52 protein-coding genes, 4 pseudogenes and 1 riboswitch (2 of these 57 only partly in view) are annotated in these 55,558 nt (G+C 71.3%); of the genes and pseudogenes, 19 read left to right on the top strand and 37 right to left on the bottom strand.

What is annotated here, in order from left to right:
- Both ABZ396_RS30390 and ABZ396_RS30385 read right to left on the bottom strand, forming a co-directional pair.
- A protein-coding gene (locus ABZ396_RS30390) for a hypothetical protein (protein WP_358924592.1) crosses the window boundary here: on the bottom strand, positions 1–448 show its beginning. It extends 1,079 nt beyond the left edge of the window; only the first 448 of its 1,527 coding nucleotides appear in the window; its start codon is at positions 446–448; its stop codon lies off the left edge, out of view.
- Between the two features lie 156 nt (positions 449–604).
- Positions 605–1,306, bottom strand: a complete 702-nt coding sequence (locus ABZ396_RS30385; protein WP_358924590.1) for a GntR family transcriptional regulator — start codon at positions 1,304–1,306, stop codon at positions 605–607.
- 150 nt (positions 1,307–1,456) lie between these two features.
- On the opposite strand from ABZ396_RS30385, the gene ABZ396_RS30380 reads away from it, so the two are divergent.
- The 4 genes and pseudogenes from ABZ396_RS30380 (at position 1,457) to ABZ396_RS30365 (ending at position 4,814) form a co-directional block, all read left to right on the top strand.
- Positions 1,457–2,776, top strand: coding sequence for an MFS transporter (locus ABZ396_RS30380; RefSeq protein WP_358924588.1), 1,320 nt, complete (start codon positions 1,457–1,459; stop codon positions 2,774–2,776).
- Positions 2,773–3,702, top strand: a complete 930-nt coding sequence (locus tag ABZ396_RS30375) for a putative hydro-lyase (RefSeq protein ID WP_358924587.1) — start codon at positions 2,773–2,775, stop codon at positions 3,700–3,702. Before ABZ396_RS30380 ends, ABZ396_RS30375 begins: the two co-directional genes overlap by 4 nt.
- A gap of 96 nt (positions 3,703–3,798) precedes the next feature.
- Positions 3,799–4,057 (top strand): annotated as a pseudogene (locus tag ABZ396_RS30370) (carboxyltransferase domain-containing protein); the annotation flags it as partial.
- A pseudogene (locus ABZ396_RS30365) lies at positions 4,054–4,814 on the top strand (biotin-dependent carboxyltransferase family protein). The pseudogenes ABZ396_RS30370 and ABZ396_RS30365, both read left to right, overlap by 4 nt.
- A gap of 80 nt (positions 4,815–4,894) precedes the next feature.
- Here the strand turns inward: ABZ396_RS30365 and ABZ396_RS30360 are convergent.
- The 5 genes from ABZ396_RS30360 to ABZ396_RS30340 form a co-directional block, all read right to left on the bottom strand.
- A complete protein-coding gene (locus tag ABZ396_RS30360) occupies positions 4,895–5,746 on the bottom strand; it encodes an SGNH/GDSL hydrolase family protein (RefSeq protein WP_358924586.1) in 852 nt (283 codons plus the stop codon).
- Positions 5,743–6,939 carry a glycosyltransferase gene (locus ABZ396_RS30355; RefSeq protein WP_358924584.1) on the bottom strand — a complete coding sequence of 399 codons (1,197 nt, stop codon included), beginning with the start codon at positions 6,937–6,939 and terminating at the stop codon, positions 5,743–5,745. Before ABZ396_RS30355 ends, ABZ396_RS30360 begins: the two co-directional genes overlap by 4 nt.
- Positions 6,936–8,066, bottom strand: a complete 1,131-nt coding sequence (locus ABZ396_RS30350; protein ID WP_358924583.1) for a glycosyltransferase family 1 protein — start codon at positions 8,064–8,066, stop codon at positions 6,936–6,938. The genes ABZ396_RS30355 and ABZ396_RS30350 overlap by 4 nt, the downstream gene beginning before the upstream one ends.
- A gap of 228 nt (positions 8,067–8,294) precedes the next feature.
- Entirely contained in the window at positions 8,295–9,713 is a 1,419-nt protein-coding gene (locus tag ABZ396_RS30345) for a HEAT repeat domain-containing protein (protein ID WP_358924581.1), read from the bottom strand.
- Between the two features lie 301 nt (positions 9,714–10,014).
- Positions 10,015–10,407 (bottom strand): ankyrin repeat domain-containing protein, encoded by a 393-nt coding sequence (locus tag ABZ396_RS30340; protein ID WP_358924579.1) that lies wholly within the window; start codon positions 10,405–10,407, stop codon positions 10,015–10,017.
- Positions 10,408–10,747: 340 nt separating this feature from the next.
- Between ABZ396_RS30340 and ABZ396_RS30335 the strand changes: the two genes are divergently transcribed.
- Positions 10,748–10,942 (top strand): hypothetical protein, encoded by a 195-nt coding sequence (locus ABZ396_RS30335; protein WP_355722683.1) that lies wholly within the window; start codon positions 10,748–10,750, stop codon positions 10,940–10,942.
- 37 nt (positions 10,943–10,979) lie between these two features.
- Positions 10,980–12,536: an ABC transporter ATP-binding protein gene (locus ABZ396_RS30330; protein WP_358924577.1), complete on the top strand. Its 1,557-nt coding sequence runs from the start codon at positions 10,980–10,982 to the stop codon at positions 12,534–12,536.
- Between the two features lie 57 nt (positions 12,537–12,593).
- Here ABZ396_RS30330 and ABZ396_RS30325 read toward each other — a convergent pair whose 3' ends face one another.
- A complete protein-coding gene (locus ABZ396_RS30325) occupies positions 12,594–14,093 on the bottom strand; it encodes a PLP-dependent aminotransferase family protein (protein ID WP_358924575.1) in 1,500 nt (499 codons plus the stop codon).
- Between the two features lie 79 nt (positions 14,094–14,172).
- Between ABZ396_RS30325 and ABZ396_RS30320 the strand changes: the two are divergent.
- The 4 genes and pseudogenes from ABZ396_RS30320 (at position 14,173) to ABZ396_RS30305 (ending at position 17,638) form a co-directional block, all read left to right on the top strand.
- A pseudogene (locus ABZ396_RS30320) lies at positions 14,173–14,846 on the top strand (hypothetical protein).
- A complete protein-coding gene (locus ABZ396_RS30315; RefSeq protein ID WP_358924573.1) occupies positions 14,843–15,610 on the top strand; it encodes a glycerophosphodiester phosphodiesterase in 768 nt (255 codons plus the stop codon). Before ABZ396_RS30320 ends, ABZ396_RS30315 begins: the two are co-directional and overlap by 4 nt.
- Before the next feature lie 39 nt (positions 15,611–15,649).
- Complete coding sequence (locus tag ABZ396_RS30310; protein ID WP_358924571.1) at positions 15,650–16,996, top strand: MFS transporter; 1,347 nt, start codon at positions 15,650–15,652, stop codon at positions 16,994–16,996.
- Between the two features lie 267 nt (positions 16,997–17,263).
- On the top strand, positions 17,264–17,638 hold the full coding sequence (locus ABZ396_RS30305) for an RNA polymerase-binding protein RbpA (RefSeq protein ID WP_010046329.1): 375 nt from the start codon (positions 17,264–17,266) through the stop codon (positions 17,636–17,638).
- Positions 17,639–17,754: 116 nt separating this feature from the next.
- On the opposite strand, the gene fxsA is transcribed toward ABZ396_RS30305, so the two are convergent.
- The 4 genes from fxsA to ABZ396_RS30285 form a co-directional block, all read right to left on the bottom strand.
- Positions 17,755–18,318 (bottom strand): FxsA family membrane protein, encoded by a 564-nt coding sequence (gene fxsA / locus ABZ396_RS30300; RefSeq protein WP_358924569.1) that lies wholly within the window; start codon positions 18,316–18,318, stop codon positions 17,755–17,757.
- Positions 18,319–18,381: 63 nt separating this feature from the next.
- On the bottom strand, positions 18,382–19,176 hold the full coding sequence (locus ABZ396_RS30295; RefSeq protein ID WP_358924568.1) for a polyprenol monophosphomannose synthase: 795 nt from the start codon (positions 19,174–19,176) through the stop codon (positions 18,382–18,384).
- Positions 19,177–19,766: 590 nt separating this feature from the next.
- On the bottom strand, positions 19,767–21,383 hold the full coding sequence (locus ABZ396_RS30290; protein ID WP_358924566.1) for an amidohydrolase: 1,617 nt from the start codon (positions 21,381–21,383) through the stop codon (positions 19,767–19,769).
- Positions 21,384–21,559: 176 nt separating this feature from the next.
- A complete protein-coding gene (locus ABZ396_RS30285; protein ID WP_004002750.1) occupies positions 21,560–22,000 on the bottom strand; it encodes an Lrp/AsnC family transcriptional regulator in 441 nt (146 codons plus the stop codon).
- A 267-nt stretch (positions 22,001–22,267) separates the two neighbouring features.
- On the opposite strand from ABZ396_RS30285, the gene ABZ396_RS30280 reads away from it, so the two are divergent.
- Together ABZ396_RS30280 and ABZ396_RS30275 are read left to right on the top strand one after the other, a co-directional pair.
- On the top strand, positions 22,268–22,726 hold the full coding sequence (locus tag ABZ396_RS30280; RefSeq protein WP_358924564.1) for a hypothetical protein: 459 nt from the start codon (positions 22,268–22,270) through the stop codon (positions 22,724–22,726).
- Between the two features lie 285 nt (positions 22,727–23,011).
- Positions 23,012–23,254: a hypothetical protein gene (locus ABZ396_RS30275; protein ID WP_358924562.1), complete on the top strand. Its 243-nt coding sequence runs from the start codon at positions 23,012–23,014 to the stop codon at positions 23,252–23,254.
- Here the strand turns inward: ABZ396_RS30275 and ABZ396_RS30270 are convergent.
- A complete protein-coding gene (locus ABZ396_RS30270; RefSeq protein ID WP_358924595.1) occupies positions 23,217–24,389 on the bottom strand; it encodes an acyl-CoA dehydrogenase family protein in 1,173 nt (390 codons plus the stop codon). The two genes, ABZ396_RS30275 and ABZ396_RS30270, sit on opposite strands and share 38 nt — an antisense overlap.
- Before the next feature lie 330 nt (positions 24,390–24,719).
- On the opposite strand from ABZ396_RS30270, the gene ABZ396_RS30265 reads away from it, so the two are divergent.
- The gene (locus tag ABZ396_RS30265; RefSeq protein WP_358924560.1) at positions 24,720–25,961 is read left to right on the top strand and encodes a glycoside hydrolase family 18 protein; all 1,242 of its coding nucleotides are present in this window, start codon (positions 24,720–24,722) and stop codon (positions 25,959–25,961) included.
- Positions 25,962–26,019: 58 nt separating this feature from the next.
- Here the strand turns inward: ABZ396_RS30265 and ABZ396_RS30260 are convergent, their stop codons facing one another.
- The 5 genes from ABZ396_RS30260 to ABZ396_RS30240 form a co-directional block, all read right to left on the bottom strand.
- The gene (locus ABZ396_RS30260) at positions 26,020–26,679 is read right to left on the bottom strand and encodes a TetR/AcrR family transcriptional regulator (RefSeq protein ID WP_358924558.1); all 660 of its coding nucleotides are present in this window, start codon (positions 26,677–26,679) and stop codon (positions 26,020–26,022) included.
- A gap of 65 nt (positions 26,680–26,744) precedes the next feature.
- On the bottom strand, positions 26,745–26,885 hold the full coding sequence (locus ABZ396_RS30255; protein ID WP_358924556.1) for an SCO1431 family membrane protein: 141 nt from the start codon (positions 26,883–26,885) through the stop codon (positions 26,745–26,747).
- 96 nt (positions 26,886–26,981) lie between these two features.
- Positions 26,982–28,361, bottom strand: coding sequence for a peptidase C39 family protein (locus ABZ396_RS30250; RefSeq protein WP_358924554.1), 1,380 nt, complete (start codon positions 28,359–28,361; stop codon positions 26,982–26,984).
- Positions 28,362–28,543: 182 nt separating this feature from the next.
- Positions 28,544–30,085: an amino acid permease gene (locus ABZ396_RS30245; RefSeq protein WP_358924552.1), complete on the bottom strand. Its 1,542-nt coding sequence runs from the start codon at positions 30,083–30,085 to the stop codon at positions 28,544–28,546.
- 36 nt (positions 30,086–30,121) lie between these two features.
- A complete protein-coding gene (locus tag ABZ396_RS30240) occupies positions 30,122–31,078 on the bottom strand; it encodes a hypothetical protein (RefSeq protein ID WP_358924550.1) in 957 nt (318 codons plus the stop codon).
- Between the two features lie 204 nt (positions 31,079–31,282).
- On the opposite strand from ABZ396_RS30240, the gene ABZ396_RS30235 reads away from it, so the two are divergent.
- Positions 31,283–31,960 carry a hypothetical protein gene (locus ABZ396_RS30235; protein WP_358924548.1) on the top strand — a complete coding sequence of 226 codons (678 nt, stop codon included), beginning with the start codon at positions 31,283–31,285 and terminating at the stop codon, positions 31,958–31,960.
- Between the two features lie 593 nt (positions 31,961–32,553).
- Complete coding sequence (locus ABZ396_RS30230; RefSeq protein WP_358924546.1) at positions 32,554–34,413, top strand: AAA family ATPase; 1,860 nt, start codon at positions 32,554–32,556, stop codon at positions 34,411–34,413.
- Between the two features lie 94 nt (positions 34,414–34,507).
- Here the strand turns inward: ABZ396_RS30230 and ABZ396_RS30225 are convergent, their stop codons facing one another.
- The 10 genes from ABZ396_RS30225 to ABZ396_RS30180 all read right to left on the bottom strand — a co-directional run bounded on the left by ABZ396_RS30225 (position 34,508) and on the right by ABZ396_RS30180 (position 43,953).
- A complete protein-coding gene (locus tag ABZ396_RS30225) occupies positions 34,508–35,596 on the bottom strand; it encodes a hemolysin family protein (protein ID WP_358924545.1) in 1,089 nt (362 codons plus the stop codon).
- Complete coding sequence (locus tag ABZ396_RS30220) at positions 35,593–36,921, bottom strand: hemolysin family protein (RefSeq protein ID WP_358924543.1); 1,329 nt, start codon at positions 36,919–36,921, stop codon at positions 35,593–35,595. Before ABZ396_RS30220 ends, ABZ396_RS30225 begins: the two co-directional genes overlap by 4 nt.
- A 256-nt stretch (positions 36,922–37,177) precedes the next feature.
- Positions 37,178–37,633, bottom strand: a complete 456-nt coding sequence (locus ABZ396_RS30215) for a PH domain-containing protein (RefSeq protein ID WP_358924541.1) — start codon at positions 37,631–37,633, stop codon at positions 37,178–37,180.
- Positions 37,634–37,647: 14 nt separating this feature from the next.
- The gene (gene hisG, locus ABZ396_RS30210; RefSeq protein WP_358924539.1) at positions 37,648–38,505 is read right to left on the bottom strand and encodes an ATP phosphoribosyltransferase; all 858 of its coding nucleotides are present in this window, start codon (positions 38,503–38,505) and stop codon (positions 37,648–37,650) included.
- A 47-nt stretch (positions 38,506–38,552) separates the two neighbouring features.
- Positions 38,553–38,825, bottom strand: coding sequence for a phosphoribosyl-ATP diphosphatase (locus tag ABZ396_RS30205; protein ID WP_358924536.1), 273 nt, complete (start codon positions 38,823–38,825; stop codon positions 38,553–38,555).
- Between the two features lie 34 nt (positions 38,826–38,859).
- Entirely contained in the window at positions 38,860–39,345 is a 486-nt protein-coding gene (gene ribH / locus ABZ396_RS30200; protein ID WP_358924533.1) for a 6,7-dimethyl-8-ribityllumazine synthase, read from the bottom strand.
- Between the two features lie 22 nt (positions 39,346–39,367).
- Entirely contained in the window at positions 39,368–40,756 is a 1,389-nt protein-coding gene (locus ABZ396_RS30195; RefSeq protein WP_358924531.1) for a bifunctional 3,4-dihydroxy-2-butanone-4-phosphate synthase/GTP cyclohydrolase II, read from the bottom strand.
- Entirely contained in the window at positions 40,753–41,403 is a 651-nt protein-coding gene (locus ABZ396_RS30190) for a nicotinamide mononucleotide transporter family protein (RefSeq protein ID WP_358924529.1), read from the bottom strand. The genes ABZ396_RS30195 and ABZ396_RS30190 overlap by 4 nt, the downstream gene beginning before the upstream one ends.
- Positions 41,400–42,005: a riboflavin synthase gene (locus tag ABZ396_RS30185; protein WP_358924527.1), complete on the bottom strand. Its 606-nt coding sequence runs from the start codon at positions 42,003–42,005 to the stop codon at positions 41,400–41,402. The genes ABZ396_RS30190 and ABZ396_RS30185 overlap by 4 nt, the downstream gene beginning before the upstream one ends.
- Positions 42,006–42,161: 156 nt before the next feature.
- Positions 42,162–42,292: riboswitch (FMN riboswitch) on the bottom strand.
- A 368-nt stretch (positions 42,293–42,660) separates the two neighbouring features.
- Positions 42,661–43,953, bottom strand: coding sequence for an ROK family transcriptional regulator (locus ABZ396_RS30180; RefSeq protein WP_358924525.1), 1,293 nt, complete (start codon positions 43,951–43,953; stop codon positions 42,661–42,663).
- Between the two features lie 124 nt (positions 43,954–44,077).
- On the opposite strand from ABZ396_RS30180, the gene ABZ396_RS30175 reads away from it, so the two are divergent.
- The gene (locus tag ABZ396_RS30175) at positions 44,078–45,292 is read left to right on the top strand and encodes an MFS transporter (RefSeq protein WP_358924523.1); all 1,215 of its coding nucleotides are present in this window, start codon (positions 44,078–44,080) and stop codon (positions 45,290–45,292) included.
- On the opposite strand, the gene ABZ396_RS30170 is transcribed toward ABZ396_RS30175, so the two are convergent.
- The gene (locus ABZ396_RS30170; protein WP_358924521.1) at positions 45,252–45,710 is read right to left on the bottom strand and encodes a thioesterase family protein; all 459 of its coding nucleotides are present in this window, start codon (positions 45,708–45,710) and stop codon (positions 45,252–45,254) included. The two genes, ABZ396_RS30175 and ABZ396_RS30170, sit on opposite strands and share 41 nt — an antisense overlap.
- A gap of 85 nt (positions 45,711–45,795) precedes the next feature.
- Positions 45,796–47,064 (bottom strand): alginate lyase family protein, encoded by a 1,269-nt coding sequence (locus tag ABZ396_RS30165; RefSeq protein WP_358924520.1) that lies wholly within the window; start codon positions 47,062–47,064, stop codon positions 45,796–45,798.
- 166 nt (positions 47,065–47,230) lie between these two features.
- Between ABZ396_RS30165 and ABZ396_RS30160 the strand changes: the two genes are divergently transcribed.
- Entirely contained in the window at positions 47,231–48,610 is a 1,380-nt protein-coding gene (locus tag ABZ396_RS30160) for a solute carrier family 23 protein (protein ID WP_358924518.1), read from the top strand.
- Here ABZ396_RS30160 and ABZ396_RS30155 read toward each other — a convergent pair.
- A pseudogene (locus ABZ396_RS30155) lies at positions 48,607–48,831 on the bottom strand (glycoside hydrolase family 6 protein); the annotation flags it as partial. The gene ABZ396_RS30160 and the pseudogene ABZ396_RS30155 overlap by 4 nt on opposite strands.
- Positions 48,832–49,030: 199 nt before the next feature.
- Here ABZ396_RS30155 and ABZ396_RS30150 point away from each other — a divergent pair.
- Positions 49,031–49,717 (top strand): DUF5995 family protein, encoded by a 687-nt coding sequence (locus ABZ396_RS30150; protein WP_358924517.1) that lies wholly within the window; start codon positions 49,031–49,033, stop codon positions 49,715–49,717.
- A gap of 95 nt (positions 49,718–49,812) precedes the next feature.
- Complete coding sequence (locus tag ABZ396_RS30145) at positions 49,813–50,742, top strand: LLM class F420-dependent oxidoreductase (RefSeq protein WP_358924515.1); 930 nt, start codon at positions 49,813–49,815, stop codon at positions 50,740–50,742.
- Positions 50,743–50,939: 197 nt separating this feature from the next.
- Here ABZ396_RS30145 and ABZ396_RS30140 read toward each other — a convergent pair whose 3' ends face one another.
- From ABZ396_RS30140 to ABZ396_RS30115, 6 genes are all read right to left on the bottom strand, one after another.
- Positions 50,940–52,637 carry an NAD(P)/FAD-dependent oxidoreductase gene (locus ABZ396_RS30140; RefSeq protein WP_358926640.1) on the bottom strand — a complete coding sequence of 566 codons (1,698 nt, stop codon included), beginning with the start codon at positions 52,635–52,637 and terminating at the stop codon, positions 50,940–50,942.
- Positions 52,638–52,717: 80 nt separating this feature from the next.
- The gene (locus ABZ396_RS30135) at positions 52,718–53,506 is read right to left on the bottom strand and encodes a carbon-nitrogen hydrolase family protein (protein WP_358926641.1); all 789 of its coding nucleotides are present in this window, start codon (positions 53,504–53,506) and stop codon (positions 52,718–52,720) included.
- Between the two features lie 151 nt (positions 53,507–53,657).
- Positions 53,658–54,038 carry a DUF742 domain-containing protein gene (locus ABZ396_RS30130; RefSeq protein ID WP_358926642.1) on the bottom strand — a complete coding sequence of 127 codons (381 nt, stop codon included), beginning with the start codon at positions 54,036–54,038 and terminating at the stop codon, positions 53,658–53,660.
- Between the two features lie 7 nt (positions 54,039–54,045).
- A complete protein-coding gene (locus ABZ396_RS30125; protein ID WP_358926643.1) occupies positions 54,046–54,585 on the bottom strand; it encodes a roadblock/LC7 domain-containing protein in 540 nt (179 codons plus the stop codon).
- Positions 54,575–55,204 carry a nitrate- and nitrite sensing domain-containing protein gene (locus ABZ396_RS30120; RefSeq protein WP_358926644.1) on the bottom strand — a complete coding sequence of 210 codons (630 nt, stop codon included), beginning with the start codon at positions 55,202–55,204 and terminating at the stop codon, positions 54,575–54,577. The genes ABZ396_RS30125 and ABZ396_RS30120 overlap by 11 nt, the downstream gene beginning before the upstream one ends.
- A 93-nt stretch (positions 55,205–55,297) precedes the next feature.
- On the bottom strand, positions 55,298–55,558 hold the final stretch of the coding sequence (locus ABZ396_RS30115; protein ID WP_358926645.1) for an HAD-IA family hydrolase. The gene runs 1,191 nt beyond the window's last position; the window shows 261 of its 1,452 coding nt (coding positions 1,192–1,452); its start codon lies beyond the right edge, outside the window; the stop codon is at positions 55,298–55,300.

The following is a 55,558-nucleotide window of genomic DNA, read 5'->3' as shown; positions in this document are numbered from 1 at the left end:
TGAAGTCGTAGTCCCGGCGGACGTACGACCCGTCGGGCGCGAAGGTGCCGTACACCGCACGAAAGCCGCGGTCGACGCTGCCGACGTTGATCAGGTTCTCCAGGACCCAGCGGGCCACCCGCTCGTGCTCGGCGACCGGACGCCGCGGGGCCTGGGCGGAGATACGCGGGATCAGCCGGGCGACGATCTGCTCGTGGTCGGCGCCGGTGTCGAAGTCCATGTTGAGCGTGACCAGGTCGATGGCGGCGAGGGCCACCTCGGCCATGCCGTACACCGAGTACTCGCCCGCGAGGTTCGCCTTGCGCATGTCCAGGTCGTGCAGCGGCGCGGTGCAGGCGAGCGCGCGCAGCCGCCGCGCCAGCCCCTCGTCGGCGGCCGGCCCCGGTGCGGGGCGCGGCCCCGCGCTGGGCTGGGGCGGAACGCTGTCCGTCGTCGCAGGCGAAGTCACGGTGCACAGACTAGGTCCTTGGTCTGACAACGACCCAAACGACGCGGGTGGCTCCGCCGGCGGGACCGAGCGACGGCGGTGGCTCTTCAGGTCCCGGCCGGTGGGGGTTGGTCGCGCCCACGCGGCGGAGCCGCACATGTCCCCGACCCGCGCTCCTTACGGGGTGCTGTCCTCGCCCACCCTGCGGCGGTAGACCTCCACCACTCGTTCCAGTGAGTCCATGAGGTATGTCTCCAGCATGCGTTCGGCGCCGCGCTTGTCACCCCGCTCAAGGGACTGCAGGAACTCCCGGTTACGAGCCAGGTACGGCTCGTGCAGGGCGTGTGGGTCGTCGACGACGTGGAACGCGAGGCGGAGTTCGGCGAAGACGCTGCGCATCAGTTCGTCGGTGCGTTCGCTGCCGGCCAGGGCGACCAGTTCCCGGTGGAAGTGGATATTGGCCGTACCCACTGCTTTCCAGTCATTTCCGGCTGCCGCCCGCTGACCTTCCGTGACCGCCGTCGACAGTCCCTCCAGGGCGTACGGCGGTTCACCGAGGCCGCGTACGACGGCGCACTCGACCAGGGTCCGGGTGCGGTAGATGTCCTCGACGTCCTCGACGGTCAGGACCCGGACGAAGACGCCCCGGTTGAGTTCGTGGACCAGCAGGCGTTCGTGGGTGAGCAGCCGGAACGCCTCGCGCAGGGTGTTGCGGGAGACGCCGAGCGCACCGCCGATGCCGTCCTCCGACAGGCGGGTGCCTGGCGGGAAGTAACCGTCGGCGATACGGCTCCTGAGGATGTCGGAGACCCGTTCGGCGGTGCTGGTGCGCCCGAGGAGGGCACGGTCGTCGGCCAGTCCCGTCAGCTGCTCTGCCATGCCCGGAATTCAACCGCAGACACAGGAACGAAACAACACGGGTATTGAAGGATCGTTGAACGATCCTCTACGGTGCTCAACACCCTCACCTTGGCACGGCACCGCACTGCTCAGTCCCGCACCCTCCGTTCCCTCTTCTGCGAGGTGCCCATGAGCACGACCCCTCCACCGCAGGCCCTGACCTCCGACGCACACCCGGGCAAGGGCGAACGAACCGCCGAGGACGGCGCGTTCGGCTGGCTGCGCGCCCTCGGTCCGCGCGGCCGGCGCGCGTTCGCCGGTGCCTTCGGCGGATATGCCCTGGATTCGTACGACTACTTCACCCTGCCGCTGAGCATGGTCGCGCTCGCGGCCTACTTCGGCCTGGACAGCGGCCAGACCGGCCTGTTCACCACCGTGACCCTGGTGGTCTCCGCGGTCGGCGGAGCGGCGGCGGGCGTGGTCGCGGACCGGGTCGGCCGGGTCCGCGCCCTGATGATCACGGTCATCACCTACGCGGTCTTCACGGTGGCCTGCGGCTTCGCGCCCAACTACGAGACGCTGCTGGTGTTCCGCGCCCTCCAGGGCCTCGGCTTCGGCGGCGAGTGGGCGGTCGGCGCGATCCTGGTCGCCGAGTACGCGAGCGCCCGGCACCGCGGCCGCACGCTCGGCGCGGTCCAGAGCTCCTGGGCCGTCGGCTGGGCACTCGCCGTGATCGTCTACACGCTGGTCTTCTCGTTCGTCGGCGACGACCTGGCCTGGCGGGTCATGTTCTGGACCGGCGCGCTGCCCGCGCTGCTCGTGGTGTGGCTTCGCCGCCAGGTGCACGACGCTCCGCAGGCGGTCGCGGTACGTGAACGGAGCCCGCGGCGCGGCTCGTTCGCCGCGATCTTCCGCCCGGGTACGGCCGAGGCGCCGGGTCTGCTGCGCACCACGGTCTTCGCGGGCCTGCTGTCCACGGGTGTCCAGGGCGGCTACTACACGCTGGCGACCTGGGTCCCGACGTATCTGAAGACCGAGCGCGGTCTGTCGGTCGTCGGCACCGGCGGCTATCTGACCTTCCTGATCTCAGGGGCCTTCCTCGGCTATCTGACCGGCGGTTACCTCACCGACCGGCTGGGCCGGCGCCGCAACATCTGGCTGTTCGCGCTGCTGTCGGCGGTCTGTGTGCTGGCGTACGCGAACATCCCGGACGGCGCCAACACGCTGCTCCTGGTGCTCGGTTTCCCGCTCGGCTTCTGCATGTCGGCGATCTTCAGCGGCTTCGGTTCGTATCTGAGCGAGCTGTACCCGACGGCGCTGCGCGGCACCGGGCAGGGCTTCACCTACAACGCGGGCCGCGCGGTGGGCGCGGTCTTCCCCACCCTGGTGGGGTTCCTGGCCGACAGTTGGGGCGTGGGCGGCGCGCTGGTCTTCGGCGCGGCCGGGTACGGGCTCGCCGCCCTGGCCCTGTTCGGACTGCCGGAGACCCGCGGGAAGGAACTGGCGTGAACCGTACCGAAGACCACCTGCTTCCCGTCACCACGGAAGACCACTCTCACGCCGTCACCGCCGAAGACCAGTCTCACGCCGTCACCGCCGAAGACCGCCCTCGCACTCTCGTCGCGGAAGACCGTCCTGTCACCCTCGTCGACGAGCATGCGCACGCGTGGAGCCCGAAAACCGCCCGGGCCCGCTTCCGGGAGGGCCTCACCGGCGCCACCGCCGGGGTCGCGGCCGGTCACACCCAGGCCAACCTGATCTCGGTGCCCGCCGACTGGGCGTACGACACGCTGCTGTTCTGCCAGCGCAACCCCAAACCCTGCCCGGTGCTCGACGTCACCGACGCCGGCGCCACGGCCACCGTGCTCGCGGACGGCGCGGACCTGCGTACCGATCTGCCGCGCTACCGGGTGTGGCGGGACGGGGAGTTGGTGGACGAGCCGACGGACGCGACAGCGTACTGGCGGGACGATCTGGTGTCGTTCCTGCTCGGGTGCAGCTTCACGTTCGAGTGGGCGCTGGCCGAGGCAGGTGTGCCGATCCGGCATGTCGAGCAGGGCCGGAACGTACCGATGTACGTGACCAGCCGCCCGTGCCGTCCGGCGGGGCGGCTGAGCGGGCCGATGGTGGTGTCGATGCGCCCGGTTCCGCCGCAGCATCTGTCGGCCGCGATCCAGGAGAGCAGCCGGCTCCCGGCGGTGCACGGCGGCCCCGTGCACTGCGGCGATCCCTCGGCGCTCGGCATCGACGACCTCGGCCGGCCCGACTTCGGCGACCCGGTGGACGCCGGTCCGGACGACATCCCGGTGTTCTGGGCGTGCGGGGTGACCCCGCAGGCGGTGGTGATGGGCTCCCGGCCGCCGTTCGCCATCACGCACGCGCCGGGTCAGATGTTCATCAGCGACGCCCGCGACGAGCAGTACCGCGTCGCCTGACACGAGAGACAGCGGATCCAGTGACCTCGATCGACCTGAACTCCGACTCGGCGAGGGCTTCGGCCCCGGCGGCTCACCGACGACGAGCAACTGCGCTTCGCGACCGGCTTCGGTTACCTCACCGGACTCCCCGCCCCCTATGAGGTGGCGCGCCGTGCCACCCCGCGCACGGCGGTGCCCGCGGGCGCGGTGGCGCCGGCCGGGCCGTACACGGGCGTGTACCCGCGCTCCTCGCCGGGCGACTGGCAGCTGATCGGGACGACGGAGGCGGTGCTGTGGGACCACACGCGCGTACCCGGCCGCGCTGCTGACGCCGGGTACGCGCGTACGGTTCGTGCCGGTGGGGGGCGTATGACCGACCGTGCGCTGGTCGTCGTACGGGCCGGGGCCTGACCACCGTGCAGGACCGCGAACGCCCGGGTAGGCGCATCTCGAGGTACCCCGCTCCGGCGTGCTGGACGCGCCCGCCGCGGCGCTCGTCAACCGGCTGGTCGGCAACTCCCCTGATGCGGCCGTCCTGGAGACGACCCTCAACGGGTGTGCCGTGCGGCCGCGTTCGACGGTGGTGGTCGCGGTCGGTGGTGCGCCCGGTCCGGTCGCGGTGGGCGGGCGCCCGGCCGCGTGGGGCGCGCCCGTGGTGGTTCCGGCCGGGGAACTGCTGTAAGCCGGCCCCGCCGGCGGCCGCCACGGTGCTGCCGCTGGGCACTCCGGCGGGCCCGCACGCACGCGTGGACGTCGTACCGCAGGCGTCCCCGCCCACGGAGCTCGTGCTGCGGGTGACGCTCGGCCCGCGCGCCGGCTGGTTCACGCCCGCGGCCGTCCGGGCGTTCACCTCGTGCGCGTACCGCGTGTCGTCGGCGGGCAACCGCATCGGACCGCGCACGGAAGGGGCCGCCCTGGAGCGGGCCCGTCCCGGTGAACTCGCCGGCGAGGGCATGGTCCTCGGCGCCGTCCAGGTGCCGCCGGACGGGCGTCCGGTGGTGTGCCTGGCCGACGGTCCGACCACCGGCGGCTATCCGGTGATCGCGGTGGTCCGCGCCGCCGACCTCCCGGCGGCGGCCCAGGCGGTCCCGGGCATCCCGGTCCGCTTCGTGGCCGTACGCCGTCTCTGAGCCGCCGTGGCGGCCTCATTCGGCGCCGTCGTCCGCGCGCCTCACCCGGCCCCGTCGTCCCGCGCGTGGCGTCATCGTCCTCACGCGGCGTCGGCGGGCCGCTCCGGCGGCTGGAGGGCGGCGAGCGCGGCGGAGACCGCGGCGGACGCGCTCAGGTCCAGGCGTGCGCTGGTGCCCTTCCGGCGGTGCCGCATCTCGTCGATGGCCAGCCGCAGCAGCTGAGGCAGCAGGTCGCGGCAACGCCTGATCACCCAGGCGGTGCCGGCCGTGGCCAGCCAGAACAGGCTCGCCTTCTTGGTCGGCGGCGCGAACTCGGGCTCTGGGGACGGCGCCGTTCCTGTCGCCTTGCCCATCGGGGCGAGCAGGGCGTGGAAGCGGACGGCGAGCTGCCGGTGCCCGCGCTCGCACGGGTGCAGCCGGTCCGCGCTCCACATCGCGCGGTCGGTGAGCCAGGCGCCCTCCGCCGCGTGCAGATGGACGGCCCCGTACCGCTCGGACAGCGCGTGCACCACCATGTTGACCGCACGCTGCCGGCGGGCCAGCGGGCGGGCCAGGGCACCCGGGAGTCCGAGCATCGAGCCTGGGTCGGGCAGACATGCCGTGAGCAGGGTCGCGCCCGAGGCGGTGAAGGCCGCGTAGACCTGGTCGAGCCGGGCGGCCACCGCGTGGATGTCGAAGGTGCAGCGCAGGGTGTCGTTGACGCCGATGACGACGGCGACGATGTCGGGGCGCAGGTCCAGGGCGGCCGGGGTCTGTCGTTCCAGCACGTCCCGCGTCTGCGCCCCGCTGACCGCGAGGTTGGTGAAGTCCACGTCCTTCGCGGCGAGTCCGCCGGCCAGCAGCGCGGCCCAGCCGCGCCACCCGTCACCGGCGGGGTCGCCCACGCCCTCGGTCAGCGAGTCCCCCAGTGCCACGAAACGAACCGCTCTCATGCCACGCCCTCCGGCACGACACGACGGATCGGTTCCGTCGTTCCGTTCTCGTCATGACGGCGCAGCACCGGCGCGTCGTGCGCGGCGAGGAAGGCCTCCACGGCCGTTCCCCAGCCGAAGCACTCCGCACGCGCGCGTGCCGCTTCCCGGCGCTCGGGACCGGGCCGCTCCAGGAGCATCTCCACGGCGTCGGCGAAGGCCTCGCCGCGGTCGGCGGCGGTGGCCCCCGCGGACCCGATCACCTCGGGCAGCGCGGAGGAGGCGCTGGCCACCACGGGCGTCCCGCAGGCCATGGCCTCCAGGGCGGCGAGCCCAAAGGTCTCGGCGGGCCCGGGCGCCATGCACACGTCGGCGGACGCCTGCAGCGCGCCCAGGGTGTTCCGGTCGGAGACGTGCCCCAGGAAGGTCACCGGCAGCCTGCGCTCCCGCGCCCGCTGCTCCAGACGCTCCCGCAGCGGCCCGTCGCCGGCGACGACCAGGATCACCCGGCGGCCGCGCCGGACCAGCGCCTCCACGGCGTCGAGGGCGGTGCCGGGCCGCTTCTCCACCGACAGCCGCGAGCACATGACGAGCAGTGCCTCGTCCTCGCTCGCGTACAGCGCCCGCAGGTCGAGGTCGCGCAGTGAGGGGTGGCGGCCCACCAGGTCCACGCCCAGGGGGGCGCGTACGACGTTGCGCGCGCCGATGCGGATGAACTCGCGCTCGGCGAACTCGGTGGTGCACACCACCCGCGCGTACGTGTGCGCCGTGCGGATGTTGAGGGCGTCGGCGGTGCGCCGGGACATGTTCTCGGACATGCCCCAGGTGCGCAGGACACCGTCCGCGGTCTCGTGGGAGACCATCACGGCGGGGATCCGGGCGCGCCGGGCCCAGCGGCCGGTCCAGCGCAGGGTGGTGCGGTCGGACACCTCAAGGCGGTCCGGGGCGAGGTGCTCCAGCAGGGTCTGCACGCGTGTCTTGTCGACGAGGACGCGGTAGCCGCCGGTGCCGGGAAGCACCGGGCCGGGCAGTGTGATGACCCGGCCCTGCTCCTCGACCCGGTCCGAGTAGCGCTCGCCGGGCACGATCAGGACCGATTCGTGGCCGGCGGCCACGAAGCCCTTGCCGAGTTCGCGCAGGGCGGTGCGCAGGCCGCCGGAGGACGGCGCGACGAAGTTGGCGAGCCGCACGATGCGCAGGGATTCACCGCTCATGCCGCCACCACCGGCCGGCGTGCCGCGAGCACGTCCTCGTAGTGCTGGATCAGCTGGTCGCCGACCGCGGCCCAGGTGCGGCCCTCGACGGTCTCGCGCGCGGCGGCGCCGAAGCCGGCCCGCATCGCGGGGTCGGCCACCAGGGAGGCCACGGCCTCACGGACGGCGCCCGCGTCGCGCGGGGGGACCAGGAACCCGGTGCGGCCGTGGTCGACCAGGTCGATCGGGCCGCCGGCGGCGGGCGCGACGACCGGGACGCCGCTGGCCATGGCCTCCTGGACGGTCTGGCAGAACGTCTCGAAGGGGCCGGTGTGCGCGAAGACGTCGAACGAGGCGAAGATCCGGGCGAGGTCGGCGCCGGTGCGGCGGCCGAGGAAGACCGCGCCGGGCAGCGCCTCGGTGAGGTGGGCCTGGCTGGGCCCGTCGCCCACGATCACGACCTTGACACCTTCCAGGCCGCAGACCCCGGCGAGGAGTTCGATCTGCTTCTCGGGGGCGAGACGGCCGACGTAGCCGACGATGACCTCGCCGTTCGGGGCGAGTTCGCGACGCAGTGCCTCGTCGCGGAACTCGGGGCGGAAGCGGACGGTGTCCACGCCACGCTGCCACAGCTGGACCCGGGGAACCCCGTGCGACTCCAGGTCGCTGATCGATGCGGTGGAGGGGGCGAGGGTGCGGTCGGCGGCGCCATGGACGGACCGTATCCGCCGCCAGGCGGCCGCCTCGCCGGCGCCCACGTAGGTACGGGCATATCCGGCCAGATCGGTCTGGTAGACGGCGACGGCCGGGATGCCGAGCCGGGCGGCGGCCGCCATGCCGCGGACGCCGAGGATGAAGGGGCTGGCCAGGTGCACCACGTCGGTGCGGTGCTCGATCAGCGCGGCGGCGAGCTTGCGGCTGGGGAGAGCGACGCGGACCTGGGGGTAGCCCGGGAGCGGGAGGGACGGGACGTGGACGACAGGGCACGGCGCGGCAGCCGCGGCGAGCCTGTTTCCGGGGGCGGGAGCCGGGGCGACGACAAGGGGAACGTGACCGCGATCGACGAGGTGTCGGGCGGTCTGGAGCGCGCAGTGGGCCACGCCGTTCACGTCGGGGGGAAAGGATTCGGTCACGATGACGACACGCATACCGGTGTTGTCGCCGTGCTGGACGTGGCCTCGTCAAAGTGGATCTTTCCGATTGTTAAACGTCCCGTGAGCGTTGCCCTGCACACCCGAATGGTCCAGCCGGTGTCCACATCCGGCTATCCCGTCGGTCACCGGTTGTTCACTCAACGGGCAGATTTCCGCGAAGGGAACGTATGTGGGATCCCCCATGGTTCCCACGTTGAAGCCGTGGTCCTCCGTGGCGATTTCTCACACGGCGGGTGTGTCCGGTCCGATACGGCTGCGGACGGCTGTCTGGACCTCGTCCTCCTCGGCGGGGTCGGCGGCGAGCCGGCGGAGCTGTTCGACGACCCGGGCGTCGCCGGTCTCGGCGTGCCGGGCGGCGATCTCGCGGGTGGTCTCCTCGCAGTCCCACAGGCATTCGACGGCGAAGCCGGTGGCGAAGGAGGGATCGGTGGCGGCCAGGGCGCGGGCGGCGCGGCCGCGGAGATGGGACGAGGCGGTCTCGCGGTAGACGTGGCGCAGGACGGGCGCGGCGCAGGCGATGCCGAGGCGTCCGGTGCCGTCCACGAGGGTCCACAGCGTCGGCGCGTCGGGGCCTTCGCCGCGTACGGCTTCCCGCAGGGCCGCGAGGACCGGTTCGCTGTCCTGGGCGCCACCCCGGCAGGCGAGCATCCGTCCGGCGGCGGCGCCGAGGGCGTCGGGACGGCGGGCCCAGCCGCGGGCGCGGTCGACGGCGGCGATACTGCGCATGCGTTCGAAGGCGTCGACGGCGGCCTCCACGACGGCGGTGGTGCCGTCGATCACCGCGGCCTCGACGAGGTTCAGGGCGTCGGGGTCGTTGCTGTCGGCGAGGTAGCGCAACGCGGTGCAGCGGGCTCCGTCGGTGCCGTCCTTGGCCGCCTGGAGGATCTCCGGCCGGTCCTCGGGCCCGGCCACGGCGACCAGACAGCGGGCGGCCGGCACATGGAGGGCCGCGCCCCGCTCGACGCCCTGCTGGGCCCACTCGAAGACCGCACGCACGCTCCACCCCGGACGGGGCCCGGTAGGCCGCATCTGGCGCTGCCAGCGGTCGAAACAGCCGGTTTCCTGCGCGGCGCGCACGCGTGTGGCGATCGCCGAGCGGGGATCGTCGGCCCACAGCCGCCAGGGCCGCGGCTCGAAGGCGTCCCGTACGGCGGTGGCCAGCTCGGCCTCGCCCTCGGCGTCCGTGGTGAAGCGCGCGAGCACCGGGGCGGCGAGGGCGCACAGGGCCGCGTCGTCGTCGCGCAGCGCCAGCTCGTCCAGGGCCCAGGCCCAGTTGGTGCCGGTGGCGGCGTACCTGCGCAGCAGTTCGAGCGCGTCCCGCCTGCCGTAGGAGGCGAGGTGCCCGAGCACGGCCAGTGCCAGGCCGGTGCGGGACTCCTCGGTGTCGAGGACGTCGTCGGGGTCGAAGAGATGCGCCTCGATGGCGTCCAGGTCGCCGTTCAGGTCGAGATAGAGGCGGGCGTAGTAGAGGGAGCGGTTCTCCACCTGCCAGTCGTGGCGGGGGTCGCGGAGCACGCAGTGGTTCAGTGCCGCGAGCGCTTCGGCGCGCGGGGCGGTGAGCGCGTGCAGCGTGCCGTCGCCACGGCCCCGCTGGAGCAGGCCGAGCAGCGTACCGCTGGGCGCTATGACCGGATCGAACATGGGAAACAGCCTCACATCAAGCGTCGACGCAACCGGAGAACACGCACTACCTGGCCGCGTGACACAACGTCGGAGCGCCCGCCGTCTCTTGCTTGCTGTAGCCCATTTCTCTCTGCCTCTCGTCAGTGGCCCATGCGGACCGCATCATGGCCCGCGCGGTGCGGCAACGCCTGCCCAGCCATCGCGTCCGTGAATCACGACGTCATGATGACTCGGCTCTTCTACCTGCCGCGACCGAAATTTCGGCGGCCCTGTACCGCCTCCCCCGTTTTGTGTGTTTTCGCTGGTCAGAACAGATGGTTCAGGAGGTGCCGAACAATTCAAGAAGTTCTGTCTTGCCGAACATCCGCGCGGTGTCGACGGCCGACGGAGTGCCTGCCGCAGGGTCCGCGCCGGCCTCCACAAGTGCCTTGACCACTTCGGTCTCGCCCTTGAAGACCGCTCCGGCGAGCGGGGTCTGGCCTCTGTCGTTGACCCGGTCCGCCTCGGCGCCCCGGGCGAGGAGTTCGCGCACCGCCTCGGCGTGCCCGTGGTAGGCGGCGAGCATCACGAGGGAGTCACCGCGGTCGTTGGTGAGGTTGGCCGGAACGCCCGCGTCGAGGTACGCCACGAGCGCCTCGGTCCGTCCCTGCCGGGCCAGATCGAAGATCTTGGTCGCCAGCTCCACGACCTCGGGGTCGGGGGCTTCGCTCATCGAACGGACCGCCTCTCCTGTGTGCTGCGGACTTCCGTGGACGGAGGGAGCGTACGGCAACGGGTGGGCCGCGCGGCCGTACGAGTGAATCGTCAGCGTACTGGCTTCAGGGCGCACATGACCGGATCTGCCCGAGGTAAAGATCACCGCGGTCCCGCCGAAGGATCACCGAGGTGGCACCGGACACCGTCCGACCTGGTCGGATCGGATCGGGGCCAATCCGCCAACTGGGTGAAATCAGCTGCAATTCACTCATTTGCACCTTTTATCGTATGGATACCTACTGTGATGCTGGAAGAACTCATGGTGACTGTCCCCCTTCGACACCAGGAGATCTCAAATGATCCTCTCCATGTCAGGCGTCGTCCTGCTCGGCATCATCGTCTTCCTCTTCTTCCGCAAGGACGGGCTGAAGGCGTCGCACGCCACGATCTCGGCGCTCTTCGGCTTCTACCTGGCCAGCACGGCCATCGCACCGAGCATCAAGGCCGGCGGCGAGAGCCTGGCGAGCCTCCTCGGCGGCATCAAGTTCTGACGCCCCTCCCGTCCCTACGCACCGACAGGAGACAGCAGTGGCCCGGCGCCCTCTCCCCCGCATTCTGAGCAACGGCACCGCGCAACTCGCCCGGAGCCGGGAGCTGGCCCGGACGGCTGCCGACAGCGCCACCGACGTCCTGCATCCGCTCATCACCGTCACGCGCGGACTGCACCGGCTGGCCTCGACCGGGCTGCGCAGGTGGGCGGAGACACCCAAGGACAAGCGCGGGCCGCTGCTGTTCCTGGTGGCCTCGGTCGTCCTGGTGGTGGCCCTGGTGCCGTACGGACCCCTGCTCGCCGTCATCACCCTGATGGCGGCGAGTGCCTGGCACGGCCGCGACGGCACCCCGTCCACGCCGGAGGGCCCCGACGAGTCCCAGACCCAGCGGCTCCAGTCCCTGTACGAGGCCCTGGTGCCGTACTTCTCGGCCGCCGAGGACCCGGCGCCGCTGTACGCGCACGGCGGGGAGTGGGAGAAAGCCTTCCTCTCCCACGAGTTCGACGACGCCGGCCGCGTCAGCCAGCTCCTGATCCGCTACCCCGCGTACTTCCCGGACGGCGAGCCCCAGGCCCGCGCACGGATCGAGTACCTGCTCACCGCGAAGTCCGGGCGCGGCCGCGAGTACCACTTCGCGTGGGACGAGGAGGGCAACCGGCTCACGGCGACCGTCCTCGCCCCGCTGCCCACCGACATCGCCGCCCAGCGATTCGTCACAGCGCCGGGCGAGACGGTCCTGGGCTTCACCGACCCCACCGAGGTCCAGCGCACGCTCCCGCTCGCGTACGGCGAGGAGCAGCGTGACGTCCCGCCGGTCGTCTGGCGCACCGGCGCCCGCTCCACCGAGCCCCATCTGCTGGTCATGGGCCGCCCCGGCAGCGGCACCTCGACCTTGCTGCGCTCCGTCGCCCTGCAGGCCCTCCAGTACGGCGACGTGCTCATCGTCGAGGGCGGCGGCACCGGCGAGTACGCGTGCCTCTCCGGCCGGGACGGGGTCCTCGCCGTGGAGTGCGGTCTGGCCGGGGCGCTGGCCAGCCTGGAATGGGCCGCCCACGAGACGGAACGGCGGCTCATCGCCCTCAACGGCGCGCGGCAGGCCGGCCATCCGCCGCCGGACGACTGCCGGCGCCCCCTGTGGCTCCTGCTGGACCGCCCCGGCTCCTTCGTCCACCTGGCCTCGGCGAACGGCCACCAGGACCCGCAGAACCTCCTCCAGACCCCCCTCCGGCACGGCCGCGCGGCGAACGTCACCGTGGTGATCGCCGAGCACCTCGACAGCGCGGACGCGTTGAGCGAGGCGGTACGACAGCACACGCGCGCGCGTGTCGTACTGGGGCCTGCGCTGCCGGACGAGCTGGAGGCGGCGCTCGGGGCCCCGCCGCACACCACGCCCTTGGCCCACATGCCGCCGGGTCGGGGGTATGCGCGACTGGGCCATGGCCCGGTGCTGCGACTTCAGGTGCCGGCCACACCGGATCCGTACGACGACGCGACGAGCGATGCGGACCGGCAGGCGGTACTGGACCTGCTGCCGCCGCGAAACGAGCCGGCGGAGCAGCCGGTACCCATGGAAGCGGCGGTCGCCGAGGGCTGAGGCTGCGCGACCGGCCCCCACCACCCGCAGCCGAACCGCCAGGCCACGAAAGAACCGCTACGCCACAAAGGTCCTCGGCGCCTCGCCTCCGCCAGACGCCCCCGACTCCACCAGCCGCGCCGCCGCCGCCAGTCGCGTCGCCGCCTCCTCAGCCACCGCTCCCCCCACGGTGAACGGAAGGCGCACATAGCCCTCGAATGCTCCGTCGACCCCGAACCGCGGACCGGACGGGACGCGCACCCCCACCCGCTCCCCCGCCTCCGCCAGACGGGAACCGGACAGCCCTCCTGCCCGGACCCACAGCGTGAGGCCGCCGCGCGGCACCTCGAACTCCCAGTCCGGCAGCTCCCGCCGTACCGCCGTCAGCAGGTCGTCCCGGTTCTGGCGGGCCTGGGCGCGGCGCAGCTCGACCGCCTGCTCCCAGCCCCCCGTGCCGAACAGCCAGTTCACCGCCAGCTGCTCGAGCACCGGCGTCCCCAGGTCGGCGTAGGCACGCGCGGCGACCAGGCTGCGGATGACGTCGGGAGCCGCTCGCACCCACCCGATGCGCATGCCCGCCCAGAAGGCCTTGCTGGCGGAGCCGACGGTGACGACGGTCGAGCCCGCCGGGTCGAAGCCGCAGACCGGGCGGGGCATCTCCACCCCGTCGTCCAGCCACAGCTCACTCATCGTCTCGTCGGCGACCAGTACCGTGCCCGCCGAGCGGGCCGCGTCGACCAGCCGGCGGCGCTGGTCCTCGTCGGCGAGCGCCCCGGTGGGGTTGTGGAAGTCGGCGACGACATACGCGATCCGGGGCGCCGCCTCCCGCAGGACCTGGCGCCAGCGGTCCATGTCCCAGCCCGTGAGTCCCTCCGCCATCGCCACGGGGACGAGCCGGGCCCCCGCCTCCCGCATCAGCTGGAGGATGTTGGCGTACGAGGGTGACTCGACGGCGATGCGCTCGCCGTGCCCGCCGAAGAGATGGCAGATCGCGTCGATCGCGCCCATCGCACCGGTGGTGACCATGATTTGCTCGGGCATCGTGGGGATCCCGCGCGCGGTGTACCGCTCCGCGATCATCGCGCGGAGGACCGGTAGACCGGCCGGGTAGTCGCCGTGGGTGTGGGCGTACGGCGGGAGTGCCTCCAGGGCGCCCTGGACCGCGCGGGTCAGCCACGGTTCGGGCGCGGGCAGGGCGGCGCAGCCGAGGTCGATCAGCGAGCCGAGGGCCTCCGGAGGAAGTGGTTCGAGGCCGCGGGCGGGCAGCGGGTTGCCCGCCGGGACGGCCGTCCAGCTGCCGGCGCCCCGCCGGGACTCCAGGAATCCCTCCGCGCGCAGCGCCTCGTACGCCGCCGCCACGGTCGTACGGCTGACGGACAGGGCGAGGGCCAGTTCGCGTTCGGCGGGCAGCCGGGCGGCGACCGGGACGCGCCCTTCGAGGACCAGCAGCCGGATCCCGTCGGCGAGCGCACGGTAGGCGGGCGGGCGCCGGGTGCCGGGGCCGGCCGGGCGGTCCTGCTGCGACTTGAGCAGCCGGGCGAGCTGTGCGGCACCGACCGCCGAGGTCCACTGCGCCATGAGAATCAGTCCACCTTCCCCGAATTGGCCATGGATGGCTTTTCCTCCCAAGCCACAGAGTGACACGAACCAGTCCACCATGACCACCAGGGGGTACCTCTTGTCCACGCGAGGCCAGCTCGGGCGGCGGCTGATCCAGCTCTATGCGGGGCTCACGCTGTACGGCGTGAGTTCCGCGCTTCTCGTCGAGGCCGGCCTCGGCCTGGAGCCCTGGGGCGTGCTCCACCAGGGTCTCGCGCGCTCACCGGGCTGAGCATCGGCACGGTGTCGATCGTCGTGGGCGCGGCCGTGCTGCTCCTGTGGATCCCGCTGCGCCAGCGCCCCGGCCTCGGCACGGTCTCCAACGTGTTCGTCATCGGCCTCGCCATGAACGCCACGCTCGCCGTCGTCCCCGCCGTACACGCGTTCGCCGTGCGGATTCCGCTGATGGCGGCGGGGATCGTACTGAACGGAGTGGCGACCGGGCTGTACATCGCGGCGAGTTTCGGGCCGGGTCCCCGGGACGGTCTGATGACGGGGCTGCACCGGCGTACCGGACGTTCGATCCGGCTGATCCGGACGGCGATCGAGGTCGCGGTGGTCGTCACCGGGTTCGCGCTCGGCGGGACCATCGGCGTCGGGACCCTGCTCTACGCCGTGTGCATCGGGCCACTCGCCCAGCTGTTCCTCAAGGTGTTCGCCGTTCCGGTGGCATCCGGTGGCAGCACGGTCGTTGCCAAAGGGTCATCGGAACAGGCCATACTTCCCACGTGAGCACGCTGATACGCCACCCTTACCTGGACCACCCCGGCCCCATCGCCTTCGCCCACCGTGGCGGGGCGGCGGATGGCCTGGAGAACACCGTGGCGCAGTTCCGGCGCGCGGTCGAGCTCGGCTACCGGTACATCGAGACCGATGTGCACGCCACGGCGGACGGCAGGCTCGTCGCCTTCCACGACGACACCCTGGACCGGGTCACCGACGGGGCGGGCCGGATCGGCGACCTGCCGTGGGAGGACGTACGGCAGGCGCGCGTGGCGGGCCGCGAGCCGCTCCCCCTCCTCGAGGAACTGCTCGAGGACTTCCCGGACGTCCGCTGGAACGTGGACGCCAAGGCGGAGCCGGCACTGCGGCCCCTGCTGGACCTGATCGACAGGACGAACTCCTACGACCGCGTGTGCGTCGGCTCGTTCTCGGAGGCGCGGGTGCTGCGCGCCCAGCGCATCGCCGGGCCGCGGCTGGCCACCTCGTTCGGCACCCGCGGTGTCGTCGGGCTGCGGCTGCGCTCCTGGGGGCTGCCCGCCTCGGTGCGCCGGTCGGCGGTCGCCGCGCAGGTGCCCGAGTCGCAGTCGGGCGTCCCGGTCGTGGACCGGCGCTTCGTACGCGCCGCCCACGTGCTCGGGCTGCAGGTCCACGTGTGGACCATCAACGAACCCGAGCGGATGCACCGGCTCCTGGACCTGGGAGTCGATGGCATCATGACCGATCACATCGACACGTTGCGTGAGGTCATGCGGGACCGCGGCGTCTGGTTCTGAGACGCGCGCGGCACCGCTCGGGGAAAGGCGAGGGCACGGGTGGGCACCGAGACCGTGCGGGCGGGGGCCGCGGACGAGGTCACCGAGCTGCGGCGCGAACAGCGCGGCTGGTACTTCTACGACTGGGCGTGCTCGGTCTACTCCACGAGCGTCCTCACCGTGTTCCTCGGGCCGTACCTCACGTCGGTCGCCGACAACGCGGCCGACGCGGGCGGCTATGTGCACCCGCTCGGCATCCCGGTCCGGGCGGGCTCCTTCTTCGCCTACTCGGTGTCCCTGTCGGTGATCGTGGCGGTCGTGCTGATGCCGCTGGTTGCCAGCGCGGCGGACCGCACCGGCCGCAAGAAGCAGCTGCTCGGCGCCGCGGCATACACGGGGGCCGTGGCGACCACGGCCATGTTCTTCCTCGACGGCGACCGCTATCTGCTCGGCGGGGCGCTGCTGATCGTCGCGAACGCCGCCCAGTCGGTCGCCCTGATGCTCTACAACTCCTATCTCCCGCAGATCGCCCCGCCCGAGGATCGCGACACGATCTCCTCCCGGGGCTGGGCCTTCGGCTACGCGGCCGGTTCCCTGGTGCTGGTCGCCAACCTGGTCCTGTACTCCGCGCACGACTCCTTCGGCCTGTCGGAGACGGCGGCGGTCCGCATCTGTCTGGCCGCGGCGGGTCTGTGGTGGGGCGCCTTCACCCTGGTACCGCTACGACGGCTGCGCGACCGGGGTGGCAGGGCTGCCGAGGCGACGGCGCCCGGGCTGCGTCAACTCGCGACGACCGTCCGGGACATGCGCCGTCATCCGTTGACGCTGTCCTTCCTGCTGGCGTACCTCGTCTACAACGACGGCATCCAGACCGTGATCTCCCAGGCGTCGGTCTACGGTTCCGAGGAACTCGGGCTCGGTCAGTCGACGCTCATCGGGGCAGTCCTGCTGGTCCAGGTGCTGGCGGTGGCCGGCGCCCTGGCCATGGGACGGCTGGCGCGGACGTACGGGGCGAAGCGCACGATCCTCGGGTCGCTGGTGGCCTGGACGGTGACGCTGGCGGCGGGGTACTTCCTCCCGGCCGAGGCGCCGGTGTGGTTCTTCGTCCTCGCGGCCGGCATCGGTCTGGTCCTCGGCGGCAGCCAGGCGCTGTCCCGCTCCCTGTTCTCGCATCTCGTACCGCCCGGCAAAGAAGCCGAGTACTTCGCGGCGTACGAGATGAGCGATCGGGGGATGAGCTGGCTGGGACCTCTGTTGTTCGGGATCACCTTCCAGCTGACCGGAAGCTACCGCTCGGCGATCATCTCGCTGGTGGCCTTCTTCGTCATCGGGTTCGCGTTGCTGGCGCGGGTTCCGGTGCGGCGGGCGATCGGCGAGGCCGGCAACGCGGTTCCGCAGAAGATCTAGCGGCGGATTTAGCGTTCAACGCCGAAGGGCGGTAGTGTACGCGTTTGGCCTGCCAGGCGTACCGTTACTGCGCGTCAAAGATGCCGAAACGCTGGGTGACATCTGCCAGCAGATGTGACAAACCGGGCGCCGGTGGGTACAACAAGGGGCGGCTACGACGGCGACGCATGACCCTGAACGGGAATCTTTACCGCCGACCGGACGTTGACCGGATGACGACGACAGCGACACCTGTCCTGTGGGCGACAAGCCCGGGAGGCACGATTCATGAGTGAGCGAGCTCTTCGCGGTACGCGCCTCGTAGTGACCAGCTACGAGACGGACCGCGGTATCGACCTGGCCCCGCGCCAGGCCGTGGAGTACGCATGCGAGAAGGGGCACCGCTTCGAGATGCCCTTCTCGGTCGAGGCGGAGATCCCGCCGGAGTGGGAGTGCAAGGTCTGCGGGGCCCAGGCACTCCTCGTGGACGGCGACGGCCCTGAAGAGAAGAAGGCCAAGCCCGCGCGTACCCACTGGGACATGCTGATGGAGCGACGCACCCGTGAGGAACTCGAAGAGGTCCTTGAGGAGCGTCTGGCGGTGCTGCGCTCCGGCGCGATGAACATCGCGATTCATCCCAGGGACAGCCGTAAGTCTGCATAGTTCCGTGTAACGGGATGCCGACATAACCAACCGAGGGCGCCGTACGTTCAGTGAACGTACGGCGCCCTCGCTTGTCCGTGGCTGCGTTTGGGCGACCGGCGCCCTGGGGGCCGCCGTCAGCGTGTCAGCGGCGGCCGCTCCCCCGTCGGCTCGTCCCCCGGCTCAGGGCCGTCGTTCCGGATCACCTCGCCCTGGACCACCTTTCCGTCCGGGCGGTGCATACGGACCTGTTGGAAGGCCTTGCCCAGGGTGCCGGGGGCGGATGCGCGGAAGGTGCGGTCGAGGGTGCGTGCCGTGAGGCGGGAGACCGCCTTCTGGACCGGCGGCAGCAGGAGCAGCAGGCCGAGGGCGTCGGAGACCAGGCCGGGGATCATGAGGAGCAGGCCGCCCAGCATCATCAGGCCGTTGCCACCGCCGCGCTCCGGTGAGCCACCGCGCTGGATCGCCTCGCTGAGGCTCTGGAAGGCACGGCGCCCGGCCCGCTTGATCACCACGGCCCCGACGACGAAGCCGGCCACCAGCAGCAGGAACACGGTCATGCCGCCCGCCATGCCGGCGACCACCGTCAGCAGCCAGATCTCCAGCACCAGCCATGCGGCGACGCCCAGCGGCAGATATCTGCCGAGCCGGGAGCGCCGGGGCCGGGTGGTCTGCGGAGGGGTCTGCGCACCAGTCGTCATGCTCCCAGTGTGCCTGGGCCCGGCTCAGTGCGGAGTAAGGGGATGATCAACCGGATCTGCCCCTCAGGACGACTTGTCCTTGCCGGTCATCCTGCCCACCCGGTCGGTGACGCCCCACGAGGTGACCCGCCACAGCGCCTCCACCAGGATGTCGCGGCTCATCTTGGAGTCGCCGAACTCGCGCTCGACGAAGGTGATGGGCACCTCGACCACATGGAAGCCGGACTTGATGGCACGGCGGGCCAGGTCGACCTGGAAGCAGTAGCCCTGCGAGGCGACCTCGTCGAGGCCGAGGCCCTCCAGGGTCTCGCGGCGGAAGGCGCGGTAGCCGCCGGTGATGTCGCGCAGCGGGAGATCGAGGGCGAGGCGGGAGTACAGGGATCCGCCGCGGGAGATGTACTCGCGGGACTTGGGCCAGTTCACCACCCTCCCGCCGGGCACCCAGCGGGAGCCGAGCACCAGGTCGGCGCCCTTCAGCGCGGTCAGCAGACGGGGCAGTTCCTCCGGCTGGTGGGAGCCGTCGGCGTCCATCTCGACGAGCACGCCATAGCCGTTGTCCATGCCCCACCGGAAACCGGCGAGGTAGGCGGCGCCCAGGCCCTCCTTGCCCTTGCGGTGCAGCACCTGGACGTGGTCGTCCCCGGCGGCCAGTTCGTCGGCGAGCTTGCCGGTGCCGTCGGGGCTGTTGTCGTCCGCCACCAGAACGTGCGCCTCGGGGACGGCCTTGCGCACCCGGCCGACGATGGGCTTGATGTTCTCCGCCTCGTTGTACGTGGGAATGATCACCAAGGCCTTGCCGAGGGGGCCGAACCGCCTCTCCTGGGCCTGTGCCGCGAGGGTCCCGTCGCCGTCGTTCACTGCTGCCCCTTCATGTCGTACGCAGGGGTCCACCATAGTGGCCGCGGCCTGCACTGACGTGACAGCTCGTTCGTGTGGTGGTGTCGATTCCGCAAGAACGGGGTAAGGATGCCCGCTTCAGCTGCCGTTCATCCGCGATTTTCGTCATCCCGTTCGACTACGGATGGGGGCCCGGCGCCCTTCGGGCCGACCTGGGACCCGCTGGCTGCGGGTCGACCGAAAGCCGTTGTCTACTGAGCGACCGGGCCCCACCCGGGTCACACCTCCCGACCGGCCGGAACGTTCCCCTCGTCGGCGCGGGCGCTGAGCCTGGCTCCCAGTGACGGTGCCCCGGTGCGGCACACCGTCCCTGACCCAGCGGCGCTGCGACGAGTGCGCGAACTGCTCCCCGGTCGGGCGTCCGGTGGTGGACTCGGCCGAACCTACCGGCCCGCTGCCGCTGGCTGTCAACAGCCGTTTGACCTGCATAAACGGCCTCAAATCCCTGGTCAGCGCCGAGGATGCGCAGGTCGCGCGACGGGGCGGCGGCCGTTGATCACGGCCGCGCCACCCCCGGAGATCACTCGCCCGGCCGTACGAATGCGGACGGGTCAGTCGCCCGGTCGTACGAACACGGTCCGGCCGCCCACCACGGTGCGCAAACAGACCGGCAGCTCGCGGCCGGGGGTCAGGTCGGGCAGGCCGGGGGTGCCGGAGCGCGGGTCGGTGGACCAGCGGGCGACCCGGTCGTCCGGCGCCTGCACCACCAGTTCCTCGGTGCGCCAAACGGCGTAATCGGCGGGTGCGCCCGGCACCAGGACGCCCGCGTCGTCCCGGCCGATCGCCCGCCAGCCGCCACGCGTGTGCGCGGTGAACGCGGCCCGTACGGAGACCCGGTGCTCGGGCGTGTGATGGAAGGCGGCGGCGCGGACGGTCCCCCAGGGGTCGAGCGGGGTGACCGGGCTGTCGGAGCCGAAGGCGAGCGGGACCCCGGCCTTGAGGAGGGCCGCGTAGGGGTTGAGGGTGCGGGCCCGCTCGACACCGAGCCGCTGGGCGTACATGCCGTCCGCGCCGCCCCACAGCGCGTCGAAGGCGGGCTGCACGGAGGCGATCAGGCCGAACTCGGCGAAGGCCGCGATGTGCGCGGGCGTGAGCATCTCGGCGTGCTCGACGCGGTGCCGGGCGGCTCGGACGCGGGCCGGGCCGACCTTCTCGGCGGCGGCGCGCACGCCCTCCACGACGGCGCTCACGGCTGCGTCGCCGATGGCGTGGAAGCCCGCCTGGAGGCCGGCCTCGGTGCAGGCGGTGACATGGGCGGCGACGGCGGCCGCGTCCAGGTAGGCGGATCCGGTGGTGTTGTCCGCGTCGGCGTAGGGCTCGTGCAGGCAGGCGGTGTGCGAGCCGAGCGCGCCGTCGGCGAACAGGTCACCGGCGGCGCCGAGCGCGCCCAGCTCCCGCGCCCTGTCAATGCCTTCGTCGGCCGCCTCCGCCCAGTAACCGACGACCCGGGGGCCGGGCACCTCGGCGGCGAGGCGCAGCAGGCCGGTGAAGTCGTCCTCGGAGGAGATCTTCGGCCCGCCGCACTCCTGGACGGTGCCGATGCCGAGGGAGGCTGCGTGCGCGAGGGCGGTGCGCTGGGCCTCGGCACGCTGCGCGGGCGTCACGGCAGCGAGGGCGGCGGCGCGTACGGCGTGGTGGGCGTCGCTGGTGAGCGGGGCGTCCTGCCGGGGCACCGCACCGGGGACCAGGTCCAGCAGGGCCGTGGTGACGACCGCCGAGTGGACGTCGATACGGGAGAGATAGAGCGGGCGTCCGCCGGTGGCCGCGTCCAGCTGGGCGCGGGTCGGCGGGCGGCCCTCGGACCAGCGGGAGGCGTCCCAGCCGTGTCCGAGCAGGACCCGGTCGTCCGGGCGGGCGGCGGCGAAGCCCCGCACCTGGGCGAGGGCCGCGTCCAGGGAGCCGGCCCCGGACAGGTCGAGGCCGGTCAGGGCGAGACCCGTCGAGGTGGTGTGGACGTGGGCGTCCGTGAAGGCGGGGGTGACCAGGGCACCGTCCAGGTCGACCACCTCGTCGACCCCGTCCACGAAAGCGTCGGCGGCGCCCTCGGAACCGACCCAGGCGACCTGACCGCGCTCCACGACCATCGCGGTCGCGAAGGGATCGGCGGGGCTGTGCACCTCCCCGCCACGGAGAAGGACGGTCCTGGGCTCGGTGGCGCGATCACTCATAGGAGACAGTCTCGCCTCTCGCTTCGATCGCTCTCGACCGGGGGCGCCCGGAAGGCGCCTCAAACGGGCGCGGGGCCGTATCCGAATTGCGGCTCCGCCGCGCGGACGCGACCAGCCACGCATCACCCACAGCCGACACACGACCGACAGGCCCGCGGCGCACCCCTCGGCGGCGATCAAATGCGCGGCGGCCGCGCCTCGTACGGCGTGGACAGCACCACCGTCGTCCGCGTGGACACGCCCGCCAGGCTGCGCAGCCTGGCCAGCAGCTCCTCCAGTTCGTGCGGGGTCGCCACCCGCACCTTGAGGATGTAGTTCTCGTCGCCCGCGACGCTGTGGCAGGCCTCGATCTCGGGGACGCCGGCCAGCCGGTCCGCGATGTCGTCGGGCGCGCTGGGATCGAACGGTTTCACCGAGATGAACGCCGTCATGGGCAGCCCGACGGCCTCCGGGTCGACGACCGCGGCGTATCCGCGGATGACGCCACGCTGTTCCAGCCGGCGCACCCGCTGGTGCACGGCCGACGTGGATAGGCCCGTGGCCTTGCCCAGGTCGGTGTAGCTCATCCGCCCGTCCTTGACGAGCAGCTGCACGATTTGACGGTCCAGCTCCTCCATGGCGCAAAAACTACAGTGCGCTTGATCTCCTGGGATACCTCAGCGACGCAGGTCATGGCCGGTTCGTGATGTCACGGAGTGCTGGTTGTGCGCCGCGCGAGGGACAAAAAACCCGCACCGGGCACCTGCGGGCGGCATGTGACGAACGCCACAGCCCGCGAACGGGCTCCGTGATGTTCTCGTGATTACCGCCGAGATCGGACGGGAAGTGCTTGCTGTGGTCGAGGCCGCAGCGCCGTTACGGCCCAGCCCGAGGGGGAGTTACCCATGCAGAGTCTTAAGCGCCCTGGTCGTACCACGTCCAAGCGCCCGCAGTTGGTCGTCGAGCCCGAGCCGGAGGGCGTCGAACCCGACCTCTACGAGGCCGAGGAACTGGACGCCTACGACACCTTCGAGATGTACCGGGTGATCTGCCCGGACTGCGCGCAGCCCATCGCCCTGCTGGCGGACGAGGAGTACCTGCCAGAGCACGCGCTGTGCGCCTCGCCGTGGAACCCGTTCGGCCTGACGGTCTGTGCCGGTACGGGCCGTGCGGCGGCCGAGGCCCCGTCCGCGGACGAGTCGGTCGAGCCGCAGGAGCAGGACACCGCCCTCCTGCTCACCCTCCCGCAGGGTCTGGACTGGCGGACGCAGCCCTTCTCGCACGTCGGCGGCGCGGGCTCGCGCCCGATGCGCGTACCGGCGATGCGCCTCGGCGGCAGTGCCGTCGGCCGTCAGGCTGCCTGAGTCACCGCACCGTCTCCCAGTAGCTGCCCCGCACCATGGCGCGCGGACTGCCGTGGTGCGTGATCAGCGTGTCCGGATCCGCCTGGACAGCGACCTCGCCGAAGTACGCCTGCCGACAGCGGTACGGGACGGTCGTCGGCCATGGCGGGCCTCCCCGAAGGCTGGAGACGGCTGACGGAACGTCAGAAAAACAGGAAGGGGCCGGATCCGGGACCGGACGTCCGCGAACTCACGCGCGATTCGGGTGATCGGTGACCAGGGCGGGCGCCTCCGCGTTGGCCGGGCATGACGACCACCTACTCCGCCCTCGGCCGTCAGCGCCGTATCTTCGTGCCCCCGCCCGCAGAATCGGTTCCGTCTCCGGTGCCGCAGGATCCGCCCATCTACCGCGACCTGATGCGCACCTGGGCCGACCGGGGCCGCACCCTGCCGGGCCGCCATGACCCCGAGTGGGTCAGGCTGGCGGCTCCGACGGTCTCCCGCGGGCAGTTCAGCGACTTTCCGGTCCCGCCACATGACGGGCGATGACCATCCGCTGGATCTGGTTGGTGCCCTCGACGATCTGCAGGACCTTGGCCTCGCGCATGTAGCGCTCGACCGGGAAGTCGGCGGTGTAGCCGTAGCCGCCCAGTATCTGGACGGCGTCCGTGGTCACCTTCATCGCGGTGTCGGTGCAGTGCAGCTTGGCCATGGCGGCCTGCTTGGCGAACGGCCGGCCCGCGTCGCGCAGCCGGGCGGCCGCGAGGTAGAGGGCGCGGCCGGCCTCGATCTGGGTGGCCATGTCGGCGATCATGAAGCGCAGGCCCTGGAAGTCGGCGATGGGGTGCCCGAACTGCCGCCGTCCGGTGGCGTAGGCGACCGCTTCGTCCAGGGCCGCCCGGGCCAGGCCGATGGCGCAGGCCGCGATGCCGAGCCGGCCTGAGTCCAGTGCGGACAGAGCGATGGCGAAGCCCTGGCCCGCCTCGCCGATGCGCCGCTCGTCGGGGACCCGGACGTCGTCGAAGTGGACCTGGGCGGTGGGCGAGCCCTTCATGCCCATCTTCTTCTCGGGCACCCCGCCGCTCAGGCCCTCGGCGTCACCGGAGACCAGGAAGGCGGTGATCCCGTGCGAGCCCTCCTCGCCGGTGCGCGCCATGACCGTGTAGAAGTCGGCGATGCCGCCGTGCGTGATCCAGGCCTTGGTGCCGTTGATCACCCAGTCGTCACCGTCCCTGACCGCCTTGGTGCGCAGGGAGGCCGCGTCGGAGCCGGAGGACGGCTCGGACAGGCAGTAGGCGCCGAGCAGGCCGCCGACGAGTATCGCGGGCAGGTGCTCGACCTGCTGCTGCTTGGTGCCGTAGGCGGCGAGCGCGTAGCTCGCGAGCGTGTGCACGCTGACGCCGAGGCCGACGGTGAGACGGGCCGTGGCCAGCTCCTCCAGGACCTGGAGGTAGACCTCGTAGGGCTGGTCGCCACCGCCGTACTCGGAGTCGTACGGCAGACCGAGCAGGCCTGACTCTGAGAGCAGGGTGAAGACCTCGCGCGGGAAGCGTCCGGCGTCCTCCTCCTCGGCCGCCTTGGGCGCGATCTCGCGCTGGGCGATCTCCCGGACGAGCGAGAGCAGATCCCTCGCCTCTTCCGTGGGCAGTTGACGCTCCACCGGCTGCGGGTCGCGGTCGGACATGGCGTCGGTCTCCTCCCTGTCGGGCACGGCGGTCACAGCCCGTCGGGTAGGGGCGGCTCCGCCTGTCTTTCGAGTGCGGCCGAGGTGGACGCTTCCGGGTCACGGAAGCTGCCTGACCAGCGGCTGCGCAGTGAGTATGCCCGATCGGGGACCTTCCGTCACCAGTTAACGACCGCTTACTTCTCGAATTCCAGGTCAACATTCGGTCGCCCCGAAATTGGTCCGAACCATTGACCCGACTGGTCTAGTCCTCCTAGGGTTCATGACCAACGCTTTACCGCGTTCATGCCAATCGGCGCGCGTTCCCTCGCCCCCAGGAGGAGACACCCGATGCACACCCCTCACCGCTCCCGGTTCCGGGCGCTGCTGTCCGCGGCCTGTTGTGCCGTCCTCGGCGCCGGGCTGCTGGCCGGCGCGGGCACGGCGTCCGCAGCGGCCCCGTCCGCCCCGTCCGCTCCCCAGGTGAAGGCCGGCTCGAAGGTCGTCGGCTACTTCACGGAATGGGGCACCTACGACCGCAAGTACCTGGTCAAGAACGTCGAGACCTCCGGCTCGGCCGCGAAGCTCACCCACATCAACTACGCCTTCGGCAATGTCACCGGCGGCAAGTGCGCGATGGGCGACTCGTACGCCGCGACCGACCGCGCCTACACCGCCGCCGAGTCGGTGGACGGGGTCGCGGACACCTGGGACCAGCCGCTGCGCGGCAACTTCAACCAGCTGCTGAAACTGAAGAAGAAGCACCCGAACCTCAAGATCCTCTGGTCGTTCGGCGGCTGGACCTGGTCGAGCGGGTTCGGCGAGGCCGCCAAGAACCCGGCCGCCTTCGCCCAGTCCTGCTACGACCTGGTGAAGAACTCCAAGTGGGCCGGTGTCTTCGACGGCATCGACATCGACTGGGAGTACCCGAACGCCTGCGGGAACACCTGTGACACCAGCGGCCGTGACGCGTTCAGGAACGTGATGGCGGCCCTGCGCTCGAAGTTCGGGATCAGTGCGCCGGTCACGGCCGCGATCACCGCCGACGCGAGCAGCGGCGGCAAGATCGACGCGGCCGACTACGCGGGCGCGGCGCAGTACGTCGACTGGTACAACCCGATGACGTACGACTACTTCGGCGCCTGGGACGCGGCAGGACCGACGGCCCCGCACTCGCCGCTGAACTCCTACTCGGGCATCCCGAAGGCGAACTTCCACACATCGGCGACGATCGCCAAGCTGAGGGGCCTCGGCGTCCCGGCGTCCAAGCTGCTGCTCGGCATCGGCTTCTACGGCCGCGGCTGGACCGGGGTGACCCAGGCGGCCCCCGGCGGCACGGCGACCGGCCCGGCTGCGGGGACGTACGAGCAGGGCATCGACGACTACAAGGTGCTCAAGGCCAAGTGCCCGGCGACCGGCACGGTGGGCGGCACGGCGTACGCCAAGTGCGGCAGCGACTGGTGGAGTTACGACACCCCGGCGACCATCGCGACCAAGATGACGTACAAGAACCAGCAGGGCCTGGGCGGCACCTTCTTCTGGGAGCTGAGCGGCGACACCGCCAACGGTGAGCTGATCAGGGCCATCAACTGACCCCGGTCACGGGGGACTTGGGGCGGGGGTTCCACGAGACCTCCGCCCCTTGTACATGTCAGGGGTCCCGGCGGGCCGGGGCCGGGGCGCGGTAGGCCGGGTCCAGTTCCTCAATGGCGCGCATGGTGCCGCCCAGCGTCTTCACCAGCAACTCGCGCATGGTGTCGCGGGAGAGTCCGGGGCGGGCGATCCAGTCCAGGGTGGCGCCCTCCACGCTGCACAGCCAGGCGAGCAGGCCCATCCTGGCGAGCGGGGCGATGTCGCTGCGGCCGTAGGCGCCCTCGGCGATGGTCGCGATGATCGCCGCGCGCACCCCGTCCCGGATGGCGTGCACCTCGGTGTCGAAGCCGACGCCGCCGCTGACGATCGTGCGGTACGCGGCCTGGTGGTGCTCGGCGTAACGCAGATAGCTGTCGATGGTGCGGTGGACGCGGTCCACCTGGGGCAGTTCCAGGCCGCTCGCGGCGTAGGTGACCAGGTCGGCGACGGAGTCCTGGATGATCGCCAGGTAGTAACCGCGCTTGGACTGGAAGTAGTAGTAGATCAGCCCTTTGGCGACATGCGCCTGCTTGGCGATGTCGTCCATGGAGAGCGCGTCGTACGAGGTGTCGGCGAACAACTTCCGCCCGATGGCGATGAGTTCGGCACGACGGGCCACGGAACGCTCGGTGCCGCGCGCCCGGGGACGGGCGGCGGCACGTTGTTCACTGATATTCAATTCAGACCCTGGTCTCAGCGGGCTGTGGGACCTCCGCAGTATGCCAGGCGGGATAGTGGGTCAGGTCACAGCAGCCCGAGTTGGGTCACCAGCATGGCGATGACCACGACAAGGGTCCAGCCCATGATGTGCTCCAGGGCCTTCGGGCCGTCGTCCTTGGGACCGCCGGTACGGGCGCGGGCGGCGGTGGCGGAGTGCGTGGTCATGTAGTCCACCATGCCATCGATTGCGGCTTTTGCGGCCGAGAGCTTGGTCACAGGAAAGCGGCCCCCGGTCCCTACGGGGGCCGCCGTCGTGCCTGGTCAGCGCACGCCCACCGCCGCGAGCGCCGTGAGCTGTCTTGGGGTCGGGCAGGCCGGGAAGTACAGGTAGCAGACGCCTCCGGTGCCGGAGGTGACCTTGCCGGCGGCGTTGTAGCGCTTGGTGCGCAGCCAGATATTTTCGAATTCCCGCCTCAGATAGACCCGTCGGACCGCGTCGTCGCTGGGCGAGGCAGGGTCGTTGGCGATCACGTCGCCGTCCGCGGTGAAGCCGATGACGGTCATCAGGTGACCGGAGGTGCCGTATCCGGCGCCCGTCAGCTCTGACGCGAGGAACGACTGGGACGTTATGGCCGGGATACCGGCCGCGATCAGCGTCTCCAGGTCGGTCAGCGAGCCCAGTCGCGTTATCACGCCCTGGAGATCCTTGTACGTGGCGGCGTACGCGGCGTTGAACGGCCAGTTGCCGCAGCCCGCGTACTGGTAGTCGTAGGTGTGGCGGGCCGCGTGGCAGACCTGGGGGTCGGCGTACGACGGGTCCACCCAGGCCAGTTGCGCGGGGGTGAGCCGGCCGCCCCAGTACTCGACGATCATCTGCGAGGAGGTGGGGCTGCACCAGGCCTCGCCGCCGTTGTCGTACTGGGGGTACTGGCCCTTGTGGATCTCCTGCGAGTAGCGCGGGACCTTCAGCTCCTGGGCCAGCCCCGGGGTGGAAGCCGGGACGGTGAAGCGGTCCGGGATGTCCGAGCCCATGGCGCCGAGCCGCCAGACGGTCGGGGTGAGGTCGGTGCCGGGCTTGCGGTAGAGGGTCAGGCGCAGCTGGTACGACGTGAGACGCAGGCCGGTGGTGGCGTCGTCGATGGCGAAGGTGTCCGTCCAGATGGTGCTCCTGCCGTCCGTCTGGCCGTCCACCGAGGTCCGTTTGATGTCCTGGTCGCCGGCCGCCCAGCGGCCCATCACATACCAGGGGGTCGCGGTGCCGTCGGAGTAGGTGCCGTGCAGTTCGACCTGGATCCAGGTGCCGGCCGGGGTGTCCGCGTTCCAGGAGGCGATGGCCTCGGTGGCGGGCACGGTGAGCCGGTGCACCGGGCCGGTCCAGGAGGCGTACTCCCAGGTGGCGGTGGTGCCGGTGTGAGGGTCGGTGTAGGGGGTGGTGCCGGCGGGGGTGCCGATCACCACGCCGGGGCGGCGCCCGGCGACGGCCCGGGCGCCCTTGGCGGTGCCGGTCCGCCAGTCGCTGTAGGTGGTCCACGAGTGGTGGTCGACCGGACGGGTCTGGGCCCGGCCGGTGTCGTCGGTATCGGTCTCCGGCGCCGCGGCCGCGGGGACGGCGGGGACCACTGCCTGGGCCACGGCGGCTGCCGCGACGGAGGCCGCGGCGGCCAGAACGGTTCTGCGGGACGGCTGTTCGGCTGTGCTCATGGCTGGGAGACCCCCAGGTGTGCGCGACGCTGCTGGTCCGGTGCGAGACTTTGCGCCAACTATGGAGCAGGCGGCATGCCCCTGCCAGCACTTCCGCCCATGCCACGCCCACCAATATTGGTCTCGTCCGCTGAAAGGGCCCCGGCGCCCTCAGGGACTGGCCGGGGCCTCCTTCAGGGGCGTCAGATGAGGTCCATCGCGGCGACCTCGTCGGGGCGGCCGTAGCTGACCGGGCCCTGGAAGCGGCGGCGGGCGGTGGCGAACCACCAGGCCGTGGCCACGAACAGGACGACGGCCAGGGCGATCGGCGCATAGTTGAAGGTGTCGACCGTGATCGGTGAGGCCTGCGGCAGCATGAACAGAACGCTGCTCAGCAGGATCCAGGTCACGGCCAGCCAGCCGACCGGCTTGCTCCAGCGGCCCAGGTTCCATGGCCCCGGCTGGAACGCGTCGCCGAGGCGCAGCCGCAGGAACACCGGCACGGCGTAGGCGAGGAACAACCCGACGACGTTGACGCTGACGATCGCGGTGAACGCCGTGTGCGACCACCAGCCCGGCACGACCAGGGCGAGAGAGCAGGCCACCGCGAGCCATACGGCCTTCACGGGGGTACGGGTGCGGGGCGAGACCGAGTGCCAGAGGCGGGAGCCGGGCATGGCGCCGTCACGGGAGAAGGCGAAGATCTGCCGGGTGTTGCTGGTGAGGTTGGCGAGGCCGCAGAAGAGCATGGAGCCGATGACGACGAGCAGCATCGCCTTGGCCCAGGCCATGCCGAGCCCGTCGATGAGAATCTGCACGGGCGGGGCGGAAGAGCTCGCCACCTTGTCGTAGTCGCCGATGCTGTACACCAGCGCGAGCATCAGGACTAGGCCGGTGATCGCCGAATAGCCGATCGAGCGGATGATCCCCCTGGGGGCGTTCACGGTCGCCCGGACCGTTTCCTCGGACATGTGGAAGCTGCCGTCGAAGCCGGTGAACGTCCAGCTGGTGACCAGCAGGCCGAGCATGCCGCCGTAAAGACCGTTGGTGAAACCGGTGTTGTTCACGAAATGCGTCACGAAGGACGCCGACTGATGATGGTCGGGCATCACGGTCAGTGTGCTCACGATCACCACGAGTCCGATCAGCAGCCACCACACGGAAATCCGGTTCAGCAGGGCGACGAGTTGCACGGTGTAGGTGTTGGCGAGCCCCTGGACCACGATGATCAGGGCCGTGATCAGGACCGTCTGGTGGGCGGTCGGCGTGTACGAGGGCCACTGCAGGGCGACGAAGGCCTGGATGAAGGTCGCGGCCGCGTATCCGGTGGCGGCCGTGCCGCCGATCTGGCCCACGAAGTTCAGCCAGCCCGTGTACCAGGACCAGGCGCCCTTGTGCCGTTTGGCGAGCTTACCGGCGGAGAAATACAGTGCGCCGCTCGTCGGATAGGCGGAGGCGACTTCTGCCATGGCGGCGCCGATGCACAGCACCATCACGCAGACGCCGATCCAGCCGAACACGAGAATGCGGGGGCCACCGGCGTTCATACCGAACCCGAAGGACGAGAAAATACCCGAGACTATGTTGATGATGGTGAAAGAGATCGCGAAATTGTCGAACGCCTGGAATCGGCGGGTGAGTTTCCGCGGATACCCCATCGCGTGCAGGGTCGCGTCATCGTCGAGCGCGCTCGGATCCGCTGTGCCGTGGGCTTTCGCCCGGGGGGTCGAAATCCGTTCCGACATGGAGCTGCCTTTCTCTTCGCAGGAGGAGGAGCAGGGTCAGGCACTTCCCGGCACGGGCAGGCCGCAGGTGCGGCGGGCCCGGGAGAGCTGGTCGGCGGGCTCGCCGAAGACGCTCCAGGGCATCCGCGAGGCGTACCGTCCCATGGCCGTGAAGACCGCCCGGGCCTCGAACGCACGCTGGGCCATGACCAGCGCGTGTGCGAGGTAGGCCAGGTCGAGCACCGGGGTGAAGCGGTATCCGGCCACCGTGGGCAGCCAGTTGTGGTAAATCGACAGCGCGGTGGAGCGCCACTGGGGCTGTTCCCAGACCCGCTCCGCGAGCAGCTGGGTGGGGTTGTGGCTCTCCACCAGCGCGACCAGGGGCAGCAGCCGTACCGCCGAGTCAGCGGGGGCCCGCTGGGCGAGGAAGGCGGCGACGTCCCAGGCGGCGTTGACCGAACCGCCGTAGCGGGTGAAGAAGAAGGACAGGAAGCGGTGGTGGGCCTCGCGGTGCCAGGGGTCGAGTCCGAGGGTGTGCGCGAACAGCCGCCAGGGGCCGGGCGGAGAGGTCAGCAGGCCGCTGGGGGCGGGGTCGTGCGGGCGGTGCAGCCGGGCCATGGCCAGCTTGGCGGCCCAGGGTGTGGGGTCGGCGGGGTCCATGGCGGTGGCCCGTTCGCAGGCGGCGAGGGCGATCCGCTCCAGCGCCTCGGCACGCTCGTCGCGGGCGTCGGCCGCCCGGATCGCCCGCTGCACGGCCACCCGGGCCCACATCAGCGCGGACTCGGGGCTCGGCTCCTCGGCCAGCCAGCGCTCGACCAGATCGGTGCCGGCCGCCTCGGAGGCAAGAACCAGGGAGCGGTGGGCGCGCAGGGCTAAGTCGGCGCGCGTCTCGGCCAGTGCCTCGTGGGTGCTGCGATATCTTCCGGCGCGCACATCCACGCATACGCTCGCGAGCAAGCGGTCATCGGCCGCCGGATGCCATACGTACTGCCCCTCGAATAACTCCGCGGCCATCTTCCCCTGTCCGTCCCCGTTCGATGCTTCGCAGTCGCGCACAAGGCAGCCTACTCAGCGGCGGCCGCACCGGGAACGCTCGATTTCGACATATCGGTCAGCGGGTCGGAAATATTAACGGGGCCGGTGGAGAACGGCTCGAAACTAGTTCAAGCTGCTACTTTTCCAGGGCCGTAAACGCCCGCTATGGGCCGCACTACTAGAATGTTTCCGGAAAACAGACCACACCGCGCCACACCTCAGCACACCTCGGGAATCGTCATTCACCGTCTCGCCTCCGCGCTCCAGGGCCTGCCGCCCTCCTGCGGCCCGGTCCGCCTCGTCGGCGTCGACGGGCACGCCGGCTCCGGAAAGACCACCTTCGCCGGGCAGTTGGCCACCGCGCTGGGCGGGGCGCCGGTGCTCCACCTCGACGACATCGCCAGCCACGAGGAGCTGTTCGCCTGGACCGGCCGGCTGCTGACCGAGGTGATCGAGCCACTCGGCCGCGGCGAGAGCGCGTACTACGCGCCCTACGACTGGCGTGCCCGCACCTTCGGCCCACCCCGCCCGCTGCCGCCGGCCCCCGTGATCCTCGTCGAGGGCGTCGGCGCGGGCCGGCGGGCGCTGCGCCCGTTCCTGGCGCGGCTGCTGTGGATGGAGGTGCCGCGCGAGGAGTCCTGGACCCGGGGCAGACTGCGGGACGGCGGCGAGCAACGGGACTTCTGGGTCGAGTGGGTCAGGGCGGAACGCGCACACTTCAGCGAGGACCTCTCAAGGCCGTACGCAGACCTTCTGGTGACACAGTCACAGAAGGGGTACGAGGTGCTTCCGGGGCCCGCGAAGTCCATTGGACCGGACCAAATGGTCACTCACCGTGATGGGCCGTCGGCAGTGTGCTGAACCCGTGAAGGCCCGCCTGCGAGAAGTTGCCTCAGTACCTCAACTCGGCTTGACCGGTGGGCCGTACAGGACTTACGTTCTCAATGTGCGGCCTTTGGGAGCCGCCCCACAGACGCGAAGCCCCCGGTTGTTCCCCCGTGATCGGGGGCTTCGTTCTGCCCTTTACCCCTTTTGTGTGTGCCGCGTGCACTTCCCCGCTCACCCTCGGTCACCGAGCGGTGTGCGCCCGTTCTGCTCCCACCTCGCCAAACGGCCTGTGCGGCACCCTTCGGGGGCGGTGGAACCGCAGGTACGATGCCCTCGGTGCGACCTTCGAACGGCTGCTTCTCGCACCTGCAACTCCGGTCCGCGGCACAGCGGTTCGGCCAACGGCGGCCATCGGGGGGAGCCCGGGGGCGGAGGGGGTGTCAGGTGGATCAGGCCGGATCAAGGAGCGGGGTCTGGTGCGTGCAGCCGCAAGGCGGAGGAGGGAGTCGACGCGGAGCGTCGGCGACCGACGACATCACCGCAGATACGCGTACCAGGGCCCGCGAGCCCGGCCTGATCCACCTGACATCCCCTGAACCACGGGGGCACGGTTTGTGGGGGACGTGATGGATTTCGGCACGCAGGGCCCCGAGGCCCCGGCCGACCTCGCCTGGCTGCGAGGCGTGGACGCCTGCACGATGGGCGCCTATCCGCAGGCGGAGGAGGAGTTCCGCGCCGCGGTACGGATGGATCCCGGGATGGCCGACGCCTGGCTCGGGCTGCACGCGCTGCGCGTCGACACGACGACCGCGCTGCTCAGGATGTTCCGGCACCGGGACCGCTTCGGCGAACAGCGCGCCCGGCACCGCCGCGCGCTCAACTCCTGGTACTGGCTGGGCTGGTGGGTGCAGCCGGTACTGGAGAACCCGCGCGATCTCCTCCTCGCCCACACCTCGCACTGGCTGGACGGCCGGCACGTCCCGGAACTCGACCGGGCCCTCGCCGGGCTGCCGCCCGTGGACGCCGACCCCCAGGTCCGCTTCCTGCACGCCTGCCGGGCCTACCTGGTCAAGGACTGGGAGCAATTGGTACGGCACACCGACCCGCTCCTCGACGATCCCATGCTCGGCATCGAGGCGGGGCTCTTCGGCGGCATGGCCCGGGTCCGTCTCGAGATGTACGGCCAGGCCGAACCGCTGCTCTCGGCGGCCCTGATGCGCTGCCGCAGCGAGCAGCCGCAGCGCAAGGAACTGCGCTACTGGCTGGCGCGCGCACACGAGGGCACCGGGCGCAGTGCCGCCGCACTCCCGCTGTACCGGGCGGTGCACCGGGTCGACCCCGCGTTCATGGACACCTCGGCACGGCTGGCCGCGATCGCCGAGGGCGACGGCTACGACGACACCGCCGACCTCGCGGCGATCACGCTCACCGGCGCCGGGCAGGACGTCGTGGACGGGCCGGACATGCTCGACCCGCTCTTCGGCACGGAGGGGCGCGATCTGCGGCTCGGGGAGTCGGAGCCGCCGGCCGGGGCGATGCCGTCGGTGGTCGATCCGGCGGCGCGCGAGAAGGTCGTACCGTCGCCTCCGCTGCCGGCCGGGCCGACCGACCCCGCGTTACTCGAGGAGGCGCTCGCCGAACTGGAGCGCATGGTCGGACTGGAGCCCGTGAAGCGGCAGGTCAAGGCGCTGTCCGCACAGTTGAACATGGCCCGGTTGCGGGCCGGGCAGGGTCTGCCGGTGCAGCCGCCGAAACGCCACTTCGTCTTCTCCGGGCCATCGGGCACCGGGAAGACCACGGTCGCCCGGATTCTCGGGCGGGTGTTCTACGCGCTGGGGCTGCTGGGCGGGGACCACCTGGTGGAGGCGCAGCGGGCCGATCTGGTGGGCGAGTACCTCGGCCAGACCGCCGTGAAGGCCAACGAGCTGATCGATTCCGCCATCGGCGGTGTCCTCTTCGTCGACGAGGCCTACTCGCTGTCGAACTCCGGCTACGGCAAGGGGGACGCGTACGGCGACGAGGCGCTGCAGGTGCTGCTGAAGAGGGCCGAGGACAACCGCGACCACCTGGTGGTGATCCTGGCCGGCTACCCGGAGGGCATGGACCGCCTGCTGGCCGCCAACCCCGGGCTCTCCTCCCGTTTCACGACCCGCGTGGACTTTCCCTCCTACCGCCCCCTTGAGCTGACCTCGATCGGCGAGGTGCTGGCCGCGGAGAACGGTGACGCGTGGGACGAGGAGGCACTGGACGAACTGCGGTCGATCGCCGGGCACGTGGTCGATCAGGGGTGGATCGACGAGCTGGGCAACGGGCGGTTCCTGCGGACGCTGTACGAGAAGAGCTGTGCGTACCGGGATCTGCGGTTGTCGGCCTATCCGGGCGTGCTGTCGAGGGACGATCTGGCGACGTTGCGACTGCCGGATCTGATGCAGGCGTACGGGGAGGTCCTGTCGGGGCGGGGGCCGCAGGATCCGGCCGGTATTTAGGCGCGGACGGGTGGAACACGGCTGGGAAGCGCCCCCTCAGGGGCGCGGGGAACTGCGCGACCAGCCGCAGCCGGCCCGCAGTTCCCCGTGGTGCTCAGCCCACCGCCACTTCCTCCGGCTCCCCGCTCACCCGCGGCTCCGGTGTTCTCGGCGCGGCCGGATGATCCCGGTGCGCCGGGTCCGTCACCTCGCCCACCAGCAGTTCCAGCACGTCCTCCAGTGCCGCCAGCCCCAGCACCCTGCCCTTGCCGTCGGCCACCTGCGCGAGGTGCGTCGCCGCTCGGCGCATCACCGTCAGCGCGTCGTCCAGGGGCAGCTCGGCCCGTAGGGTCGTCATCGGGCGCCATATCTGTTGCGGTACCGCCCGGTCCGATTCCTCCAGGTCGAGTACGTCCTTCACATGCACATAGCCCATGAAGGCGCCGGACTCGGCGGCGACCGGGAAACGGGAGTAGCCGGTGCGGGCGGTGAGTTCCACGATCTGGCCCGGGGTGACCGACGGGGGGACCGTGATCAGCGACTCGCGTCGCAGGAGCACGTCCGTCACCGGGCGGGAGCCCAGTTCCAGCGCGTCCTCCAGCCGCTCCTGTTCCTCGGGGTCGAGCAGGCCCGCCTGGCCGGAGTCCTCAAGCAGACGGTTGAGCTGCTCGCTGGTGACGACGGCCTCGACCTCGTCCTTCGGCTCCACGCGGAAGAGCTTGAGGATGCCCTGGGCACAGGCGCCCAGGGCGACCGTGATCGGCCGGCACACGCGGGCGAACGCCACCAGGCCGGGGCTCAGCCACAGCGCCGCCTTCTCGGGCGCCGCCATCGCCAGGTTCTTCGGCACCATCTCGCCGATGACGAGGTGGAAGAAGACGACTCCGGCCAGCGCGATCACATAGCCCAGCGGGTGGACCATGCCCTCCGGCAGACCCACCCCCTCGAACACCGGCTCCAGCAGGTGCGCCACCGTCGGCTCGGCCACCGCGCCCAGCGTCAGCGAGCAGACGGTGATGCCGAACTGGGCCGCGGCCATCATCTGCGGGAGCCGTTCCAGGCCGTAGAGGACCTGGCGGGCCCTGGCCGTGCCCAGCGGTTCGATCTGGCTGCGGCGGACGGACACCAGGGCGAACTCCGCGCCGACGAAGAAGCCGTTGGCGAGCACCAGCAGCGCGGCGAAGACCAGTTGCAGCACGCTCATCGGACGGCCTCCGCGACGGCGGGGGCGGTGCGGACCAGGCGGACCCGCTCGGCGCGGTAGTGGCCGACCCGGCGTACCGACAGCCGCCAGCCGGGCAGCTCGGCACGGTCGCCGGGCGCCGGGATCCGGCCGAGGAGGTCGGCGACCAGGCCGGCGACCGTCTCGTACGGGCCCTCGGGCACATCGAGGCCTATCCGCTGGAGGATGTCGACGCGCACACTGCCGTCGACGTCCCACGCGGGCCTGCCGTCCTGCGGCGGGGCCGCAGCGAGTTCCGGCGCATCCGGGCTGTCGTGCTCGTCGCGGACCTCGCCGACGAGTTCCTCGACGATGTCCTCCAGGGTGACCACGCCGGCCGTACCGCCGTACTCGTCGACGACGACGGCGATGGGCTGCTCGGAGCGGAGCCGGGCGAGGAGGGGCTGGACCGGGAGCGTCTCGGGGACCAGCAGGGCCTTGCGGGCGATGCGGCCGACCGGGGTGCGCAGCCGGTCCTGGACCGAGACCGCCAGGGCGTCCTTGAGGTGGGCCATGCCGACGATCTCGTCGATCTTCTCCCGGTAGACCGGGAAGCGGGACAGGCCGGTGGCACGCGTGAGATTGACCACGTCCTCGGCGGTCGCCGTGTCCTGGAGCGCGCTGACCTTCACTCGGGGGGTCATGACGTGCTGCGCGGTCAGCTCGCCCAGGGACAGGGTGCGCACGAACAGGTCGGCCGTGTCCTGCTCAAGCGCGCCGGCCTGGGCGGAGTGCCGGGCCAGGGAGACGAGCTCGCCCGGGGTGCGGGCGGAGGCCAGTTCCGCGGTGGGTTCGACGCCCAGGGCGCGGACGAGCCGGTTGGCGACCGTGTTCAGCGCGGCGATCACCGGGCGGAACAGGCGCGAGAACCGGGCCTGCGGGCCGGCGACGAAGCGCGCGACCTGGAGCGGCTTGGAGACCGCCCAGTTCTTGGGGACGAGTTCGCCGATCACCATCTGGATCGCCGAGGCGAGCAGCATGCCGACGACGACGGCGATGCCGGAAACAGCGCCGTCGGGGAGGCCGCTCACGGTGAGCGGGCCGCGCAGCAGCTCGGCCAGTGCCGGTTCGGCGAGCATGCCGACGACCAGGGAGGTGATGGTGATGCCGAGCTGGGTGCCGGAGAGCTGGAAGGAGAGTTCCTTCAGCGATTCGACAACCGTACCGGCGCGCTTGTCACCGTCGGCGGCGGCTTTCTCGGCTTCGGGTCGCTCGACGGTCACCAGGCCGAACTCGGCGGCCACGAAGAAACCGTTGGCGAGGATGAGCAGGAACGCGGCTGCCAGGAGCAGCAGGGGGGTGGTCATGATGCCACCGCCTCCGAAGCTTCGCGGACTTCGAAAAGGCGGTCCGCGGTATGTCGGGAGGGGGCGGCGCAGGTACTACAGGACGATCCGTCCATCGCCGGAGAGGGTCACTCCTCGGTTAGCAGGAACCCCTGTGCGCCGGGCGCGCGACAGGGGTGGAGGCGGGACGTGAAAAGCCTCCACCAACAGATTAATCAAGACAGGGGCCACTACGGCAGGGTCGACGACCTGGAGGTGGCCCCGAAGTTGCGTGATTTCAGCCCTGGTGCTGCTCGGGGCCGTGGATCGCGTGGGCCTCGGCGAGGGCCCGCAGGGCCTTGGCGTCGGCGATGGCGCGTTTCTTGGCGATGCCCGGCTGGATGCCGAGCGCGGGCAGGCTGGTGCCGTCGCTGAGGTTCAGGAACACCCACGGGTCACCCGGGCGGAGGTTCACCTGGAGGATCTCCGCCCACTCCAGACGCCGCTTGCCGGCGATGTTGACGACGGTGACCCCGGACTCGTCGGCGACCACCTTCACCCGGGCAAGCTGGGCCAGCACCCAGAAGATCAGCGCGCCGGTGATGACGAAGCTGAGCTTCTCCCCCGGGCCGAGCTGCTCAAGGAGCAGCGCGATCCCGGAGATGGTGACGAAGATGGCGACGCCCGCGGTGAGCAGGATCACGCGAGTGAGGCCCGGCCGGAAGGTGACGGGAAGGGAAGGAAGCTCTGACATCTCTCGCGGCTGTCTCAGAGGCGGCAGGCGTGGATGGCCGTGGTCAGGATCGCGCGGGCGCCGATGTCGTACAGGTCGTCCATGATCCGCTGCGCGTCCTTGGTGGGGACCATGGCGCGGACGGCGACCCAGCCCTCGTTGTGCAGCGGGGAGACAGTCGGGGACTCCAGACCCGGGGTGAGCGCGACGGCCTTCTCCAGCTGCTCGACACGGCAGTCGTAGTCCATCATCACGTACGTCCGCGCGACCAGGACGCCCTGGAGACGGCGCAGGAACTGCTGGACCTTCGACTCAGCGGCCTCGTCGGCGTCGGCGCCGGCCCGGCGGACGACGATCGCCTCGGAGGTCATGATCGGCTCGCCGAAGACCTCCAGGCCCGCGTTGCGCAGCGAGGTGCCGGTCTCGACGACGTCGGCGATGACCTCGGCGACACCCAGTTCGATGGCGGTCTCGACGGCGCCGTCCAGGTGGACGACGGAGGCGTCGACGCCGCTGTCGGCGAGGTGCTTGGCGACGATCCCCTCGTAGGAGGTGGCGACCGTCTTGCCCCTCAGGTCCGCCAGGCTGTCCGCCGCGCCGGGCTTGGAGGCGAAGCGGAAGGTGGAGCGGGCGAAGCCGAGCGGCAGGATCTCCTCGGCGTTGGCGCCGGAGTCGATGAGCAGGTCACGGCCGGTGATGCCGATGTCCAGGCGGCCGGAGGAGACGTAGATCGCGATGTCGCGGGGGCGCAGGTAGAAGAACTCGACGTCGTTGACCGGGTCGACGATCCGCAGTTCCTTGGACTCCCGGCGCTGCCGGTAGCCGGCCTCATGCAGCATGTCCGCCGCAGGGCCTGAGAGGGAACCCTTGTTGGGGACGGCGATGCGCAGCATGAGGTCGGCTTCCTTTGCTTGAAAAAGGGGGTTTGTCTGAAAAAGGTTTACAGGTGGGCGTAGACGTCGTCCAGCGAGATCCCGCGGGCGACCATCATCACCTGGACGTGGTACAGCAGCTGCGAGATCTCCTCGGCGGCCGCCTCTTTGCCCTCGTACTCGGCGGCCATCCAGACCTCGGCGGCCTCTTCGACGACCTTCTTGCCGATGGCATGGACGCCCTTGCCCACCAGCTCTGCGGTGCGGGACGTGGCGGGGTCGCCGTGGGTGGCCTTGTGCTGGAGCTCGGCGAAGAGCTCCTCGAAAGTCTTGTTGGACATGGTGAACGCCAGACTACGCCAAATGCTGCTTCGCTCAGTGCCAGGGTTCGGATACTGAGCGGAGGGTGGCCGCCGTGGCCACCGCCGCCGTCACCGCCTCGTGGCCCTTGTCCTCGGTGGAGCCCGCAAGGCCGGCCCGGTCCAGGGCCTGCTCCTCGTTGTCGCAGGTGAGCAGGCCGAAGCCGACCGGGACACCGGTCTCGACGGAGACCTGGGTGAGGCCCTGGGTGACGCCCTGGCACACGTAGTCGAAATGGGGCGTGCCGCCGCGGATGACGACGCCGAGGGCGACCACCGCGTCGTAGCCGCGGCCGGTGAGGACCTTGGCGGCGACGGGGAGCTCCCAGCTGCCGGGGACCCGCAGCAGGGTGGGCTCGTCGATCCCCAGGTCGCGCAGGGCGCGCAGGGCGCCGTCGACCAGACCGTCCATCACCTTCTCGTGCCACTGGGCCGCGATGACGGCGACCCGCAGGTCGCTGACATTGCGTACGGACAACTCCGGTGCACCCTTGCCGCTCACGTCTCTCCTCAGTGCTGTTTCTTTACTGGTTGCCGCAGCCGGACACTGCAGGGGTGTCCAGCCAGGGCAGGTCGTGGCCCATCCGGTCCCGCTTGGTGCGCAGGTAGCGGAGGTTGTGCTCGCCCGCCTGTACGGGCATCGGCTCCCGGCCGCTGATCTTGAGGCCGTGGCTGAGCAGCGCGTCGCTCTTGTCGGGGTTGTTGGTCATCAGGCGCACGCTGCGCACGCCGAGGTCGGCCAGGATCTGGGCGCCGGCGCCGTAGTCGCGGGCGTCGGCGGGCAGGCCGAGTTCGAGGTTGGCGTCGAGGGTGTCGCGGCCGCGCTCCTGGAGTTCGTAGGCGCGCAGCTTGGACAGCAGCCCGATACCGCGCCCCTCGTGTCCGCGCAGGTAGACGACGACGCCCCGGCCCTCGTCCTGGATGCGTTCCAGGGCGGCGTCGAGCTGGGGGCCGCAGTCGCAGCGGGCGGAGCCGAAGACGTCCCCGGTGAGGCACTCGGAGTGGACGCGGACCACGACGTCCTCGCCGTCGCCGATCTCGCCGTGGACGAGGGCGACGTGCTCGACGCCGTCGGTGGTGGAGCGGTAGCCGTACGCCGTGAAGCTGCCGTGCCTGGTGGGCAGGTTGACCTCGGCCTCGCGGCGGACGGTGGGCTCGGCGGCGCGGCGGTAGGTGATCAGGTCCGCAATGGAGATGATCGTCAGACCGTGCTTGCGGGCGAACGGGATCAGCTCGGGGAGGCGGAGCATTCGGCCGTCCTCCCCGGCGATCTCGACGATGGCACCGGCCGGGCGCAGGCCCGCGAGCCGGGCGAGGTCGACGGCGGCCTCCGTGTGGCCGTTGCGGGTGAGGACACCGCCGGGCCGGGCGCGCAGCGGGAAGACATGGCCGGGGCGGACGAAGTCCGAGGGCTCGGCGCCGCCGCCGGCCAGCAGCTGGAGGGTGGTGGCGCGGTCGGCGGCGGAGATCCCGGTGGTGACGCCGTGCGCGGCGGAGGCGTCCACGGAGACGGTGAACGCGGTCTTCATGGACTCGGTGTTGTCCTCGACCATCTGCGGCAGCTTGAGCCGGTGGAGTTCCGCGCCCTCCATGGGGGCGCAGATCAGGCCGCGGCACTCGCTCATCATGAAGGCGACGATCTCGGGGGTGGCCTTCTCGGCGGCGATGACGAGGTCGCCCTCGTTCTCGCGGTCCTCGTCGTCGACGACCACGATCGGGCGGCCGGCCGCGATGTCGGCGATGGCCTGCTCAACGGGGTCGAGGGCGAGGTCGTCGATGCCGTCGATGCCGTCGGTGCCGTCGGTGCCGTCGGTGCCGTCGGTGCCGTCGGTGCCGTAGAGAATCGGTGGGACAAGAGGGGCGGCGCGAAGCGCCTCGTTCGGGGTGGTGGCGGGCGACGGGTGGGCTGTCATGCGGGTGCCCCTTCCAGAGCGGGCCGCGAGCCCTGGCGGGAGCGCAGCCACCAGTCGCGCAGGCCCCACAGGACGAGCGCGCCGTAGATGACGTAGACGAAGCCGGAGAAGGCGTATCCGTTGGCGAAGTTCAGCGGGACGCCGACCAGGTCGACCAGGAGCCAGGCGATCCAGAACTCGACCATGCCGCGGGCCTGGGCGTACATGGCGACGATGGTGCCGACGAATATGTAGGCGTCCGGCCAGGGGTCCCAGGACAGGGACGGGTACGCCTTGAAGAGCAGGGCGACGGCGACGGTGCCGGCGGCCGCGGCGCCGACCATCGCGCCCCGCTCGCGCCAGGTGGCGAACCGGGGGGCGATATGGCCGTCACCGCCGTCTTCGGCCCGGCTCCTGCTGCGGTTCCACTGCCACCAGCCGTAGAGCGCGACGACCATGACGACGGCCTGCTTGCCGGCGCTGCCGGTGAGATGGCCGTAGAAGGCGCCGAAGAGGATGAGGCCGGAGGCGAACTGGACCGGCCAGCTCCACAGGTTGCGGCGCCAGCCGAGGGCGAGGGCGATCAGGCCGAGGATGTTGCCGATCATGTCCGACCAGAGGATGTGCTGGCCGAACAGGACGAAGGCCTCGGAGTTGAGCGAGTTCACCGCCCGGCCCCCTGACCGGCCGCGAGCAGCCGCTCCACGTACTTGGCGACGACGTCGACCTCCAGGTTGACCGGGTCGCCCGGCTGCTTCAGACCCAGGGTGGTCAGGGCGAGGGTGGTCGGGATGAGGCTGACGGTGAAGTAGTCGGAGCCGGCCTCGACGACGGTGAGGCTGATGCCGTCGACAGTGATGGAGCCCTTCTCGACGACATAGCGGGCCAGGTCGACGGGGAGGGAGACCTTGACGATCTCCCAGTTCTCGGAAGGGGTGCGGGCCAGCACCTGACCGGTGCCGTCGACGTGGCCCTGCACGATGTGGCCGCCGAGGCGGGCGCCGACGGCGGTGGGGCGCTCCAGGTTGACTCGGGAGCCGACGTCCAGTGCGCCGAGGGAGGATCGCTTGAGGGTCTCCTGCATGACATCGGCGGTGAACTCGTCGCCCTCGTGCTCCACGACGGTCAGACAGACCCCGTTCACGGCGATGGAGTCGCCGTGCTGTGCGCCCTCGGTCACTACGGGGCCACGGAGCCGGAAACGGGAGGCGTCGCCGAGGTTCTCGACGGCGGTGATCTCACCCAGCTCTTCGACGATTCCGGTGAACACTTCCCGGGTCCTCCTGCCTCAACGGGGCACGGACTCCGGGGCCTGTCGACGAACGACAGAAGGGACGGATGAGCACACCGGGAGCGACGCCGACAAGGTCCCGCCCGCAACGGACGAGACCAGATACGGCGGCGCGCACAGATACATGCTCGCCCGCCGCGCACTGCCTCCCATCCGGACTTTAACCGTCGGTCCAGGAATTTCACCTGGTCAACCGGCCGCTGGAAGCGGACGGGTCGCGGACTGTAACCGCCGGTTCGGAGTTTCACCGACCCCGGAGTGCGCTGCTTCTGGTACACGGCCAGTGTGCCACGCCCGACGGTGGTCCATACATGGGGGCCGTGTGGGCTGCCTCACAGCCCGTGTCACTGGGCTTCCCTGACGGACTGTCATGTGCCCAACTGGCGCTCGGACCAGGCATCTTGGCTTGATCCGCAACTATTGACCCTACTGGTCTAGTCCATTTAGGGTTCGGGCGGGCCCGGCGGCGGTGACGACGGCCCTTGCCCGTCGCCGGGTCGCCCACCCGGGCGACCCGCTCCGACGCGCGGCGGCACCTCGGACACCCCGGGCGATGTGACATCCGCGGCGCCGGAACCGGCCCTGAGGAAAGGGACGTTCGAGGGCTTCTCAACCCTCGTCGGCAGAGACGCGGTCAGCGGTCCTGCGGCGCGAACAGTTCCTCCTGCGCGCGCTCCCGCGCCGTCAGAAGCGCTCCGCGAAGGACGGCCGATCCTCCCAGGCCGCTCGCCCGTACCTCCGTGGCCAGCGGAGACATCCGGCGCAGCCGCTCCTCGACCCGCGCGGCGAGCGCCGCGCCGCCGGCCGAGCCGACCTCACCGCCGAGGACCACGCAACCGGGGTCCAGGACGGCGACGACGGCTGCCACCCCGAGGGCGATACGGCCGGCGAGGGCGTCGAGGAAGCGGTCGGAGTGCGCCGGGTCGGGGCGGTGCCCGTCCGCGAGTCCGGCGTGGCCGGTCGCGCGGTTCCCCGCACCCGCATGGGGCGCTGCCGAGCCGCCGTCGCCCTCGCCCGTGAGCCGCACCGCCTCTCCGACCAGCCGCGCGGCTGCGGGCCCTGGCCCCGCCGGACCGTCCGGTCCCATCGCGTGCTCCTCGGCCAGTTCCGCGATCGCCGCCGCCCCCACCAGCGAGTGGTATCCGCCCGCGCAGTCCGTTGCCGACGGCAGTGCGCGCGTGCCCGGTACCGGCAGGAAGCCGATCTCGCCCGTGCCGCCGGAGGCGCCCCGGCGCAGGCTGCCGTCCAGGACGACGGCGGCGCCGCAGCTGTGCCCCAGCCAGAGCAGCACGAAGGTGTCGCGGTCGCGGGCGACTCCCTCCCGTTGTTCGGCGAGGGCGGCCAGATTCGTCTCGTTCTCGACGCTCACCCGGGCCTCCGGGAAGCGCTCCTGGACGGCGGCGACCAGCCGGCGGTGCCAGGCCGGCAGGCCCGCCGAGTCACGCAGCTCACCACTGGCCGGGGAGATGAGCCCGGGCGCCCCGATGCCGGCGGTGTGCAACGGCCCGCCGCCGGAGGCCCCCGCCTCCTTGGCCGCCCGCTCGACCAGCCCCACCGCCTGCTCGACGGCCGCCGCCTCCCCCGCCTCCGGCCCGACCGGCACTGACCCTTCGGCGAGCACCCGCCCCACGAGGTCGGACACCAGCACCGACACGCTCTCGGTGCGTACGTCGAGGGCCGCCAGGCACGCGCGGTCGGCGACGATGCCGTACAGCCGGGCGTTCGGTCCGCGGCGCTGTTCGCCGGACTCGCCGACCACGGTGATCAGGCCGGAGGCGGTGAGCCGTTCGACGAGGTCGGCGACGGTCGGCCGGGACAGCCCGGTCAGCTGTTTCAACTGCCCCGCCGTCAGCGGGCCTTCCCGCTGGAGCAGGGTCAGCGCGAGCCGGTCGTTGATGGCCCGGGCGGTGCTCGGTGAGGCGGGCATGACGGGCATCCTCCCAGATCGGAGCGGCCCAGGACGGCCACATCACTCCCTATCTATCAGGCAGGGACCCTGATAGTTTACGGCGCGACAGCGGGGCGGCACCCACCCGGGGAGGGGCAGGACCATGAAAGACGTGGGCTATGGGCAGCACGAGGTGAGGCGCGCGCGATACGCCGTCGCGGCCGTGTTCACCGTGCACGGCGCCGTCACCGGCTCGTTCGCGACCCGGGTGCCCTGGATCCAGGACCATGCCGGCCTGAGCGCGGGCCAACTCGGCTTCGCGCTCGCCTTCACCGCCTTCGGCGCCTCGTGCTCGATGCCGCTGGCGGGCCGGATCAGCCACCGCTTCGGCAGCCGTACGGCACTGCGCGGACTGATCGTGATGTGGACGCTGTCGCTGGTCCTGCCGTCCCTCGCGCCGAACCTGTACACGCTGTGCCTGGCGATGTTCGTGTACGGCGCGAGCGCGGGCATGGCCGATGTCGCGATGAACGCGCTCGGCGTGGAGGTCGAGCGGCTGCTGGGCAGGTCGATCATGTCGGGGCTGCACGGCATGTGGAGCGCGGGCGCCCTGATCGGCTCGGCGGCGGGCACCCTCGCCGCACACCTCGGCTCGGACGCCCGGCTGCACTTCACGCTGGCCGCCGCCACCCTCACCGTGCTCGGCGTCCTGGCGGCCGGATGGGTCCTGGACGTGCAGGCCGCCGAGGACGAGGAGCCGCCGCCGCGGTTCGCGCTGCCGCCCCGGTCGGCGCTGCTGATCGGCACGGTCGGCTTCTGTGCGGTGTTCGCGGAGGGGGCGAGCCTGGACTGGTCGGCGGTGTTCCTGCGGGACCGGATGGACAGTTCGGCGGGGCTCGCGGCGGCCACCACCACGGGGTTCATGCTGACCATGGCGGTGGCCCGGATCAGCGGGGACGCGGTGGTGAACCGCTTCGGCGCGGTGCGTACCGTGCGCGCCGGGGGTGTGCTGGCCGCGTTCGGCGGTCTGCTGATCGTCCTCGCCGGGCATCCGGCGGTGGCGATGACCGGGTTCGCGCTGATGGGCCTCGGTATCGCGGTCGTCGTACCGCTGTGCTTCGCGGCGGCCGGACACGCCGGGCCGAACCCGAGTCAGGCCATCGCGGGCGTCGCGACGATCACCTACACCTCGGGGCTGATCGCACCCGGTCTGATCGGTGGGGTGGCCCAGGCGAGCAGCCTGGTGGTGTCGTTCTGTGTGGTCACGGCGCTGGCCTGCGGCCTGGTGGCGTTCGCGGGCGTGCTGCGCGCCGGGGAGCGCGGGGTGCGGGCGGAGGTCAGCTCGCGGGCCGCAGCAGTTCCCGACCCGCGGCCCTGAAGCGCTCGCTCCAGGGGGCGGGGCGCAGGGTGGCCGCGTCCAGCCGGACCAGGACCCGGGTGCCGTGTGCGTAGGTGGTCGCCCCGTCCGCCGAGCAGAAGCGGAAGCCGTAGGTCAGGCCGGTGTTGCCGAGCCGTTCCAGCCAGAGGTGGACGGCGTAGGTGCCCGGCCGGGTGACCGGCGCCTCGTAGCTGATCCGGAGTTCCTTGACCGCGTTGCAGGCGTCCTCGGCCGCGGCCCAGTCGCCCTGGAAGGCGAAGCCGTGCCCCTGCCAGAATTCGGCCCAGGCCCGCTCGGCCAGCACCGGGTAGCGCGCGTTGTGGAGGAGCCCGAGCGCGTCCAGGTCGTCGAAGTGGACGGTGACGGGGATGAGCCGGCCGTGGGACAGGGCGGGGGCGATCGGGGCTTCGGCGGTCACGGGGGGGCTCCTGGGCGTTGCTGACATGTCGCTGACCGTCAGTCTAAGCGGGCGCTCAGCATGCCTGGCCAGGAGCCCCTGGTTCTCAACCCGCGATCGAGTCAAGCTGCTCGGCGGCCGGCCGCAACGCCCACAGGTCACCGCCGGGCGGTGCCTCCAGCCGCCGTACCGCCTCCTGGGCCGCCCTGTCGCCGGCGTCGGCCGCCGCGTGTACGACGTCCGTCGCCGCGTAGCGGTGGAACTCCAGCTCCGGATGCGGCCAGGCGGTGGCGCCGGTCGCGGCGGGCAGCAGATAGTCCACGGCCTTGAACAGGCTCTGCCCGTCCGGCCCCCGGTAGGTCCAGAGGTTCACCCCGACATGCCGGCCGATGGCCGCGAGCCGGGTGTAGGCGACCAGGTCGAAGGTCGAGTAGTGCCAGCTCCTGGTCCGGGTCAGCTCCTGCGGCTGGCTTCCGTCGGCCGCGATCTGCGGGTCTATCCGCTTGGCCCGCGCGTCCAGCACCGTCTTCCTGGCCAGCGCCTTGTCGCCGGTCGCGTAGGCGAGAGCGGCGAGTTGCATGTCGTAGAAGGTGCCGTGGTTGTTGGTGGCGGCACCCTCCTGCTTGCCGAAGTCGCTGTTCTTCAGCCAGTCACGGAAGTCCGTGTTCCAACTGAGCATCCCGGCACGGTCCGTGGCGCTCCAGCCGGGTGCGCCGGTGGCGAGGATGGCGAGGGCGTCGACCACGCTCGTGTACGACTGCGAGAAGTCGATGATGCCGATGGCCCGGCCGTCGTACTTGCAGGGGATGAACTGGGCATGGTCCAGGTTCGGGTTCATGCGTGTGGCCGGGTCGAGGAACCAGGTGCGCAGGACCTGTCCGGCCTTCTCGGCGTACTCCCGGTTGCCCGTGTAGTACCAGGCCAGGGAGAGGTCGTACGTCGAGTCGAAGACCTTCTCCACGTCCTGGCGGTCGGTACCGCTGTCGACCTCGGGGTTGCGCTGGCCGTCGCGCTGGACGTAGGGGCAGCCCCAGGGGTTGTCGGCGGTGGGTGCGGTGGTGGGCCACCAGTAGGGGGCCTGGCTCAGATAGTCGTGGACGTCGCCACCGGGCGCGGGCTTGGGCTTGTCGACGACCGTCCAAGGGCCCTGGTCCAGCCAGGCGTCGGCGCGGCTCGTCAAGTCCTTGACCGCACGGCGGAGCCGCGGATCGCCGCGGTCGAGGTCGGCCTTGGTCCGCTGGAGCCGGCTGCCGTCGAGGACGGCGGTGTCGGGCGCCTTCGGGGGCCTCGCGGTCGCATGGGCGGAGGGGACGACGACGGCCCCGATGGCCGCCAGTGCCGTCAGGACGACGACCGCGCGGGATCTTCCACTCATCGAGCACTCCGATCAGACGTGAAGCAGCCATGTATCAGATATGTGAACGTGGTTCACGAGTAGGACCGTGCGAGCGTAGGACCCCGAGGTAGCCGTGACAATGGTTCGGACCGTCTTCACGTACGAAGCCGTCTTCTCGGCACTTCGAAGAAAGCGAACCCCCACCATGGATCTCGGCGTGCGCTGGAAACTGCACGGCGACGGGCGTACGCCCGCGCCCGGAGCGGTGGTACGCCCCGACGAACGGCTCTCCTGGCCCCGCACGGTCGGGCTCGGCGCCCAGCATGTGGTCGCCATGTTCGGCGCGTCCTTCGTCGCCCCGGTTTTGATGGGTCTGGACCCCAACCTCGCGATCATGATGTCCGGCGTCGCGACGGTGATCTTCCTGCTCGCGACCCGCGGCCGGATCCCCAGCTACCTGGGCTGTTCCCTCTCCTTCGTCGGGGTCGCCGCCGTCATCCGCGCGCAGGGCGGCACCAGCGCCACCGTGACCGGAGCGGTCTTCGTGGTCGGCGCCGTGCTCTTCCTGGTCGGTCTGGCCGTCCAGCGCTTCGGCGCCCGGATCATCCACGCCGCGATGCCGCCGATCGTCACCGGCGCGGTCGTGATGCTGATCGGCTTCAACCTGGCCCCGGTGACCGCCTCCACCTACTGGCCGCAGGACCAGTGGACCGCCCTGCTGGTGATGCTCTTCACCGGTCTGGCCGTCGTCTGTCTGCGTGGTTTCTGGTCACGTGTCGCGATCTTCCTGGGCCTGATCTTCGGGTACGTCCTCTCCTGGGCCCTCGACCGGATCTTCGGCAAGATCCACTCCATGGGTCCGGGCGGCAAGGTCACCGACCACTGGCGCCTGGACCTCTCTGGCGTCAGCAAGGCGGACTGGATCGGGCTGCCGTCCTTCCACGGACCGTCCTTCCAGTGGTCGGCGATCCTCGTCGCCCTCCCGGTCGTGATCGCCCTGGTCGCGGAGAACACCGGGCATATCAAGGCCGTCGGCGAGATGACCGGCGACTCCCTCGACGACAGGCTCGGCACGGCGATCTCGGCCGACGGCGTCGCCTCCATGCTCTCCACCGCCGTGGGCGGCCCGCCGAACACCACCTACTCCGAGAACATCGGTGTGATGGCCGCGACCCGTGTCTACTCCACCGCCGCCTACTGGGCCGCCGCCGGCTTCGCGCTGCTCTTCGGCGTCTGCCCCAAGTTCGGCGCGGTCGTGGCCGCCATCCCGGGCGGGGTCCTCGGCGGCATCACCGTCATCCTGTACGGCATGATCGGCCTGCTCGGCGCCCAGATCTGGCTGCACGCCAAGGTCGATCTGCGCAACCCGCTGAACCTGGTCCCCGCGGCGGCGGGCATCATCATCGGCGTCGGAAACGTCAGCATGAAGTTCACCGACACCTTCTCCCTCAGCGGAATCGCCCTCGGCACGCTGGTCGTCATCACCGGCTACCACGCCCTGCGCGCCTTCGCCCCCGCCCACCTCAAACGGCAGGAACCCCTCCTCGACGAGGGCACCAGTGCCTACGACGAGGCCAAGTCCTAGGCGTTCGACGGGGTGGACGTCCCGGCGGCGCCCTTGCAGCCGTCGGACTCCCCCGGCAGCTTGATCCAGAGATGGGCGTCGATCCGCGCCTGACCGGTGTCGAGCGTGGGCGCCCGCCCGACCCGCCGCCCCGCCGGGTCGCACCAGGCGCCGTTCGCCGGCGGGCCGTTGCCGTTGCGGCTGGTGTCGATCACCGCGCCGAGCGAGGCCGGGCCACCGAGGGTCCCGGTCGCGGTGCCGACGGCTGCCACGACCGAGGCGACGGCGAGCATGACCGCCCGCCGGCCCTCGCCGCTCCGCCGGGCATGTGGGCCAGGCACGCTGCGCTCCCCCTCCCGCGCGTCGGGTCCGTCCCCCGTTCCGGGGAAGCGCCGGTCCCGTCGGCGCGCCCGCCGGCCCCGGGGCTGGGACCCTTCCCCCATGGCGCAGTCGGAACACCTCACCGCTCCGGTCGACACCGTCGTCTCCCGGATGCGCGCCCTGGACGCGGCCCTGCCCGAGCGGGACGGGGTCGCGGTCTTCAACCGTGTCTACCTCTCCGTCACGGAGGAGGTCGAACGGCGTCTGGACGCGGGCCGGTTCGGGGACCCGAGAGCCGCCACGACGCTGGACGTGCGGTTCGCGGAACGGTACCTGGCCGCCGTGGACGCGGCCGCCGGCGACCGCCGTCCGCCGGCCTGCTGGCGGCCGCTGTTCCAGTTCCGCCGCCATCCCGGTGTACGACCGCTGCAGTTCGCGATCGCGGGTATCAACGCGCACATCGGGCACGACCTGGCGCTGGCCGTGGTGGACAGCTGTCGTACGCTCGGCTGCGAACCGGCCGACCTGGAGGACGAGTTCGACCGCGTGGGCGAGCTCCTCGTCTCGCTGGAGGAGCGCATCCGCGAGGATCTGATGCCGGGGCCCGACCTGCTCCAGATCACCGATCCGTTGACCCATCTGCTCGGCTCCTGGAGCCTGGAGCGGGCGCGGGACGCGACCTGGTCGGCGGCGCGGGCGCTGTGGGCGCTGCGCCGGTTCGAGGACCTGGTCGAGGAGTTCACCGAGCGGCTGGACGCGGCCGTGGGGCTGGCGGGCCGGATGCTGCTCACGCCGCTGCCCGACTGAGGCGGCCTGATCCGCTCGGCGTGTGCGCCGCCTCCGGGATCCCCGAATGTTCCCCCTGCTTGACGGCAGGCACCCCACTGCAAAGGAGCACCGGCATGACCATCCCGCTCGGTCTTGGTCTTCCCCAGATGCGGCAGTACTCCCTCGGCACCGACGTTCCCGACGTGGCACGCACCGCCGAGCGGATCGGCTACGAGAGCCTGTGGGTCTTCGAGCGCGCGCTGTTTCCCGAGCCCGCCACCCAGGGCCTGTACGGCATGGACGGGGTGCCCTGGCCCGACCAGTACCGGCACGTGGCCGACCCGTTGATCACGCTCACCCTCGCTGCGGCGGCCACCGAGCGGGCCCGGCTGGGCAGCAGTGTCCTGGTGGCGCCGTTGCACATCCCCTTCCAACTGGCCAAGTCCCTGGCCTCGCTGGACGCCGCGAGCGGCGGCCGGGTGGTGGCGGGCCTGGGCACCGGCTGGTCCCTCGACGAGTACGCGGCCGCCGGTGTCCGGCCGTTCGAGGAGCGCGGCAAGGTCCTCGACGAGATCATCGAGGTGTGCCGGGCGGTGTGGGGCCCCGACCCGGTGCGGTACGAGGGGCGGTTCACGAAGATCGCCTCCGCCGTGGTCGGACCCAAGCCCGCCCGGCCCATCCCGATCCTGCTGGCGGCGAACAACAAGAAGGCGCTGCGCCGGCTGGTCGACCACGCGGACGGCTGGCTGCCGGTGGGCATGGGCGCCGAGCAGCTCGCCGCCCAGTGGCGGCAGGTGCGGGACATGGCGGCAGAGCGCGGGCGCACGGAACCCATCCGGACGGTCCTGCGCGTCAACGCCACGTACACGCCCAAGGCCTACGACGGCTCCGACCGCCGCCCCTTCCTGGGCAGCGCCGACCAGATCGTCGAGGACCTCGTGGCTCACGCGGCGGTCGGCCTGGAGGAGATCCTCCTCGACCTCCAGTCCACCCCGCAGGACGCCCAGGAACTCAAGGACGTCGCCGCCGAGGTGTACGAGAAGGCGCGGGCGGCGGGGGTCTAGGGCCAGTTGCGAAAGTCCGGTCGTCCGCCCGGGGGGCCGGCCCCGCGGCCTCCGGTGCGTGCTCTGGGGGTCCCCCGGCCGGAGGCTGGGGGAGTGCCGGGTGCAAGCCCTCGTACTGGACGTACTTGGGTTTGTGCCCGGTGCGGCGAGAGTGCGTGCCGGGCGTCGCGGGGCAGGCGGGACTATCGCAACAGGCCCTAGTCCTCCGGGAGCTCGACCGGCGCGATCTCGTCGTAGACGTCACCGGGGCCGGGGTTGGCCGGGTCGGTCGTGCCGCCGAAGTGGTGCATGACACCCCAGACCGCGTTCAGCGCGGTCTGGATCGCGCCCTCGGCCCAGCCCGCCGTCCAGGAGATGTCGTCGCCGGCGAGGAAGATGCCCCGCTTGTCCGCGGGCAGCCGGTCCTGCACGAAGTGGGTGAACAGGCGCCGCTGGTAGCGGTAGTGGCCGGGCAGGTTGGCCTTGAACGCGCCCATGAAGTAGGGCTCGTTCTCCCAGGAGACGGTCACCGGGTTGCCGACGATGTGCTTCCTGATGTCGACGTTCGGATAGATCTCGCCGAGCGACTTCAGCATCACCTCCATCCGCTCGTTCGCGGACAGCGGCAGCCACTTCAGGCTGTCGTCGCACCAGGTGTAGGAGAGGCAGATGACCGCGGGCTTGTCCGGGCCGTCATCGAGGAGGTAGGTGCCGCGGGTCATCCGGTCGGTGAGCGTCATCGACATGACGTCCCTGCCGGTGTCCTCGTCCTTGTCGAGCCAGAAGGGCCGGTCGACCGGGACGAACAGCTTGGAGCTCTCCATGTAGTGGGTGCGCTCGATCGCGGTCCAGTGGTCGATCGGGAAGAGCGAGTCGTCGCAGGCGATCTTCGAGAGCAGCATCCATGACTGGGCGGTGAAGATCGCCGCCTTGTACGTGCGGATGTCGCCGTTGGCGTCCGTCACCGTGATCCGGTTGCCGGTGGTGCGGTGCAGCCGGGTCACGGCGGGGCGGGGCTCGCCGTTGTCGTGGAGTTTCGCGAGCGAGGTCCCGTACGCCCAGTGCACGGTCTTCTCCGGCTCGCGCTCCCAGAGCCGGAGCGGGAGCTGCTGGCTGCCGCCCACGATGCCGCGGTGGTGGTCGTCGGCCTCGGTGTAGACGACGCGCAGGATCTCGAGGATCGAGTTCGGGAAGTCCGTGTCCCAGCCGCCCGTCCCGAAGCCGACCTGGCCGAAGATCTCGCGGTGCCGGAAGGACCTGAAGGCCTCGGAGTCGCAGAGGAAGCCGTAGAAGGTCTGGTTGTCGAGCTTCTCGACGAGCCGGGACCAGATCTCGCGGATGCGCGGCACGTCCCGCTCGCGCATGGCGCGGTTCATGTCGGAGAAGTCGGCGCCCTCGTCGAGGCACCGGTTCCAGGCGTCGGCGACATCGCGGTAGACCTGCGGCAGGTCGTCGATCGTCTCGGCGTAGTGCGACTCGCCCTTCAGGTCGACGACCGTTGAAGGGGTCGTCTCCGCGAGGGGGTTGGGGAACGGGCGGGTCTCAAGGGCCACCAGGTCGATGTAGTGCTGGAGGGCGGTGGAGGAGGGCGGGAAGCGCATCGCGCCCATCTCGGCGCTCAACGAGGGGTCGCAGCCCTCGAAGCCGACGGTCCTCAGCCTTCCGCCGATCCGGTCGGCCTCGTACACGACCGGCTTCAGGCCCATCTTCATCAGCTCGTACGCGGACACGATGCCGGACAGCCCGCCGCCGATGACCGCGACCTCGGTGCCGTGCTCGGGCGCCGGTATCTGGCCGAGGCCCGCCGGGTGGGCGAGGAAGTCGTCGTACGCGTAAGGGAAGTCCGGGCCGAACATGGTGATCGGCGGCTGCTGCTCGTCTGCGTGCTCGACGGCGTTGGGCACGGTGGACGTCATGGGGTACGGACTCCTTGCGGGCTTGCGACGTGCGGAAGGAAGAGGGGGAAGAAAGGGAAGAGGGGGAAGCGGGAGGGAGGTCAGACCAGGGACCCGTAGAGGCCGGGGCGGCGGTCCTTCAGATAGGGGTTCGCCTCGCGGGAGGCGGCGAGGAGGGCGGGGTCGAGGTCGGCGAGGACGAGCTCCTCGCCGCGTCCGGCCCGGGCACGAGCCACGCCGTCGGGGCCGGCGAGGGCGGACAGACCGAAGAAGTCGAAGTCACCCTCCTGGCCGGCCCGGTTGACGTACGCCACGTACATCTGGTTCTCCCAGGCCCGCACCGGGACGAGGGACTCGGCGACGAGCTGGAACGGGTGCATGTTCGCCGTCGGGACGAGCAGCAGGTCGGTGCCGGCCAGGGCGTGGGCGCGGACGAGCTCCGGGAACTCGACGTCGTAGCAGATCATGATCCCGACGGTGAGGCCGTTCAGCTCGGCCTGGACGACCGGCTGCTCGCCCGGTGCGAAGTGGTCGCGCTCGAAGCCGCCGAAGAGGTGGGTCTTGCGGTAGTTCGCGAGCCGGGTGCCGTCGGCGGAGATCAGCTGGGCGGAGTTGTGGACGGCGTCACCGGCGCGCTCCGGGTAGCCGTAGGCGATCGCCAGACCGTGCCGGTGGGCCAGCTCGGCGACGGCGTCCGCACAGTCGCCGTCGGCGGGCTCGGCGAGGCGGGCGATGTCGTCACCGATGGCGTAGCCGGTCAGGAACATCTCCGGTGCGACGAGCAGCGCGGCGCCCGCGGCGGCGGCCCGGCCGGCGGCCTCGTCGAGCACCTTGAGGTTCTCGACGGTCGAGCCGGGGCGGCCGGAGCTCTGGAGCAGGGCGGTGCGCATACGGGTCCTCACCGGGTACGGAGGGGGTCTGGGGCCATTTAGACGGTAAGTCGGCGGGCCGGGCCGGACAAGGAGGAGCCGTTGCGCGTGGCCGAGCGGTTCGTTGCGCGATCCGGGCGTCCAACGGCGATTCGTTGCGCCGGACACGTCCCTACAGCTCCCTCAGCCGCTCGATGATCTCCTTCAGCAGCGCGGGGTCGGCAGCCGGGCCGGCCGGCTGCCCGCGGCGCGGCTGGTCGATCCGGACCAGGCCGGCCTCGGCGAGGTCGCCGAGCAGGACACGTACGACGGTGAGCGGCAGGTCGGCGTCCGCGGCGAGTTCGACGACCGGCCGGGCGTCGCGCCGCACCAGGGCGAGCAGGGCGGCGCGGGCATGGTCGACGTCCGGCTCGGCCGGGTCCGCGTCCACCGCCGCCACCTGGGACATCAGGTCGATGGTGTGCCGTCCGGACGGCTCGGTACGGCCCCGGGTCACGGTGTAGGGGCGGACCAGCGAGCCGGTCTCGTCCTCGTACCAGTGCTCGTCGCTCACCGGAGGGTCAGAGGGCCGAGCGTGCGGCCGCGTCTAGGTGCCGGCCGAGCCGGCGGACGAGCAGGGCCATCTCGTGGGCCAGCTGGCCGACGTCGGTGCGGACGTCGCTGAGGACGGCGAGCCGGCTGCCGTGCCCGGCCGGGGTCACGAAGAGGTAGACGTCGTCGAGCATCACCATGGTCTGCCGCACCTCTCCGGCGCCGAACCGGTCCCCCGCCGATCGGGCCAGGCTGTGGAAGCCGGAACAGACGGCGGCGAGATGCTCGATGTCGCGCCGCCGCATGCCCTCGGAGTGGCTGAGCGGAAGCCCGTCCGCGGTGAGCAGCACGGCCTGCCGGACATGGTCGGTCCGGGCGACGAGATCGTCGAGAAGCCAGCCGAGGTCGCTCCCGGGCCGGACGACGGGTCCTGGGCCGAGGGTGGTGCGGCCGGGGCCGGAATCGGCGGTGGAGTTGGCACCGGCGGTGGAGCCGGGATCACCGGTGGGGCCGGAATCGGCGGTGAAGCCGGCACCGGGGTCCGGGGCGCGGCGGTTGTCACTGGTCATCGGCGGAGGGCGTCCTTTCCTCGGTGGGGGTCGGCTCGTCCGTGTCGAGGGGTAGTCCGTTGCGCCCCCGGTCCGCGGTGAGGGTGGACTCGACGTCGAAGCCGGGCTCCACCAGGGCGCTGTAGCCGGCGACGGCGCCGTCCCAGGAGACCTTCCGGGACAGCACCCGCTCGCGCAGTCCCTCCAGCCTGCCGGTGGCGGTCACCATCGCGTCGAGGGCCTCGCGCTGCCGGTCGGTGAGGCGGCCGCGGTCACCGCCCTGGACCGCGACCCGCATGGCGTCCACCGCCCGGTCGGAGCGCCGCTGCTGTGCGAGCAGGTCGGCGGCGGTCGCCGTGTCGAGCCGGGTGCCCAGGTAGGCGGCCGACAGCCGCCGTTCGATCTGGATCTGCCCGACGGCCGTGTCGACGGGGGTGCCGAAGTCGTCGTACACCCCCTGGATCCGGATCAGCGCCCGGAGTTCGGCGGTGACGGACACCATGGCGAAGCTCCACAGCGCCATCAGAGCGACGGCCGGGGCGAGGGCGAGCGCCACGATCCGCGCGCGGACGGTGGTGGGCCGGCGGGCGAAGCGAGATGGGCGTCCCCCCGGCCGGAGGGTGGGGGATGGCCAGCGCATGGATGTCCTACCGGTGTTACCAGCGAGTAAGGAGCCCGGCTCAACCTACGGGATCGCCCTCGTAACCGCAATGGTCCCCCCGGTAACCCCGGGTTAAGGCTCGACGGCGAACGTGCTGACGACGGCCGCGTGGTCGGAGGGCCAGTCGTTGCCCGCCACTTCGGGCCAGGGCGCCGGGCTGCCGCTGACGTAGGTCCGGGAGTCGAGCACACGCAGCCCCCTGTGCAGTACGTAGTCGATCCGGTCCTGCGGCTCGGGCCGCCCGCTGCCGTCCTCGCACACGGGGTGGATCGGCGACCAGGTGTGCCCCGGCGCGGTGACCGGATCCGGATGGACCTCCCGGTAGGAGTCACG

This window comes from Streptomyces sp. NPDC005866, from assembly GCF_040629895.1.
In the GTDB taxonomy this organism is placed as follows: Bacteria; Actinomycetota; Actinomycetes; order Streptomycetales; family Streptomycetaceae; genus Streptomyces.
The sequence above is the reverse complement of the archived record's forward strand: the minus strand, read 5'-3'. Positions and strand labels throughout refer to the sequence as shown.

Excerpts from the sequence above, each read along its gene's own strand:
- ABZ396_RS30380 (WP_358924588.1), top strand. The coding sequence starts at position 1,457 with ATGAGCACGACCCCTCCACCGCAGGCCCTGACCTCCGACGCACACCCG.
- ABZ396_RS30360 (WP_358924586.1), bottom strand. The coding sequence starts at position 5,746 with ATGAGAGCGGTTCGTTTCGTGGCACTGGGGGACTCGCTGACCGAGGGC.
- ABZ396_RS30195 (WP_358924531.1), bottom strand. The coding sequence starts at position 40,756 with ATGACAGCCCACCCGTCGCCCGCCACCACCCCGAACGAGGCGCTTCGC.
- ABZ396_RS30290 (WP_358924566.1), bottom strand. The coding sequence starts at position 21,383 with ATGAGTGATCGCGCCACCGAGCCCAGGACCGTCCTTCTCCGTGGCGGG.
- ABZ396_RS30125 (WP_358926643.1), bottom strand. The coding sequence starts at position 54,585 with ATGACCAGTGACAACCGCCGCGCCCCGGACCCCGGTGCCGGCTTCACC.
- ABZ396_RS30285 (WP_004002750.1), bottom strand. The coding sequence starts at position 22,000 with ATGGAGGAGCTGGACCGTCAAATCGTGCAGCTGCTCGTCAAGGACGGG.
- ABZ396_RS30340 (WP_358924579.1), bottom strand. The coding sequence starts at position 10,407 with ATGAGCGAAGCCCCCGACCCCGAGGTCGTGGAGCTGGCGACCAAGATC.
- ABZ396_RS30220 (WP_358924543.1), bottom strand. The coding sequence starts at position 36,921 with ATGACCACCCCCCTGCTGCTCCTGGCAGCCGCGTTCCTGCTCATCCTC.
- ABZ396_RS30140 (WP_358926640.1), bottom strand. The coding sequence starts at position 52,637 with ATGACGTCCACCGTGCCCAACGCCGTCGAGCACGCAGACGAGCAGCAG.
- ABZ396_RS30145 (WP_358924515.1), top strand. The coding sequence starts at position 49,813 with ATGACCATCCCGCTCGGTCTTGGTCTTCCCCAGATGCGGCAGTACTCC.
- ABZ396_RS30225 (WP_358924545.1), bottom strand. The coding sequence starts at position 35,596 with ATGAGCGTGCTGCAACTGGTCTTCGCCGCGCTGCTGGTGCTCGCCAAC.
- ABZ396_RS30305 (WP_010046329.1), top strand. The coding sequence starts at position 17,264 with ATGAGTGAGCGAGCTCTTCGCGGTACGCGCCTCGTAGTGACCAGCTAC.
- ABZ396_RS30150 (WP_358924517.1), top strand. The coding sequence starts at position 49,031 with ATGGCGCAGTCGGAACACCTCACCGCTCCGGTCGACACCGTCGTCTCC.
- ABZ396_RS30245 (WP_358924552.1), bottom strand. The coding sequence starts at position 30,085 with ATGTCGGAACGGATTTCGACCCCCCGGGCGAAAGCCCACGGCACAGCG.
- ABZ396_RS30180 (WP_358924525.1), bottom strand. The coding sequence starts at position 43,953 with ATGCCCGCCTCACCGAGCACCGCCCGGGCCATCAACGACCGGCTCGCG.
- ABZ396_RS30235 (WP_358924548.1), top strand. The coding sequence starts at position 31,283 with ATGTTTCCGGAAAACAGACCACACCGCGCCACACCTCAGCACACCTCG.
- ABZ396_RS30275 (WP_358924562.1), top strand. The coding sequence starts at position 23,012 with ATGACGACCACCTACTCCGCCCTCGGCCGTCAGCGCCGTATCTTCGTG.
- ABZ396_RS30120 (WP_358926644.1), bottom strand. The coding sequence starts at position 55,204 with ATGCGCTGGCCATCCCCCACCCTCCGGCCGGGGGGACGCCCATCTCGC.
- ABZ396_RS30240 (WP_358924550.1), bottom strand. The coding sequence starts at position 31,078 with ATGGCCGCGGAGTTATTCGAGGGGCAGTACGTATGGCATCCGGCGGCC.
- ABZ396_RS30280 (WP_358924564.1), top strand. The coding sequence starts at position 22,268 with ATGCAGAGTCTTAAGCGCCCTGGTCGTACCACGTCCAAGCGCCCGCAG.
- fxsA (WP_358924569.1), bottom strand. The coding sequence starts at position 18,318 with ATGACGACTGGTGCGCAGACCCCTCCGCAGACCACCCGGCCCCGGCGC.
- ABZ396_RS30175 (WP_358924523.1), top strand. The coding sequence starts at position 44,078 with ATGAAAGACGTGGGCTATGGGCAGCACGAGGTGAGGCGCGCGCGATAC.
- ABZ396_RS30255 (WP_358924556.1), bottom strand. The coding sequence starts at position 26,885 with ATGACCACGCACTCCGCCACCGCCGCCCGCGCCCGTACCGGCGGTCCC.
- ABZ396_RS30335 (WP_355722683.1), top strand. The coding sequence starts at position 10,748 with ATGATCCTCTCCATGTCAGGCGTCGTCCTGCTCGGCATCATCGTCTTC.
- ABZ396_RS30325 (WP_358924575.1), bottom strand. The coding sequence starts at position 14,093 with ATGGCGCAGTGGACCTCGGCGGTCGGTGCCGCACAGCTCGCCCGGCTG.
- ABZ396_RS30355 (WP_358924584.1), bottom strand. The coding sequence starts at position 6,939 with ATGAGCGGTGAATCCCTGCGCATCGTGCGGCTCGCCAACTTCGTCGCG.
- ABZ396_RS30160 (WP_358924518.1), top strand. The coding sequence starts at position 47,231 with ATGGATCTCGGCGTGCGCTGGAAACTGCACGGCGACGGGCGTACGCCC.
- ABZ396_RS30205 (WP_358924536.1), bottom strand. The coding sequence starts at position 38,825 with ATGTCCAACAAGACTTTCGAGGAGCTCTTCGCCGAGCTCCAGCACAAG.
- ABZ396_RS30265 (WP_358924560.1), top strand. The coding sequence starts at position 24,720 with ATGCACACCCCTCACCGCTCCCGGTTCCGGGCGCTGCTGTCCGCGGCC.
- ABZ396_RS30230 (WP_358924546.1), top strand. The coding sequence starts at position 32,554 with ATGGATTTCGGCACGCAGGGCCCCGAGGCCCCGGCCGACCTCGCCTGG.
- ABZ396_RS30215 (WP_358924541.1), bottom strand. The coding sequence starts at position 37,633 with ATGTCAGAGCTTCCTTCCCTTCCCGTCACCTTCCGGCCGGGCCTCACT.
- ABZ396_RS30165 (WP_358924520.1), bottom strand. The coding sequence starts at position 47,064 with ATGAGTGGAAGATCCCGCGCGGTCGTCGTCCTGACGGCACTGGCGGCC.
- hisG (WP_358924539.1), bottom strand. The coding sequence starts at position 38,505 with ATGCTGCGCATCGCCGTCCCCAACAAGGGTTCCCTCTCAGGCCCTGCG.
- ABZ396_RS30250 (WP_358924554.1), bottom strand. The coding sequence starts at position 28,361 with ATGAGCACAGCCGAACAGCCGTCCCGCAGAACCGTTCTGGCCGCCGCG.
- ABZ396_RS30135 (WP_358926641.1), bottom strand. The coding sequence starts at position 53,506 with ATGCGCACCGCCCTGCTCCAGAGCTCCGGCCGCCCCGGCTCGACCGTC.
- ABZ396_RS30385 (WP_358924590.1), bottom strand. The coding sequence starts at position 1,306 with ATGGCAGAGCAGCTGACGGGACTGGCCGACGACCGTGCCCTCCTCGGG.
- ABZ396_RS30270 (WP_358924595.1), bottom strand. The coding sequence starts at position 24,389 with ATGTCCGACCGCGACCCGCAGCCGGTGGAGCGTCAACTGCCCACGGAA.
- ABZ396_RS30345 (WP_358924581.1), bottom strand. The coding sequence starts at position 9,713 with ATGTTCGATCCGGTCATAGCGCCCAGCGGTACGCTGCTCGGCCTGCTC.
- ABZ396_RS30350 (WP_358924583.1), bottom strand. The coding sequence starts at position 8,066 with ATGCGTGTCGTCATCGTGACCGAATCCTTTCCCCCCGACGTGAACGGC.